The following is a 55475-nucleotide window of genomic DNA, read 5'->3' as shown; positions in this document are numbered from 1 at the left end:
GGCGCGGCACCGACGCGACCTCGGGCATCGCGAGCTGCACCGCGCTCACCTACGCCGGTCCCGACACGCCGGCCGCCCCGCTCACCGGCACGTGCCGCGACCAGGCCGGCAACACGAGCGCCGCGCTCGCCACCACGCTCGCCTACGACGCGACGCCCCCGACCGCCGCCCCGCCCACGCCCGACCGCCCGCCGACCCGCAGCGGCTGGTTCACGAAGCCGGTCACGCTCGCGTGGAGCGGCGCGGACGCTCCCGGCGGCTCCGGCGTCACGAGCTGCACGACGCTCACGTTCGCCGGCCCGGACGGCCCGGGCGCGCACCCGGCCGGCACCTGCACCGACGCCGCCGGCAACACCAGCGCGCCGACGCCCGCGACCGTCAACTACGACGCTACCGCGCCGACCCTCACGAACCTGGCCGCGCAGTCCCTCCGCCGCGGCCGCGCGCGGCTGAGCTGGCAGGTCGAAGGGGCCACGCGCGTCACGATCACCCGCAGGCCCGGTCGCCGCGGGCGCGCCAGCACCCGGATCTACCGCGGCCTGGCCAAGCACGCCGCGATCGACCGCGGCCTGCGCACCGGCCGCCGCTACACCTACAGCGCGACCGCGGCCGACCAGGCCGGCAACCTCACGACCAAGCGCATCCGCCTCGTCGGCGGCGCCGCGACGACCGCGCTGCTCGTCGCGCCGCGCCACGGCGCGCAGCTCACGAAGCCGCCGACGCTCCGCTGGCGCGCGGTCGCGAACGCCGACTACTACAACGTCCAGCTCTTCCGTGGCCGCACGAAGCTCCGCACGTCCTGGCCGAGCGCGACGCGGCTGCAGACGCCGCGCAACCTCCGGCCGGGGCTGTACCGCTGGTACGTGTGGCCGGGCTACGGCCGCCGCGCGGACGAGCGCTACGGCCGGCTGGCCCTCAAGGCCGCGTTCCGGATCCGGCGCGCGGCCGGGGCGGGCTAGGCCGCCGAGCGCAGCGCGACGTCCAGCTCGGCCTGCAGCCGGGCCAGCGCTTTGCCGCGGATGGCGCGCTCGAAGATGTCGAGCTCGAAGAGGTCGGCGCCGTCCTCGAGCTCCTCGCGCGTCCAGCGCTCGATCTCGCGGGCGCACTGCGGGGCGCGGGCGAGCACGTCCGCGACCGTCGCGCGGCCGTCGTGGCGCTCCCACTGCATCCCGGTTCCGTCCTTCTCGTCGACCGCGAAGCCGTCGACGCGCCAGTGGACGTCCCCGTCCCGGCGGCGGGTGAGCGCCAAGCGGTCGGACGAGCCGTCGGCGTGCTGGATCGTGATGGCCCGCTGAGCGGCGGACACGGTGGTGGCGATGATCAAAGACACGGTCGCCATGGGGATCGGTCGTCCCCGGAGACCCCTTGAGCAGGTTCCGACACGTGGCCAACCGCCCGTGTGCCCAGCGTCACAACGCGGACGCCAACGCCCCGCCAACGCCGCGCCAACGGGCCGATCGGAGGATGCCGAGCACCTCCTCCTCCCATGGACGGGCCGGGAGCCTCACAGGTGGCGACGGAGCGCCGCCTCATCCCGGAGCGACGGAGGCGGGGGCGCCGATCGGAAGCGGCGCCCCCGCCCCCTCCATGCGAGGACGGAGCGAACCACCCACCAGGCACCGCGCCACCGCGTTCCCCGGAGAGCACCACACGCACATGACCAGCAGCCCCCGGATCATCACCGCCGACGAGCTCGGGCTCCAGTTCCGCGACATCTTCGGCCCGCTCGGGCCCGCGCGGCACGTCACCGGCCACTTCAGCGCCGGCCCGCGCGCGGGCGACTGGCGCCAGGGCGCGAGCCTGGCGCGCCGCCTCCACGTCGAGCACCTCGACGCCGGCTGGGGCGGCTGCGGCTACCACTTCCTCCTGACCGACGACGGCAGCCTCCTCTGCCTCCGCCCCGCAGACCTGCAGGGCGCGCACGTCGGCGGCCACAACGCCGGCAACATCGGCGTCGTCTGCGGCGGCACGTCGGGGCACCGCCCCACGCGCGCGCAGCGGGAGACGTACGCCTGGCTCGTGGCCAACGCCCACACGGCTGCGCTCCCGGAGGAGCACCGTGTGGGCGAAGACCTCTCGCAGGGCGTCCTGCACGTCCACCACGCCTGGCACGGCCACTCGACCAACCCGTGCGCGGGCTGGTTCGAGCAGATGTTCCTCGCCGGGACCGAGCAGCCGGCCGCCGGGCAGGCGCTCGACCCGCCCGAGGCGCCCCGTGTGACGAGCGCCGGGTACCCGCCCGCGACCGAGTTCCGCGGGATCGTGGCAGATGGCTGCCACGTCTCGGTCCTGGAGGCGCACCGCGCCGCCGCGGCCCGAGATCGCGATGAACGCGCGGGTTTGGACGCCCGTGAGGACGTCCGTCCGCGCCCCCGTCGCCTCGCACTGGTCCATCAGCAGTCCTTTTGAGGTCCGACGGCCTTGCACGAAGCCCTGTTGGACGGTCAGGATGCGCGCGTGGACAGCAGCATCCCCGCGGAGGACCCCAGCAGCGCGCAGGCCGGAGTGGTCGATGCCCGCGCACGGGTCAACCTGTGCGGTCCGCTGTCCGTCGAGATCGGCGGACAGCGGGTCGAAGAGCACCTTCCGGGCCGCCAGGGCCGGCTCGTCTTCGCCTACCTGATCGTGAACCGCGGCCGGCCCGTCTCCCGGGACGAGCTGGTCGACCTGCTGTGGCCGCGCGACGCGCCGGCCTCCCCCGAGAGCTCGCTCCGCCCGCTCCTGACCCGCCTGCGGCGCGCGCTGGGCGAGGAGCGCCTGGTCGGGCGCGCGCAGCTCGCCGTGGAGCTGGGCGACGAGCCGTGGGTGGACGTCGAGGTCGCCGCCGCGGCCGCCGACCGCGCCGAGGGCGCGCTGGACGAGGGCCGTGCGGGCGACGCGCTGGCGATCGCCCAGGAGGCGCTGCAGATCGTCGAGCGCCCGTTCCTCCCCGAGGTCCTCGTCTCGTGGGCCGAGGAGAGCCGGCAGGAGCTGGCGACGCTCGAGCCGCCGCTGCTGGAGGTCGCGGGCCGCGCCGCGCTCGAGCTGGGCGCCGCGCACCGCGGCGAGGCCGAGCGGCTCGCGCGCCGGCTGGTCGAGAAGGAGCCGTTCCGCGAGTCCGGCCACGCGCTGCTGATGGAGGTCCTCGCGCGGTACGGGAACATCGCCGAGGCGCTGCTGGTCTACGACGGGCTGCGCGTGCGGCTGCGCGACGAGCTGGGGCTCTCCCCCGCGCCGGCGCTGGCCGCGCTCTACGACCGGCTCCTGCGCCAGGCCGACGGGCCCCCGGCCGGGCAGCCGGCGCAGGCCACCGCCGAGCCGCGCGTCCCCGCCGCCCGCGTCCAGCCCGAGCTGCCGCCCCGCCTGGCCGCAGCGGCCGCCGGCGGTGCGTTCGTCGGCCGCGCCGAGGCGCTCGCCCGACTGGAGCGCTCGTGGCAGCGGGCGCTCGAGGGCTCCGAGCAGCTCGCGTTCATCGCGGGCGAGCCGGGCGTCGGCAAGACGCGCCTGGTCTCCGAGCTGGCCGCGCGCGCCCACGCCTCCGGCGCCACCGTCCTCTACGGCCGGTGCGACGAGGAGGTCCTCATGCCGTACCAGCCGGTCGTGGAGGCGCTCCGCGGCGGCGTGCGTGAGGGCGTCGACCTCGGGCTGCCCGACGAGCTGGCCGTCGAGCTGGCACGGCTCATCCCCGAGCTGGGGCTCCCGACCGGCGCGGCCGGCGCGGGCCCGGCGGGCGCATCGGGCACCGACGCGCCGGGCGCGAGCGGCGACGGCGCGCGCGAGCCGCTGCTGGGCGAGCGCGACACGCAGCGCTACCGGCTGTTCGAGGCCGTGGCGACGGCCCTCGCGGCGCTGTCCGGCGAGCACGGCCTGCTCCTCGTCCTCGACGACCTCCACTGGGCGGATCGCACGACGCTCCTGCTCCTGCGCTTCCTGGCCCGCATCGACGGCCAGGGCCGCGTGCTGCTCGTCGCGACCTACCGCGACGACGAGGTCGGCGACGGGCATCCGCTCTCCGACCTGCTCGCGGACGTGCGCCGCGACCGCCGCTTCGACCGCATCCCGCTCCAGGGGCTGGACGAGCCCGAGACCGCAGCGCTCGTCGCGTCGAAGGTCCCGGCGGAGACGACGCCCGAGTTCGTCCGGCGGCTCGTCGCGCAGACGTCGGGCAACCCGTTCTTCATCGAGGAGACGCTCCGCGGCCTCGGCACGCGCGGCGAGCGCGACCGCCTCGAGGAGGACGAGCTGGTCGCGACCGGCGTCCCCGAGGGCGTCGGCGACGTGATCATCCGCCGGCTCGGGACGGTCGGCGAGGACGTGCGCGAGGTGCTCGGCGTCGCCGCGGTCGTCGGCCGCGAGTTCGACCTCGACGTGGTCGCCGCGGCGCTCGGCCGCTCGGAGGACGACGTGCTGAGCGCCGTCGAGGGCGCCATGGCTGCGCGGCTCGTCGTCGAGGCGCCCGCGCAGGTCGACCGCTTCACGTTCTGCCACGCGCTCGTGCGCCGGACGCTGTACGACCGCCAGGCCGCGAGCCGCCGCCTGCGCCGCCATCTGCGCGTCGGCGAGGCGCTGGAGCGGCCGGGCCGGATGCGCGCGCCGTCCGCCGCCGAGCTGGCCCGCCACTTCATGGAGGCGCGCCCGCTGGCCGGCATCGACCGGGCGTTGGAGCACGTCCTCGCCGCCGCCGACGAGGCCGCCGAGAAGCTCGCCTACGACGAGGCCGCGCAGCACCTGACGTGGGCGCTCGCGCTGCTCGACGAGGCGGAGTCGACCGACGACGCCAAGCGCGCCGAGACGCTGCTCGCGCTCGGCCGGGTCATGTGGCGCGCGGGCGATCCCGAGGCGCGCAAGCGCTACAGGGAGGCCGCGGAGATCGCGCGCCGCGCCAAGCTCCCCGAGCCGCTGGCCCGCGCCGTGCTCGGCATGACCGGCCGCTTCTACGAGGCCGGCGTGGCGGATCCGACGCTCATCGGGCTGCTCGAGGAGACGCTCCAGCTGCTCCCCGAGGAGGACTCGACCCTGCGCGCCCGCCTGCTCGCGCGGCTGTCGGACAGCCTCCACGTCGCGGTCGCCGAGCAGCGCCGCAACGAGACGAGCGCGGAGGCGGTCGCGATGGCGCGCCGGCTCGGCGACGAGGACACGCTCACGGTCGCGCTGCTCGCGCGGCACGGCGCGCTCCTGCACCCCGAGCACCTCGAGGAGCGACTCGAGATCGCGAGCGAGGAGCTGGAGCTGGCCCGCCGCCGCAGCCGCCCTGAGCTCGTCGCGCTCGGCCTGCACTGGCGCATCTTCGACCACCTCGAGGAGGGCGACGGCGCCGCCGCGCGGGCCGACGAGCTGGAGCTGCGCGAGGTCGCCGCCGACCTGCGCCAGCCGCTCTACCGCTACCTGGACCGATGCTGGCAGGGCGTCTGGGCGATGCTCGACGGCCGCCTGGACGACGCGGACGCGATCAGCGCCGACGCGTTCGCGATGGGCCGCCGCGCCGGCGCGCGCACCGCGGGCTCGACGCGGCTCGGCGCGCTGGTGACGATCCGCCGCGACCAGGGCCGGATGGGCGAGCTGGTCGACGAGGTGCGCGCCGTCGTGGCCGAGCACCCGGCGATCACGACCTGGCGCGGCCTGCTCCCGCTCGTGCTGGTGGAGGCGAGCGAGGAGCGCGCGGCCCGCGACGTCCTCGACGCGATGGAGGCAGACGGGTTCGAGCGGCTCCCGCGCGACCTGTTCTGGCTCACCACCGTCCTGGTGCTCGGCGAGGCGGCGGCCAGCGTCGGCAGCCAGTCCCAACGCCAGGCGATCTACGACCTGCTCCTCCCGTACGCGCACCGCTGCGTGCCGGCCAGCCTCGCCGCGTGCTGGGGCTCGGCCGACCGCGTCGTGGCGCGCCTCGCGCTCGCCCTCGGGCGGCCCGAGGAGGCGGAGGAGCGCATGCGCGCGGCCCTGGAGGCGAACGCGCGGCTCGGCGCCCGGGCGGCGGAGGTCCGCACCCGGCGCGACCTGGCCGACGTGCTCGCTGCGCGCGGCGACGAGCAGACGGCGACGCAGCTGCGGCTGGCGGCGCGCCGCGAGGCAGACGAGCTGGGACTCGCAGGGCTCACCACGTGACGATCGACACCACGACATCCGAGGCCGGCCTAGCCGGCCCGCCGCCGCCTGCGCCCGAACGGGCAACGGACGCCGGCCCCAACCGCCGCGCGTGGTGGGAGGAGCTCCCCGGCAACCTGCTCGGGGAGGCCCACGCCATCACGACGGTCAGCCAGATCCGCGCCGGCAGGCAGTGGCGCGTCCGGCTCTACTTCAAGATCGGCAAGCGCTTCCCGATCCTCGGGCGCAAGCTCCGCCGCCTCTCGTTCATCCACGCCGCGCGCTGGACGATCATCGAGAAGGCGCCGGGCACCGACCGCGAGCTCCACGCGCCGATGCTGCTCTTCGAGAGCAACTTCAACGGCGAGTGGTCGCAGTACATCGACGCGTTCGCCTACGTCATCCCCGACCGGATGGCGGGCGTCTGGTCGACGTCGTGGGGCTGGCCGAGCGCGCGCCCCGCGGGGCCGTTCAAGGCGTACATCCGCGACAACGAGCACGAGGCGGACCACTACTACGCGGCCTACCCCGAGCACACGGTCACGGAGATCACCGCGGCGCTCGAGCTGCAGCGCGCGTACGAGGCGTTCGCGGCGCGCGTGCCGTCCATGACGCCCGGCGAGTTCGACCTGGAGTGGCGGCGGTTCCTGACGAAGGTGCAGCCGTGGCTGTGAAGGACGACCGGCTCGAGGAGCTCGGCGCGTTCTGCGCCCTGACGCCGCTGCGCGACCCGGACGCGGCGCGACGGGAGCTGCGGTCGTGGGAGCGCGGGAAGGCGTCGCCGCTGGCCGCGCTGCCGCACGTCCACTTCGCCCGCTTCGTTGTGATGGAGCGGCCGCTGCGCCGCGCGGACGCCGACCAGCCGGCCGACGAGCTCGGCCCGCACCTGATGTTCAGCGCGTTCTTCGACGGGGCGACGCACCCGTTCCTCGTCGCGCTGAGCGAGGCGCTGCCCGACGCCGCGCACGCGGTGTGGCAGCACTGCGACGGCTACCCGGGCTCGCCCTACGACGACGGCCACGCGTTCCGCGCCTGGCTGGAGCGCCACCGCGTCCCCGCGACCGCGGTGTTCGGCGCGTACCCGGAGGCGACGCTCCCACAGGTGGAGGAGGCACTGGCCTTCCGCGAGCGCTTCCGCGCGCTCGCGTTCGGTCTGGACGACCAGCGGCGGATGCAGAAGGCGTTCGCCGAGTTCGACGCCCAGGAGGGGCAGTGACGACCGCAGCGCAGACCGCAGCACCGGCGACGCTCGAGCTCGCCGACATCCAGGGCGGCGTCCTGCGCGGCTACGGCTACGCGTTCGCCACGTACGCGATGGTGGCGAACGTCGACCGCGCCGGGCTCCACGTGCTCGCCGACGCCGTGACCACCGCCGAGCCGTGGCGGCGCGGCAAGCCCGAGATCGCCGTCAACGTCGGGCTGACGGCCCCCGGTCTGGAGGCGCTCGGTGTGCCGACCGACTCGTTCCCCCAGGAGCTGCGCGACGGCATGGCCGCGCGCGCGGCACGGCTGGGCGACACGGGCCACAACGACCCGCTCGGGTGGGACGAGGGCCTGCGCGGCGACGGCGCGGGGCAGCTGCTCGTGTGGGTCCAGGGCAAGCGGTCGGACGCGGTGCGGGCGAAGGTCGACGAGCTGCTGGAGGCGCTGCAGGGCGAGCGCGTCGTCTGGCGCCAGGACGCGGCGATGCTCCCCTACGGGCGCGAGCACTTCGGCTTCGCGGACGGCTTCGCGCAGCCGTCGGTGACCGGCGCCGGGCTCCCCAACCGCCCCGGCGAGGGCGTGCCGCGCTCGTTCGGGCGCTGGCGCAACCTGCGCGCGGGCGAGCTGGTGCTGGGCTACGAGGACGAGGATCACGTGCTCCCGCCCGCGCCGCTGGAGCCGCTGCACCGCAACGCGACGTTCATGGTGCTGCGCAAGCTCCACCAGGACGTGGCGCTGTGGCGCACGTGGCTGCGCGACGCGGCGGCCGACTGGGCCGGCGGCGACGAGCGGTGGCTGGCCGCGAAGGTGTGCGGGCGGTGGGACGACGGCACCGCGGTGTCGATCGAGCCGCGCCGGCCGCAGCAGCGCTCCGTCACGACGCTGTGGGACGGCAACGACTTCCGCTACGGCGACGACGCGCGCGGGCTCGCGTGCCCGGTCGGCGCGCACATCCGGCGCACGAACCCACGCGAGGGCCTCTCGGGCGGGAGCGCGCGGACGCGGCGCCACCGCATCGTCCGGCGCGGGATGCCGTACGGGCCGCCGCTGGCGGGCGACACCGACGACGGGCAGGAGCGCGGGCTGCTCTTCGCGTGCTTCAACGCGTCGATCGCGCGGCAGTTCGAGACCGTCCAGCGGTGGACGGTCGACGGCAACGTCTTCGGGCTCGGCCCGTCCAACCGCGACTTCCTCACCGGCTGCGGCGACGGCACGCAGGGGTTCACGATCCCCGGCTCCCCGCCGGCCCACATCCCCGGGCCGGGGCGGCCGTTCGTCACCGTGCGCGGCGGCGAGTACCTCTACGTCCCGTCGGTGAGCGGCCTGCACGCGATCGCCGACGGCGCGGTGGGCTGAGGCGATGGCCGGCAACCGCAAGCTCGGCGAGCTGCTCGTCAAGCACCAGCCCACGATCCTGCGCCGCGGCGAGCTCGTCTGGCGCGTCCTGCGCGCGCGCAAGCCCGTGCTCCGCCTCGGCCGGATGGTGCTGCTGACGCGGCACGAGGACGTGCGGCGCGTGCTCGAGGCCGATGGGACGTTCTCGGTCACGTACGGCGAGCACATGGAGGAGGTCACCGGGCCGTTCATCCTCGGGATGGACGACGGGCCGCGCTACCAGCGGGAGGCCGGCGCGCTGCACGCCGCCGCGCCGCACTCCGACCTGCCGTTCGTCGCGGATCTCACCCGCGAGCGCGCCGTGCGGTACCTCGGCTCGGCCAACGGGTCGCTCGACGCCGTGCAGCTGGCCGACGAGGTGACCGGCGAGGGCGTCGACCGCTACTTCGGCCTGCCGGGGTGCGCGACACCGGAGGCGCTGTCGGGCGGGCGCGACGTGTTCCGCGCGGTCTTCCTCGACGGCGACGTGCCCGAGGTGATGGAGGCCGGCAAGCGCGAGGCCGGCAAGCTCACGGCGGACATGCGGCGGGCGATGGACGAGATCCGCTCGCACGGCGGGCGCGAGGAGACGGTGCTGGGCCGGCTGCTCGCCGCGCAGGGCACGGACGCGCCGCAGCTCGACGACGAGGGCATCCCGCGCTCGCTGCTCGGGCTGCAGGCCGCGTGGGCGGCGTCGGTGCCGCGGGCGTTCTCGCTCGCGCTGGACGTGGTGCTCGACCGGCCACCGGAGCTGGAGCGGCTCGCCGCGCTGGCGCGGTCGGGCGACGAGCGCGCGGTCGGCTGGTTCCTCGTGGACGCGCTCCGGCTCCAGCCGCAGGCGCCGTTCCTCACCCGGCTCGCCCGCGACGGCTTCGTGATCGCGCCGGGCGCCGCGCGCGAGACGCGGATCAAGCAGGGCGACGTCGTGTTCGCGGTGACGCAGGCCGGGCAGCTCGACCGGACGGTGATCGACTCGCCGCGGGCGCTGAAGCCCGACCGCCCGGTGACCGACATCCTCCACTTCGGCGCGGGCATCCACCGCTGCTTCGGCGCGGCGATCAGCGTCACGCAGTTCGGGGTGCTGGGCACCGAGCTGCTGCGCGACGGGATGATCGAGCGCACCGGCCCGCTGGCGTGGAGCGGGGCGTTCCCCGCGACGCTGCCGATCCGCCGGATCTAGAGCCGCGCCTCCGCCAGGCGGCGGATCGCGTCGAGGGTGCCCGCGAACTCCTTCTCGGGGGCCTCGTCGTGCACCGTCGTCAGGTGGAGGGTCAGCAGCGAGCCGTCGCCGTCGGGCTCGACGTGCATCCAGCCGGAGTAGTCGCTGCCGTCGCTCCCCCACGAGATGCGGCGGTCGTCCTGGTCGGTCTTCAGCCAGGCGTCGCCGTGCTGGGTGTGGCCGTCGTAGCGGGCCTCGACCGCGACGTGGTCGTCGCCGCGCGGCTCCGCGGTGCGGACCTGCGGGACGTACTCGGGCAGGTTGGACGGGTCGGCGAGCGCGGCGAAGAGCTGGTCCGGCGGCGCTGCCACGTGTGCGGCGTGCTCGTGCTCCATGGGCCTGCACTACCCGTTTGGAACACTGGCGCGCGTGACTCGCCCCTTCACGCAGGTCGACGTCTTCACGGACGTGGCGTACCGCGGCAACGCGCTGGCCGTCGTGCACGACGCCGACGGCCTCTCCACCGAGGAGATGGCGGCGTTCGCGCGCTGGACGAACCTGTCCGAGACGACCTTCCTCCTTCCTCCCACGACCGCCGACGCGGACTACCGCGTGCGCATCTTCACGCCCACGGCGGAGCTGCCGTTCGCCGGGCACCCGACGCTCGGGACGTGCCATGCGTGGCTGGAGCGGGGCGGCGCGCCGCGCTCGCCCTCCGTCGTGCGCCAGGAGTGCGGGGCCGGCATCATCCCGATCCGCACCTCCCCCCGGCTGGCCTTCGCCGCCCCGCCGCTGGTGCGGTCCGGTCCGCTCGCCGACGGACTCGTCGAGGAGATCGCCGAGGCGTTGGGCGTTCCCACCGACTCGATCGTCGACGCGGCGTGGACGGACAACGGCCCCGGCTGGGCGACCGTCCTGCTCTCCTCCGCCGACGACGTGCTCGCCCTGGAACCCTCCTTCCTGGACCAGGACATCGGCGTCGTCGGCCCGCACCCCTCCGGCGCCCCGTTCGCATGGGAGATCCGCGCGTTCTTCCCGGTCAACGGCGCGCTGGTCGAGGACCCGGTCACGGGCTCGCTCAACGCCGGCGTGGCGCAGTGGCTGCTGGAGACCGGCCGCGCGACCGCGCCGTACGTCGCGCGCCAGGGAACCGCGATCGCGCGCGACGGCCGCGTGTTCGTGTCGCAGGACGGCGACGGGACGATCTGGGTCGGCGGCGGCGTGGTGACCTCGGTGTCCGGCACGGTGGAGCTGTAGCCCGGCCTTGGCTGCTCCCGCACGCAACCTCGTCAACCTCAAGGACGTCGCGAAGGGCTACGGCTCGCGCTCGGTGCTGCGCGGGGTGACGCTCGGCGTCGCCGCGGGCGACCGGATCGGCGTCGTGGGGCGCAACGGCGACGGCAAGTCGACGCTGATGAAGCTCATCGCCGGCGTCGAGGACCCGGACGCCGGCGCGGTCACCCGCCTCTCGTCGCTCCACCTCGACCTCCTGGGCCAGCGCGACGAGCTCGACCCGCAGGCGACCATCCGCGCCGAGCTGGTCGGTGGCCGCGCGGACCACGAGTGGCAGGCGGACGCGCGCTTCCGCTCCGTGCTCGACGGGCTGCTTGGCGGGGTCGCGCTGGCGCGGTTCCCCAACGGGCTCGACACGGTGATCGGGCCGCTGTCGGGCGGCGAGCGGCGGCGGATCGCGCTCGCGAAGCTCCTCCTCGACTCGCCCGAGCTGCTGCTCCTCGACGAGCCCACGAACCACCTCGACGTCGAGGGCGTCGACTGGCTCGCTCGTCACCTCGCGGGGCGGCGGGGCGCGATGGTGGTGATCACCCATGACCGCTGGTTCCTCGACGCGGTGTGCACGCACACGTGGGAGGTCGTCGACGGCGACGTCCACCAGTACGAGGGCGGGTACGCGGCGTACGTGCTCGCCCGGGCCGAGCGGGCGCGGCAGGCAGCGGCCTCCGAGGAGCGCCGGCAGCAGCTGATCCGCAAGGAGCTGGCGTGGCTGCGGCGCGGGCCGCCGGCGCGGACGTCGAAGCCGAAGTTCCGCATCGAGGCGGCGAACGCGCTGATCGCCGACGAGCCCGAGGCGCGCGACACGGTGGAGCTGCTGCGGTTCGCGTCCGCGCGGCTCGGCAACACCGTGCTGGAAGCCGAGGGCGTGTCGGTGGAGTACGGCCCGAGAGCAGTCCTCAGCTCAGTGACGTGGCGGCTCGGTCCGGGCGATCGGGTCGCGCTCGTGGGCGTCAACGGAAGCGGCAAGACCACACTCATCAACCTGCTTTCCGGCGTGCTCTCTCCCTCGTCCGGTCGCGTCGTCCGCGGCCAGACCGTGAAGCTCGCCCACCTCTCCCAGGAGGCAGGAGAGCTCCCCGGCGACAAGCGCGTGCTCGAGTCCTTGGAGGAGGTGCGCGGGCGCATCCAGATCAGCGACGGCCGCGAGCTCACCGCGGGCCAGCTCGCGGAGCGGTTCGGGTTCCGCGGCGACAAGGGCCGCACGCTCGTCCGTGACCTCTCCGGCGGCGAGCGCCGCCGGCTCCAGCTCATGCGCCTCCTGATGGGCGAGCCGAACGTGCTCCTCCTCGACGAGCCCACCAACGACCTCGACATCGACACGCTCACCGCGCTCGAGGACCTCCTGGACTCCTGGCCCGGGACGCTCGTGGTCGTCTCCCACGACCGCTACTTCGTCGAGCGCGTCTGCGACAACGTCTACGCGCTCTCCCCCGACGGCACGGTCCGCCACCTCCCGGGCGGCATCGACCAGTACCTCGCCGAGCGCGCCCCGGCGCCCACCGCCCCCTCCTCCCCCAAGCGCGCCCCCGGCGCCGGCGGCGCCGCGCGCGAGGCCCGGAAGGAGGCCGCGCGCCTCGAGCGCGCGCTCGAGAAGCTCGACGAGCGCGAGACCGCGCTCCACGAAGCCATGGCGGAGGCCGCGACCGACGCCGCCCGCCTGCGCGAGCTCACCGCGCAGCTCGCCGACCTCCGCCGCGAGCGCGAGACCACGGAAGAGGCGTGGCTGGAGGCGGCGGAGGGGGCGAGCTGAAGGCGATCGACGGATATGTCCCGCTATGCGAGACAAATCCGTCGATCGAGAAATCAGAGCGACGGCGACGCGGCAAGGAGGCGTCATCGCCGCCCGACAGCTCGCGGCGTTGGGGGTGGACCGGCGTGGCGTGTCGCGCGCAGTCGCCGCCGGCCGTTTGCGCGCCCTCCACCACGGCGTCTACGTCGTCGGCCACGACCACCTCGGCGCGTGGGGCCGGTACTGGGGAGCGGTGCTCGCATGCGGCGACGACGCCGTGCTCTCCCACCGCCCCGCCGGCGCGGCGTGGAAGCTCCTCCCCGTCGGGGCGGGGAAGATCGACGTGAGCGTCCGCGGCGCCGGCGGCCGCAGCCGCCCGGGCCTGCGCATCCACCGGCGGCCGAGCCTCTGGCCCGACCACGTCACCACGCACCACGGGCTGCCGATCGCGACGCCCGAGCGGACCCTCCTCGACCTCGCCGCCACCACGAGCCCGCGCACCCTGCGCGAGGCGCTCCGGCAGGCGGAGCAGCACCGGCTCGTCGACCACGCCACCCTCGCCGCCCTGGCCACCTCCCGGCTGCCGGGGGCGCCCGTGCTGCGCGAGGCGATCGCGCTTCCCACCACGGAGTCCCCGCTGGAAGACGACGTGCTGGCCTTCTGCGACCGGCACGGGCTCCCGCGCCCGCGGACGCAGGTGCCGATCGGCCGCTACCGCGCGGACTTCCTCTGGCCGGAGGCGAGGCTCATCCTCGAGGCCGACGGCCGCCAGGCCCACCGCGACCGCTTCGAGGAGGACCGGGAGCGCGACATCGCGCTGGCGGCGGAGGGCTACATGACCTTGCGGGTCACGCGGCGAGGGCTGACGAGGACGACCGCCGACCGGATTCGCGCCGTGCTGAGTGAGCGCTTACCATGACGGGCATGTGCCGCAACATCCGCCCCCTCCACAACTTCGCGCCCCCGGCCACCGACGACGAGGTGCACGCGGCGGCGCTGCAGTACGTCCGCAAGATCAGCGGCTCCACGAAGCCTTCGAAGGTCAACGAGGAAGCCTTCAACGCCGCGGTCGACGCCGTGGCGGCGGCGTCGCGGGAGCTGCTGGGCAGGCTGGTGACGACCGCGCCGCCGAAGGACCGCGAGGTCGAGGCCGCCAAGGCCCGCGCCCGCGCGGCCAAGCGCTACGGGCGCGGGATGGAAGCCCCGGCGAACGCCGCTTAGGCGACCGCCGGCACGCGGCCTCGGATCAGGTCCGAGGCCTTCTCGGCGATCATGATCGTCGGCGCGTTCGTGTTGCCGCCCGGGATGATCGGCATCACCGACGCGTCGACGACGCGCAGCCCCTCCAGGCCGCGCACGCGCAGCTCGGGATCCACCACGGCCTCGTCGTCGACGCCCATCCGGCACGTCCCGACCGGGTGGTAGATCAGCATCAGCCGGCGGCGGATGTCGTCCTCCAGCGCCGCGCGCGTGTCGACCTGCGGGCCGGGCCGAAGCTCCCGCGCGACGACCTCCCGCAGCGGGCCCGTCGCCGCGATCTCGCGGGCCATCTCCATCCCGTCCGCCAGCGAGCGCAGGTCGTCGTCCACGCCGAGCGCGTTCGTGATGATGCGCGGCTTGTCGGACGGGTCGGACGAGCGCAGCCACACGCGCCCGCGCGCCTGCGGCGAGACGAGCACCGGCGCGATCACCATCGCGTCGCCGTCGAACGTCTCGAACCCGTGGTCGTCGTAGTACGCCGCGCCGCAGTGGAACTGCACGTCCGCCGCCGGCAGACCGCCGCGCGTGCGCACGAACGCGCACACCTCCGCGACCGTCGACGTCAGCTTGCCGGTCCGCCGCAGGACCCACTCGGCCATGGACCGGGGCGAGTCGGCCTTGTAGAGCGTGTCGACCCCGCGCGTCTCCCAGATCGCGGTGACGAACGGGTGGTCCTGGAGGTTCTCCCCCACGCCGGCGAGCTCGTGCCGCACGTCGACGCCGACGGCGCGCAGGTCGTCCGGCCGCCCGATGCCCGACAGCTGGAGCAGCTGCGGCGACGCGATCGCGCCCGCGGCGAGGATCACCTCCCGCTCCGCGCGGACGACCTCCGACGAGCGCCCGCGCCGGTACCGCACACCCACCGCGCGCGTGCCCTCCAGCTCGACGCCGGTGACGAGCGCGCCGGTGACGACGCGGAGGTTCGGCCGCTTCAGCGCCGGCCGCAGGAACGCGTCCGCCGCGCTCCACCGCCGCCCGTCCTTCTGCGTCACCTGGAACATCGAGACCCCGTCCTGCTCGGGCCCGTTGTAGTCGGGCACGTGGGGAACGCCGGCGGCCTCGAACCCCGCGATCAGGCGCTTGCCCAGCAGCCGCGGCGACCGCTGCTCCTCGACCCGCAGCTCGCCGCCGGCCCCGTGGAACTCGGAGGAGCCGCGCACGTTGTCCTCGCTGCGCAGGAAGTACGGGAGGACGTCCTTCCAGCTCCAGCCGGCGGCGCCGCCCTCCTCCCACAGGTCGTAGTCGAGCGGCCGCCCGCGCACGTAGAGCATCGCGTTCATCGAGCTCGACCCGCCCAGCGACCGGCCGCGCGGGATGTAGAGCGAGCGCCCGTCCACGTGCGGCTCAGGCTCGGTGTTGTGGTCCCAGTCGAGCTTCGTGCGGAACTGGTTGGCGAACGCGGCCGGGATCTTGATGTTCGGGCTGCGGTCCTTCCCGCCGGCCTCGATCAGCGTGACCCGCACCCCGGGGTCCTCGGTCAGCCGCGCAGCGAGAACGCACCCCGCCGAGCCGGCCCCGACGATGACGTAGTCGGTCCTCTCCTCCATGCGGCGACAGACTAGGGGTCGCCGACCATCCCTGGCCGCCCGGCCAACAGCCCGCACGCCAGGAGCCCGAAGGCGACGACGATGAGGAGCACGAGCGCCGCGTCCCAGCCGCCCGTCGCGTCGTGCAGCGCGCCGATGACGAACGGCGTCGGCGCCGCGGCGATGTAGCCGACGCCCTGGGTCATGCTCGACAGCGCGGCGGCGTGCGCGTCGTCCGGCGCGCGCAGCACCACGAGCGCGAGGGCGTACGAGATCCCGACGCCCTGCCCGATGCCGACGCACACCATCCACACCGGCGTGAGCGTGTCCGGCGCGAAGATGAGCCCGAGCAGCCCGGGCACCCACGTCGCCGACGCGGCCACCGCCAGCAGCGCGGCGTGGCGCGTGGCGAGCACGGGCGCGGCGAGCGAGGCGGGGATCGCGCACAGCGTCGCGACCGACACCATCGCGCCCGCGTGCCCCTCGGACAGGCCGGCGTCGTGGAGGATCTCCGGCGTCCACGCCAGGAACGCGTAGAAGAGGCACGACTGGAGCGCGAACGTCGCGGTCACCAGCCACGCCACGCGGTCGCGCCGCAGCCGGCCCGCGCGCGGCGCCGCGATCCGCGACGGGCGCCCCGCCTCCGCAGCGAACGGCGCCCACACCACGATCGTCACCGCCGCCACGAGGCCCCACGCGCCGATCGCCCACCGCCAGTCGCCGAGGGCCCCTTCGAGCGGCACGGTGAGCCCGGTGGCGAGCGCGGCCGCGACCGAGAAGCCCGCCGTGAAGACGCCCATCATCACGCCGGGCTCGGCGAACCGCCGCTTGATGACGCTCGGCATCAGGACGTTGGCGACCGCGATCGCGAGCCCGAGCACGAGCGTCCCGAGGAACACCGGCGCCACCTCCGGCGCGAGGCGCAGCGCGGTGCCGGACGCGATCACCAGGAGCAGCGCGAGCAGGAGCCGCTCCTCCCCCAGCCGCCGCGCCAGCACCGGCGCGAGCGGCGCCGCGAGGCCGAAGCACAGCACCGGCAGCGTCGTGAGCAGCCCGGCGGTGGCGCCGGACAGGCCGAGCGTGCCGCGGATGTCGTCCAGCACGGGCGACACCGCCGCGATGGGCAGGCGCAGGTTGAGCGTCACGAGCAGCAGCGCCGCACCGAGCAGCACCGCACCCCGCACGCGCGGGACAGTCGCGGCGGACACGTCGAGACACGGTATCCCCGCCTCCGGCCCTCGCCGCACCGAGTTCCGGAGCCGACCAGGAAGCTCCCACCGCGCAGGTTCTCCCGCTAGAGCAGGCGGCTCAGGTACGGTCGCAGCAGCGGCAGGGGTGCCTCAGAGAGCCTTACCCCAGCGGTCACGCACACACCCCCAGCGAAGCCGGCGCCGGCGTGGATGCGGTCTACTCCGGCGTCGGCTCACGTGCGGGCACGTTCCGGTTCCACACCATCTGCTGCGGGAACGGGATCTCGATGCCCTCGCGGTCGAACGCGGCCTTGATCTGCTCCCGCAGCAGGCGCGAGACGCGGTACTGCTCCGACGGCCGGGTCTTGACCACCAGCCGGATGACGATGCCGCTCGCCCCGAGCTGCTCGACGCCCCACACCTCGGGCTCCTCCAGGACGTCCTTGTCGGCGTCGGCGATCTCGTGCGCGACGGCCGCGATGACCTCCTGCGCCTTCGCGAGGTCGGTGTCGTAGGCGACCTCGACGTCGAGCAGCGCGCGCGACCAGTGCTGCGACTTGTTGCCGACGCGGCGGATGTCGCCGTTGGGGACGTGCCACACGGTGCCGTCGACGCTGCGCAGCCGCGTGGTGCGGAGCGAGACCGCCTCCACCGTGCCCGACGTCTGCAGGTCGAGGTCGACGATGTCGCCCACGCCGAACTGGTCCTCGATGAGGATGAACATCCCCGACAGGAAGTCCTTGACGAGCGACTGGGAGCCGAAGCCCAGCGCGACGCCGATGATGCCCGCGCCCGCGAGCAGGGGGCCGAGGTCGACGCCGAGCTCGCCGAGGATCATGAACGCGGCGACCGCGAAGACCACGAAGGCGAGGACCGAGCGCAGGACGCTCGCGAGCGCCTCGATGCGCTGCTCGACGCGCAGGCTGTGCTCCCGGGTCTCCAGCAGCGCGTCGGGCGCGGCGCTGCGCAGAGCGCCGAGCCGCTCCTGCACCGCGCCGGACTGCAGCGTCCGCAGCGTGCGCTTGATGCCGCGCCGCGCGATGCGGTTGACCAACCACGCGACGACGAGGATCGCGAGGATCGTGAGCGGCTTCCCCAGCAGGAAGTCCGCGGCCTCCGCCATGTCGCGGTTCTCGGTCTGCTCGAGCACCTGGCGGCAGAACCAGCCGGGATCCTCGCCGCACACCTCCTGGATGCGGCGCTCGGAGACCTCGCCGAGGACGAACGTGAGCATGCGCCTGGCACCGTAGCGGTCAGGGCCGACCGTTCCGCGGGTAGGAGGGGCCCATGCGGCGGTGGGTCGTGGTCGCGGTGGTGCTCCTCGTCGGCGCTGGCGCGCAGGCGGAGGCGGCGGTGCGGTGGGCGCCGGCCGACAAGCAGGGGTTCGGCACGTCGGCGACGGCCGACAGCCGCGTGTGGTTCACCCTCGGGCCGAGCGGGATGACCGAGGTCTACTTCCCCGACCTCGGGACGCCGAGCGTGCGTGACCTGCAACTGGTGGTGAACGGGCGGCCCGAGTCCGAGGGCACGACGACGAGCACCGAGCTCGTCCCGGACCGCGGCCTGACGTTCCGCCAGACCACGAGCGACCGCGCGCGCCGCTGGCGCATCACCAAGCTCTTCGTGACCGACCCGCGCCGCGCGGTGGTGCTCGTGGACGTCGAGGTCGCGTCGCTCACCGGCGCCCGGCTCGACGTGCGCGTGCGGCTCGACCCGGCGCTCGACAACGGCGACGGCGACCGCGGGAAGGCGACGCCGCGCAGCCTGCAGGCGACGGACGGCGACATCGCGAGCGCGCTCAACGCCGTGCCGCTGCTGCGGGACACCCGCTCGACGCGCCGCCGCGGTGGCGACGTCCGGCAGTCCGCCCGGCTCGCCGTCACGGGGCGGCCCGGCGCGCGCCGGGCTCGCCTCGCGCTCGGCTTCGGCCGGACCGCCCGCGCGGCCGCGCGGACGTCGCGGCTCGCGCTCGCCCCGGGCTTCGACGCCACCGCGACCCGGTACGCCGCCGAGTGGCGCGAGCGGCTGCGCCCGCTCCCCGTGCCGCGGTCCGTCGCGACCGATCCCCAGCTGCGCGCGGCGTACACGACCTCGTTGATGGTGCTCGCGGCGCTGGAGGACAAGACGTACCGCGGCGCGACCGTCGCGTCGCCTTCGATGCCGTGGGCGTGGGGCGACGGCTCGATCTCGGATCCCTCGAACGCCTACCACCTCGTCTGGCCGCGCGACCTCTACCACATCGCCACGGCGCTGCTGGCCGCCGGGGACCGTCCCGCGGCGGACCGCGCGCTGACGTTCCTGTTCGACCGCGCGCAGCGCGACGACGGGCTCATCCCGAAGAACGTCGAGGTCGACGGCACGCAGTCGGGCAAGGAGGTCCAGCTCGACGAGGTCGCGCTCCCGCTCGTGCTCGCCTGGCAGCTCGGCCGCGCCGACGCCGCGACCTACCGCGACCACGTCAAGCCCGCCGCGGAGTTCCTCCTCAGACACGGCCCGAAGACCGAGCAGGAGCGGTGGGAGAACCAGGGCGGCTACTCGCCCGCAACGCTCGCCTCGCAGGTGGCGGGCTTGATCTGCGCCGCCGACCTCGCGCGCCGCGCCGGCGACCCCGCGACCGCCGCGCGATGGGAGGCGCGGGCGGACCTGTGGCGCTCGCGGATCGACGCGTGGACGTTCACGACGAACGGGTGGCTGTCGTCGCAGGGCTACTACACGCGGCTGACCAAGGACGGCCGCCCGAACCGCGCCACGACGTACTCGCTCGGCGACGGCGGGCCCGCGCGGATCGATCAGCGGCTCGTCGTCGACCCGTCGTTCCTCGAGCTCGTCCGGCTCGGCGTGCGCGCCGCCGACGACCCCGCGATCGTGGCGACCACCCGCGTCGTCGACGAGGTGCTGCGCGTCCGCACGCCGCGCGGCGCCTACTGGCACCGCTACACGCAGGACGGCTACGGCGAGCAGCGCGACGGCGGCCCGTGGGAGATCTCCGAGCCCGGGGACGCGACGACCGTCGGGCGCGCGTGGCCGCTGCTCGCCGGTGAGCGCGGCGAGTACGAGCTGGCGGCCGGCCGCGCCGAGGCGGCCCGCGACCTCCTGCGCGCCGTCGCCCGCAGCGGCACCCCGAGCGGCATGCTCCCCGAGCAGGTCTGGGACCTCGCGCCGCCGGCGACGCAGCCGTCGTTCGCACCCGGGACGCCGACCAAGTCGGCGATGCCGCTCGGCTGGACGCACGCGCAGCTCGTCCGGCTGGCGTGGTCGCTCGACGCGGGCCGGCCGGTCGAGACGCCGCAGGTCGTCGCGTGCCGCTACCGCGGCGAGTGCTGACGGGGCGCTCCGGTAGAACCCCGCGGCGTGTCCTTCAGCCACACGCTCCGCGCCGAGAGCAGCGCCGTCTGGGAGGCGCAGCACGCCCACCCGTTCGTCACCGGCATCGGCGACGGCACCCTGCCGCTCGACCGCTTCCGCTTCTGGGTCGCCCAGGACTACGTCTACCTGATCGACTACGCGCGGCTGTTCGCGCTGGGCGCCGCCCGCGCGCCCGACCTGACGACGATGCGCCGGCTCGCCGACCTCGCACAGGAGACGCTCGGCACCGAGATGGACCTGCACCGCGCGTACGCGGCCGAGTTCGGGATCACCGCCGAGGAACTGGAGGCGACCGAGCCGGCGCCGACCACCCGCGGCTACGTCGACTTCCTCCTGCGCACCGCCGCGCTCGGCGACTTCGGCGAGCTGCTCGCCGCGCTGCTGCCCTGCATGTGGGGCTTCAGCGAGGTCGGCCAGCGGCTGGCGGCCAGCGGCGCCCGGCCGACCGATCCCCGCTACGCCGCGTGGATCGACATGTACGCGTCGGAGGAGTTCGCGGAGCTGGCCGGCTGGTGCCGCGACGTGACCGACCGCGCGGCGGCGGGCGCCGGCGACGCGGCGCGCGCGGCGATGGCCCGCGCGTTCCGCACCTCGTCCGAGTACGAGCTGGCCTTCTGGCAGATGGGCTGGGAGGGCCCCACGCCCGGGGCCCCCTAGGGCCGAACCTTGGGGTAGATGCTGGGGTGGCGACCCGTGGTCGGAGCGGCCCGCGGCGGCGAGAGTGCCAGCCATGCACACGACCGCCTCCACCACGGCCCGCCGGCGTTCCGTCTGGCGTCCGACCGCGGCGTGCGCCGTCCCGGCGGTGCAGCGCTCCGGCGACCAGGAGATCCGCATCCTCTCCGACGGCCTCAAGGGCCGCCCGTCGGTCGTCGAGGTCCGCGCGACCCGCGGCGCCGGGCTGCCCGACGACGTCGTCCCCGCCAGCGACGAGCGGCGCGTCCTCGTCCTCGAGGGGCGCCTCACGGTCAGCGGCGCCGAGGTCGGCCCGCACCAGGACGTCCCCTGCGGCCTCGCCGACCGCGTCACGGTCGCGTCGGAGGCGGCCCGCTTCCTCGTCACCTCGCGCGCGGCGTAGCTCAGGCCGACGCCACGAGCCGCTCGTGCAGCGCACGATGCGGCTCGACGCGGTGGTAGCGCACCACCGTCGCGCCCGCGTCGGCGATCACCCCGCGGGCGAGGCCGTCGGCCTCCACCCCCGCGGGCATGAGCACCATCGCCGGGATGCCGCGCAGGCCCGCGAGCGTCAGCTCCACCGGCAGGTCGACCTCCGGCCGCACGACGTCGCAGACGACCAGGCCGGCGTCCGCCAGCCCGTCGCCAAGCGGGTCGTCGGTCCCATCCGCGATGTGCGTCCGCCACCCGAACTCCTCGAGCACGGCAGCGAGCCGCTCGTCCTTGCGGCGGCGCGCGGCGCCTCCTCCCGCGGAGGCGATCCAGGCCAGCGGGCGGCCGTCACCGCGCTCCTCGACGACCGGCGGCGAAGGCGGTGACGTGGCAAGCGAGGACATGGCGCGCATCATTCCCACGGCGGGCGCATAATCCACCCCGTCTGGACGTTCGGTCGATGCGCGTCGGTCACGTGAACGTCACACCGATCCGCCGGATAGTCTGGAATCATTCCAGTTCAGCCGGCCCCCGCCGGCCGAGCTTCCCCGTTTCCCCAACCGTCCGGAGGGACGCATCGCATGAGCGACGTCGCCAACCAGCCGCCTGCCGAGGGTGACGACCGCAAGGTCCTCACCACGCGCCAGGGTCATCCCGTCTACGACAACCAGAACCTGCGCACCGTCGGCGCCCGTGGTCCGGCGACGCTCGAGAACTACCACTTCCTCGAGAAGCTCAGCCACTTCGACCGCGAGCGCATCCCGGAGCGGGTCGTCCACGCCCGCGGCGCCACCGCGTTCGGCAAGTTCACCGCGACGGGCAAGTGCGGCGACGAGCCGATCTCGAAGTACACGCGCGCCAAGCTGTTCCAGGAGGCCGGCAAGGAGACCGAGGTCGCCCTGCGCTTCTCCACCGTCGCCGGCGGCCGCGACTCGTCCGAGGCGGCGCGCGACCCGCGCGGCTTCGCGGTGAAGTTCTACACCGAGGACGGCAACTGGGACCTCGTCGGGAACAACCTCGGCGTCTTCTTCCTGCGCGACGCGATCAAGTTCCCGGACTTCATCCACTCGCAGAAGCCGGACCCGGTCACGTTCGAGCGCCAGGTCCCGAACCGCGTGTTCGACTTCGCGTCGCAGACGCCCGAGTCGATCCACATGTTCGTGCTGGTCTTCTCCCCTCGCGGTCTGCCGGCGTCCTACCGCCACATGCAGGGCTTCGGCGTCAACACCTACAAGTGGGTGAACGAGGCCGGCGAGACGAAGCTCGTCAAGTACCACTGGCACCCCAAGCAGGGCGTCAAGTCGTGGACCGCCGCGGACGGCGCCGTCGCGCAGTCCGGTGAGCTGGGCGTCCACACGAAGGACCTCTACGACGCGATCGACCGCGGCGAGTACCCCGAGTGGGACCTGTACGTCCAGCTGATGGACGACCACGACCACCCGGAGCTCGACTGGGATCCGCTCGACGACACGAAGGTGTGGCCGGAGAACGACTTCCCGCTCCGCCACGTCGGGACGATGCAGCTCAACCGCAAGCCGGAGAACTTCTTCGCCGAGAGCGAGCAGATCGCGTTCGGCACCGGCGTCCTGGTCGACGGCCTGGACTTCAGCGACGACAAGATGCTCGTCGGCCGCACGTTCTCCTACTCGGACACGCAGCGCTACCGCGTCGGCCCGAACTACCTCCAGCTCCCGGTCAACCAGCCGAAGGGCCTGAAGGGCAAGGTCGCCACCAACCAGCGCGACGGCCAGATGGCGTACTACGTCGACGACACGGGCGAGAACCCGCACGTCAACTACGAGCCGTCGATCACCGGCGGCCTGCGTGAGGCGCAGTACCCGACGCACGACGAGCAGGGCCCGGTCATCGAGGGCCGCCTGACCCGCAAGCGCATCCCGCGCACGAACGACTACCAGCAGGCCGGCGAGCGGTACCTGGTGTCGGAGCAGTGGGAGAAGGACGAGGTCGTCGCGAACTTCGTCGACGCGCTCTCGCAGTGCGACCGGCCGATCCAGGAGCGCATGCTCTGGCACCTCTACATGGCCGAGGACGAGCTGGGCTCGCGCGTCGGTGAGGGCCTGGGCATCGGTCTCGACGAGATCAAGGACCTGCCGCCGCTCGCGACGCAGACGCTCTCCGAGGCCGAGCTCGAGCGCCTGAAGAACCTCGGCAACAACGGCCCGCGCAACGTCGAGGGCCTGGTCATGACGCACGCCGTCCCGAACGAGCGCGACGTCCTGGCGCAAGACGAGGAGCCGGCCGCCGTCTAGGCCCGGTCGTTCCCCGGGCGCGGCGCATCGAGTGCCGCGCTCGGGGAAGATGACGGGCCGATGCGCACCGAGCTCGCCCGTCAGCGCCTCGCCAAGCTCGCGGAGCGCGCCCGTGACGTCGACGGGAGGCCGCGCCTGCTGGACGCGGTCCGCGCGCTCCGGCGGCGGCTCCCCGGCGACCGCGACTACGGCGACCCCCTGTCGGTCGCCGGCGACGCGCCGCCGCAGCAGCTCGCCCGCCGGCTGAGCGCGTACACCGCCCGGCGCCCGTCGGCCTTGCGCGAGGCGGGCCTCGGCGCCCTGCAGGTCTGGCAGGCGCTGGCCGAGTCCCAGGGCCGCGGCCAGGGCGACCGCGAGGTCGCGATCCTCTTCACCGACCTCGTCGGCTTCTCCGAGTGGGCGCTCCAGGCGGGCGACGAGCCCGCGGTGGAGCTGCTGCGCCGGGTCGGCAACGCGGTCGAGCCGATCGTGACCCAGCGCCGCGGCCGCGTCGTCAAGCGCATCGGCGACGGGATGATGGCGGTGTTCGACGCGCCCGCCGACGCGGTGCTCGCCGCCCACGAGGCGTGCGAGGCGGTCGCCGCGATCGACGTCGCCGGCTACGCCCCGCAGCTGCGCTCGGGCATCCACGTCGGGCGCCCGCGCGCGCTGGGCGGCGACCTGTTCGGCGTCGACGTCAACGTCGCGGCCCGCGTGGCCGACGCGGCCCGCGGCGGCGAGGTGCTCATCTCGTCCGCCGTCCGCGACCGGCTCGGCGACGACGGCGATCTCGCGCTGCGCAAGCGCTGGCGCTTCAAGGCCAAGGGCGCCCCGCGCGACCTCGAGGTCTACAGCGCCGTGCGCTAACCGGACCGAACCCGCCCGGATGGGTTCGAATGCCGTCCTCCGCCGACCGGAGTGAGCGCTAGGTTCGCCACGTGAGCGAGGACGGGGTCCAGAGTGCGCTGCGGCTGCGCGGCGTGGTGAAGCGGTTCGGAGCGGTGACGGCGGTCGACGGGCTCGACCTCGACGTCCCCGCGGGGACGTGCGTGGGGCTGCTCGGGCCCAACGGCGCCGGCAAGTCGACGACGATGCGGCTGCTCACCGCGCAGGCGATCGCCGACGAGGGCGAGATCACGGTGCTGGAGCACCGGCTCCCCGGCGACTCGAAGGCCGCGCGCGCGGCGATGGGCGTCACGCCGCAGCTCGACAACCTCGACACGACGCTGACGGTCGAGCAGAACCTGCTGGTCTTCACGTACCTCTACCGGATCCCGCGCGCGGAGCGGAAGGCCGCGATCGAGCGGGCGCTCCAGGTCGCCAAGCTCACCGACCGGCGCGACGCGAAGGTCGACCAGCTGTCGGGCGGCATGCGCCGGCGGCTGCTGATCGCGCGCTCGCTCGTCCACGGCCCGCGGCTCGTGCTCCTCGACGAGCCGACCGTCGGCCTCGATCCGCAGGTCCGCCAGGAGCTGTGGGCGCTCATCGACCAGCTGCGCAGCGAGGGCGTCTCGATCCTGATGTCGACGCACTACATCGAGGAGGCCCAGCGCCTCGCGGACACCGTCGTCGTGATGGCGAAGGGCAAGGCCGTCGCGACCGGACGGCCCAGCGACCTCGTCGTCGAGCACGCGGGCGCGGAGGCGCTCGAGGTCTACGGCCCGCCGGCGCGCCTGCGCGAGGTCGAGGACGACGCGGTCGGCCGCGGCTGGCCGACGCGGCGCACCGGCACGAGCGTCACGATCCTGCGCGCCGAGACCCTCGACGGCGAGGCGCCCGAGGGCGAGCGCCGTCCCGCGAACCTCGAGGACGTCTTCGTCCTCCTCACCGGCGAGGAGGTCGCCTGAGCCATGGCCGCCACCAGCGTCAAGCCCCGCGTGAAGTCCGACCGGCCGCGCCGCCTGGACCGCTCGGGCCTCATGGGCGTGCTCGTCCGCGAGGTCGTCAACTTCTCGTCGTTCTGGAAGGCGACGACGTTCTCGTCGACCGTCGAGCCGACGATCTACCTGCTCGCGTTCGGCTTCGGGTTCGGCGCGCTCGTCTCCGAGGTCAACGGGCTGGACTACGTCGAGTTCGTCGGCACCGGCACGGTCGCGACCGCGGTGCTGTTCAGCTCCGTGTTCCCGGCGATGTTCGGGACGTTCGTCAAACGCGAGTTCCAGCGCACCTACGACGCGATCCTCGCCGCGCCGGTCGACACCGAGGAGATCGTCACCGGCGAGGCGCTGTGGATCGCCACGCGCGCGGGGACGTACGGCTGCATGCCGCTGCTCGTCGCCATCGCGTTCGGGCTCGACCCGTCGTGGGGCATGCTCACCGTCCCGTTCGTCGCGTTCCTGACCGGGTTCGGCTGGGCCTGCTTCGGGATCCTCATCGCCGCGCTGATGTCGAAGATCGACAACTTCAACTACGTGACGAGCATCGTCGTCACGCCGATGTTCCTCGTCGCCGGCACGTACTTCCCGATCGACGAGCTGCCCGAGTGGGCGCAGGTGCTGGCGAACGTCAACCCGCTCTACCACTGCGTCGAGCTCGTGCGGCACGCGGCGTTCGGCTTCGAGTCGACCGATCCCCTGCATCTGCTGGCGATCGTCGCCTTCGGGCTGATCGCCTGGCGGCTCGCGGTCGTGAAGATGGAGAAGCGCCTGATCGGCTAGGCGCCAAGTGGGTATGCCGCCTCGTCCCCCATTCGAGAGGAGGCTCGAGCATGATCCAGCGCATCGACCGGCTCCAGGTGGAGATGCCGCCGCCCACGACGCCCGACGCGAAGGGCGCGAAGGTGGTGCAGGAGCTGATGGGCGGCCGGTTCGGCGAGATGTCGACGCTGATGAACTACACGTTCCAGTCGTTCAACTTCCGCAACCGGCAGAAGGCGCGGCCGTTCTACGACCTCATCGCGAACATCGCGGCCGAGGAGTACGGGCACATCGAGCTCGTCGCGACCGCGATCAACACGATGCTCACCGACGCGTCGGGCGAGAGCCTCGGCGACGTCTTCGACGAGGACATGTTCAACCCCGGCCACTTCATCGCCGGCGGCCGCGGCGCGCTCCCGCAGGACTCGCGCGGCAACCCGTGGACGGGCGACTACGTGTTCTCGTCCGGCGACCTGATCGAGGACCTGACGCACAACTTCTTCCTCGAGACCGGCGCCCGCAACAACAAGCTCAAGGTCTACCAGATGGTGGACCATCCCGCCGCAAGGGCGCTGACGGGCTACCTCCTGGTGCGCGGGGGCGTGCACCAGGTCGCGTACGCCCGCGCCGTGGAGAAGCTCACGGGCGCCGACCTGACGAAGATGTTCCCCACACCGCGCATCCCCACGGCGAAGATCCCCGAGTGCCAGCCGCACATCGCCAAGGACCTGCACCGGACGCTGTACCGGTTCTCGCCCAGCGACTACCAGGAGATCGTCGCGGTGTTCAACGGGCCGCACCCGGAGACGGGCGAGGACCTGCTGATCCAGGACGGCCCGCCGGAGGGCGCGCCGCCGTTCGACCTTCCCGAGCAGACCGACGTGTTCGCGCCGGACTACGCGCCCGAGGAGATCGCGGAGATCGCGACCAAGCTCCGCAAGGCCGCGGGCCTGCCCGACGAGCCGCTCGGCGTCGTCGCGAACGACAAGGAGTCGCTCATGGGCAAGGTGAAGGACAAGCTCACCTAGCCCGCCGCGAGTTGGCACGTGAGGGTCCACGTTGCGGGGAAGCCCCGTGACGTGGACCTCACCGACCTGCTCCTCGCGCCCGTCCGCGTCCCCGCGCGGCTCGCCCGGGCGCTCGACGACCTCGCCGTCCTCGCCGACCGCGCGCGCCGCGACCCCGATCCGGTCGAGCTCGTGCGGGAGCGGCTCGACGCGCTGCTCAGCGAGCTCGTCGCCCTCAACGTCGTGGCGCGCGAGATCGTGATCGGCGGGCGCGACCTGGAGGGCACGACCCGCGCCGTGGAGGCGCGCGCGGCGGAGATCGTGTCCGGCGGCGCGGACCTCACCGCCGTCGCGGCGCAGCTGGAGACCGACATGCGGGCGCTGCTCGCGGCGCTGCCCCGCATCCTCTCCGCGGTCGACACCGTCGAGGAGCTGGAGGGCGCCGTCGAGACGGTGGCGGAGACGATCGAGCCGCTGCAGGGCACCGCCGAGCGCGTCGGCCGCGTGACGCAGCGGCTGGCTCGGCGTCGCGGGTAGGCCGAAGGTCGACCCTGGGGCAGATCCTGGGGTGCTCGCGCGAGGAAGTGCAGGTGCCCGTCGCGCATGATGCCGAGGTGCCCGCAGAGCTCGCCCACGCCGCCCGCCACATCCGCATCCTCGCCGACGCCGCGACGACGAACGGCGCGGAGACCGTGCTGGAGATCGCGGCCGAGCGCGGCGCCGGGCTCCCCCGGCACCTGCACCGCATCGAGGACGAGCTGCTGTGGGTTTCCGAGGGCGTGCTGCGGGTGACGCTCGACGAGGGACCGCCGACCGAGCTGCTCGCCGGCGACACGCTGCTCCTCCCCCGCGGCGTGCCGCACGAGGTCCGCGTCGCGTCCGATCTCGCGCGGTGGACCGTCGTGTGCCAGCCGGCCGGGATCGAGTGGTTCCTCCACGCGACCGCGTCCGACGACGGGCTCCCGCTCGACGTCCACGACGACGACGTCGCCGCGCACCTGGCCGCGGCCGGCATCCGCGTGCTGGCGCCGCGCGCTGCTCAGGCCGCCGCGGCCTGACCGGGCCCGGCGCCCAGCGCGTCGGGCAGCTGCGCGCGCGACTTGATGCCGAGCTTGCCGTACGCGTTGCCGAGGTGCACCTCGACCGTCTTGCGCGTCACCCACAGCGTCTCGGCGACCTCGCGGTTGGAGAGGCCGGTCGCGGCGAGCTCGGCCACGCGCCGCTCGCTCGGGGTGAGCGAGGCGGGCCCGCTCAGCGCCGCCCGCGACGGCCGCCCGCCGGCCGCGGTCAGCTCCTCGCGCGCGAGACGGCCCAGGAGCGTCGCCTCGTGGCGCTCGGCCAGCGCAACCGCCGCGCGCAGCGGCTCGCGCGCGTCGGCCCGCTTGCCCGCGCGGCGCAGCGCGGCGCCGTGGTCGTGCAGCGCCCAGCCGCGCTCCAGCCGCAGGGGCGAGCCGTCGAGCACCGCGACCGCCTCGGCGAGCGTGTCGATCGAGCCCGTCACGCGGCCCAGCACGCGCAGCGAGGCGCCCTCTGCCGCCCGCAGCCCGGCGGCGCGCGCGGTCTGGAGCGACGCCGTCGCGAGCGCCTCCGCCTCGTCGCCGCTGCCGAGCAGGAGCGCGAGCTTCAGCCTCGCGCCGGTCACCAGCGGCGAGCGCCACCCGCGCGCGTCGAGCAGCTCGATCGCGCGGCGGAAGTCCGTCTCGGCCTCGTCGACGCGCCGCTGCTCCCACCGCACCGCGCCGCGCGCGGCGAGCGCGAACGGCCCGCCGACGGTCTCCTCCACCTCCGGCGTCACCGCGTCGACCAGCGGCGCGGCCTCGGCGGCGCGGTCGAGCTCGACGAGCAGCTCCGCGACGATCGCCACCAGCGCGGTCGCGGTGACGTCGAGCTGGGCGGCGCGCAGCCGGTCCAGCCCGCTCTGCGCCTCGGCCAGCCCTGCGCCGAGCCGCCCGGCCATCAGGTGCCAGTAGCCCCACGCGTGTTCGAGGAAGACCCGCCCGAACCGCAGCCCGGTGCGGCGCAGCGCCGCCTCGCCCTCCTCCAGCGCCGCCCGTGCGAGGTCGGGCCGCTCGGCGTAGCGGAAGGCGTGGGTGAGCAGGTTGAAGGTCGAGGTGTCGGGCCCGACCGCGCGCAGCAGCTCGCCGCGGGCGGTCGCGCGCTGGGCGAGCGCGACGGCCTCGACCGCCGACCCACCCCGGTAGGCCGTCTCCATCGCGCGGTGGACGAGCAGGACGACCGACGGCTCCGCGCCCTCGCCCCCGCCCGCCAGCAGCTGCGCCCGCGCCGGCACGAGCCGCTCGTGGTAGACGGACGCGTCGAGGAGCTGCGCCTCGATGCGCAGCCGCAGCGCGGGGTCCTCGGCCTCGGCGAGCGCCCGCTCCAGCTCGTCGACCACCGGCGCCGGATCGGCCATCAGCCGCAGGTACGCGCGGGCGCCGCGCGCGCGGGCGGCCGCGTCGCCCGACAGGCCGGCGGCGAGCGCGTCGGTCAACCGCTCCCGCGCATGCGCGTCGCCGCTCGCGGCCTCGAGCTCGCCCAGCTCCAGCAGCAGGGCGGCGCGGTCCTCGGGCCGCGGCGGCTCGAGGAGCGCGCGGCGCAGGTGGGCGATCGCGGCCTCGGGCGCGCCGCCGGCCACCGCCGTCCGCGCCGCCTCGCGCAGGATCGCCACGACCTCCGCGTCGCCGGCCGGCTCGGCCGCCAGCAGGTGCACCGCGACCTCGTCGGCGCGCACGCCGCTCCCGCGCAGCCGCCGCGCCGCGCGCGCGTGGAGCGTCGTCCGCTCCCCCGGCGGCGTCCCGTCGGCCACGGCCGCGCGGACGACGGGGTGCACGAACGCCCACGTCGCGCTGTCCAGCAGGCCCGCGCCGGCCAGCGCGTCGGCCGCCGTCGCCGCCGCGTCCGCGTCGAGGCCCGCCACCGCCGCGAGGTCGTCCAGCCGGCGCCGCTCGCCGAGCGCCGCCGCCGCGCGCGCCAGCGCCACCGCGTCGTCCCCCAGCGAGGCCAGCCGCCGCTGCACGCCGCGGGCCAGCCCGGTGGCGCCCAGCTCGGTGATGCGCCCCGTCTCGGACGCTGCGCCGCGCAGGCCCTCGTCGGCCGCGCGGTCGGCGATCGCGCGGACGAGCAGCGGGATGCCGCCGGTCGCCTCGACGCACGCGGCGGCGAACGCGGCCTCCGGCTCGCGCCCCAGCGCGCCGGCGATCAGCGTCGCGGCGGCCTCGGGCGAGAGCGGCGCGGGCCGCAGCACCTCCGCGGACGGCCCGGCGGCGAGGTCGGCGAGCAGCGCGTGCTCGGCGCCCGGCTCCTGCGCGCGTGCCGTCGCGACCACGAGGAGCGGCAGGCCCTCCAGCCGCCGCCCGAGGTACTCGAGCAGCCGCAGCGACGCGCGGTCGGCCCAGTGCAGGTCGTCGACGAGCAGCGCGAGCGGCTCCTCCTCGGCGAGGTTCGCAAGCAGCCAGTACAGGCCGTGCAGCGCCGCGTAGCCCGGGTCGCCGCCGCCCTCCGCCGGCGCGCCCTCGCCGCCTGGCTCCAGGACCGTCTCGGCGCCCGCCGCCCCGCCCGCCAGCAGCCGCGCGCGCCGCGCCGGCTCCGCGCCCGCCAGCACCGGCCCGAGCAGCTGGTGGACGACGCCGAACGGGAAGTCGCGGTCCAGCTCGGCCGCCGTCGCGGACAGGACCGTGAAGCCGGCCGCCGCCGCGTCTTCACGCGCCGCGCGCAGCAGCGCGGTCTTGCCGATGCCGGCCGGCCCCTCGACCACCGCGAGCGCGCCGTCGCGCTCCGCCGCCCGCCGGACCGCCGCGCCGAGCCGCGCCAGCTCCCGGTCGCGCTCCAGCACGGCGGCCGTCACGGGATGAGCGCCGCCGGCTTGAGCACGACGACGAGGTGCTCGTCCATCTCGAAGATCCACTCGGCCGCCTCGCCGGTGTACGCCGGCGCGGGCCGCAGGTCGTCTGGCGGGACCTCGACGAGCCGGTCGACGGCCTCGACGCCGACCACCGCGCTCTCGTCGCCGACACCGACGATGATGAGCGACTGCCCGTCCGCCTCGCTCGGCGCGTGCCCGAGCCGCAGCGCGAGGTCGACGACCGGCATCAGGTCCCCGCGAATGGATGCGATCCCGATCACCCACGGGGCGGGCGGCTGCGGGATGCCGCGGCGCGGCGCGGCGCCGGTCACCTCGCGGACGTGCTCGAGCGCGAGCGCGAACAGCTCCCCCGCGGCCTTGAAGACGATCAGCTGGCCCGACGGCTTCTCGGGGGCGGCCGCCTTGCGGGTGCGGCCACGACCAGCGGGTCGCCGCGCCGGGGTCTTGGCCGCCGCGGGCTGCGCGCGCTCGGTCTCCGCCATCGGCCCCCGAGGATAGGTGAGACACGTCACGGGACGGCGTCAACTGACGCGTACCCGGAAGTTACCCGGGTATAAAAAGCGCCATGAGCCTCGATCCCGCCCGTCTCCAGCAGCTGCTTGACGGCGAGCACGCCGATGTCCGCAACCGGGTCCGCGGCGAGCTGGACAAGCCTGAGCACGCCCCCGCCGACCACCTGCCGATGGAGGAGCACCGCACGCAGGTGACGGCGTGGCTGAAGGAGCTGGCGGCCGACGGCGATCCCGCCATGCTCTTCCCGAAGGAGTACGGCGGCCAGGACGCGGTCGCAGCGGGCGTCACCGCGTTCGAGACGCTGGCGTTCGGCGACCTCAGCCTGCTCGTCAAGTGCGGCGTGCAGTTCGGCCTGTTCGGCGGCGCGGTGCTCCACCTCGGCACCGAGAAGCACCACGAGGCGTACCTGAAGGACATCACCAGCGCCGAGCTCCTCGGCTGCTTCGCGATGACCGAGACGGGCCACGGCTCCAACGTCCAGCAGCTCGGCACGACCGCGACGTACGACGCGGCCACGCAGGAGTTCGTCGTCCACACGCCGGACGCGCTGGCGCGCAAGGACTACATCGGCAACGCCGCGCGCGACGGCCGGATGGCGGCGGTCTTCGCGCAGCTCGTGGTCGGCGGCGAGGAGCGCGGCGTGCACTGCCTGCTCGTCCCGATCCGCGACGCCGACGGGAACGCGCTGCCGGGCATCACGATCGAGGACTGCGGCATGAAGCTCGGCCTCGACGGCGTCGACAACGGGCGCCTCACGTTCGACCAGGTCCGCGTCCCGCGCGACGCGCTGCTCGACCGCTACGCGCAGGTGTCCGAGGACGGCACGTACTTCAGCCCGATCGAGAACCCGACCAAGCGCTTCTTCACGATGCTCGGGACGCTCGTGCAGGGCCGCGTGTCGGTCTGCGGCGCGGGCATCAGCGCGACGAAGGTGGCGCTGACCATCGCCGTCCGCCACGCGCTGGAGCGGCGCCAGTTCGGCCCGCCCGGTGAGGAGCAGGAGGCGCTGCTGATGGACTACCGCACGCACCAGCGGCGGCTGCTCATCCCGCTCGCGACGACGTACGGCCTGCACTTCGCGCAGGAGCAGCTCGTCCGCCAGCTCCACGGCGTCTTCGCGACCGAGCACGCCGACAGCGTCACCGACCGCCAGCGGCGCGAGCTCGAGACGCTCGCCGCGGGCCTCAAGGCGGTCGCGACGTGGAACGCCACGTCGACGATCCAGGAGTGCCGCGAGGCGTGCGGCGGCGCCGGCTACCTGCGCGGCAACCGGTTCGCCGCGCTGAAGGCCGACACCGACGTCTTCACGACGTTCGAGGGCGACAACACCGTGCTGCTCCAGCTCGCGGCGAAGAACCTGCTGACCGACTACCGCGACGCGTTCGGCGAGCTCGACCCGCTCGGCACCGCGCAGTTCGTCGCCGGCCAGGTGCTCGACACGGTCGCGGAGCGGACGGCCATCCGCGAGATCCTCGGCCGCATCTCCGACACGCTCGTGCCGGGCCGCAACGACGACGCGGACCTCACCGCGCGCGAGACGCAGCTCGAGCTGCTCGCCTGGCGGCAGGAGCACGTGCTCGCCGGCGCCGCGCGGCGGCTGAAGGGCGGCATCGACGCAGGCAAGGACCCCTTCAGCGTCCTGGTCGACACGCAGGACCACGTGGTCGCGTGCGCGCGCGTGTGGGTCGAGCGCGTCGTGCTCGAGCAGTTCGCCGCCGCCGTCGAGGCGTGCGACGACCCCGAGCTGACGACCGTCCTCGACAAGCTCTGCTCGCTCTACGCGCTGTCGGTGATCGAGGCCGACCGCGGCTGGTTCCAGGAGCACGGCCGGCTGTCGTCGCCGCGCTCCAAGGCGGTCATCAAGCACGTCAACCGGCTGTGCGCCGAGCTGCGCCCGCACGCGGGGCTGCTCGTCGAGGCGTTCGGCGTGCCGGAGACGCAGCTCGGCGACGCGGTGCGCGTGCCGGGCGCCGCGACCCCGGCGCCCACGCCCGCGAAGGCCGCCTGACGCGGTGAGCACGCGGACGCGCCTCCCCCGCGCCGAGCGCGAGCAGCAGATGCTCGCGGCGGCGCGGGCGCTGTTCGCGGAGCGCGGCTATGCGGCTGTGACGATGGACGACGTCGCGGCCGCGGTCGGGGTCACCAAGCCGCTCCTCTACACGTACTTCGGCAACAAGGAGCGGCTGTTCGCGGCCTGCATGGAGCCCGCGGGCGAGGCGCTCGTCGCGGCGGTCGTGGAGGCCGTCGCCGGCGCGCGCGGGCCGGGCGACGCGCTGGAGCGCGGGGTGCACGCGTTCTTCGCCTTCGTCGACGCCGACCGCGAGGCGTGGGGCGTGCTGTTCGACAACTCGTTGCCGAGCGGCGAGCTGGCGCGGCGGGTCGTGGCCTACCGCGACCGGCTGGCCGCGCTGGTGGCGGCCGAGCTCGCACCCGGCGGGGTCGCCGCGCCGCAGAACGAAGCCCTCACCATCGCGGTGCTCGGCGCCGCGGAGGCGCTCGGGCGCTGGTGGCTGCGCACGGGCACGCTGACCGCCGCGGAGGCCGCCGACCTGCTCGTCGCTGCGGTGCGGCCCGGCCTCACAGGTGCTCCACCCGCAGCCCCGGCAGGCGATCGCTGAGCGCCTCCGCCAGGACGTTGCGGTGGCACACCGCGTGGTCCTCCTCCAGGCACAGCAGCGCGGTCCTCGGCGCGCCGGGGGCGCGCAGCTCGTCGGCCAGCGCGTCGACCGCCGGCCGCTCGTGCGCCTCGACGTGCTCGCGGAAGCCCGCCGCCGCACGCGCGACCTTCTCGCGCGTCGCGCTCTGGTAGAGCGCGCGCAGCTCCGGCGGCGTGCCCAGCTCCCGCCGGTGCTCGTACGCGATCCCGCCGTGCGCGAGCGTGGCGCCGAGCCGCGTCTTCGACATCCCGGGCTTGCGCGACTGCGGCCGCAGGCGCACGTCGATCACGCGCTCGACGCCCGCCGCCTGCAGCTCGACGACCAGCGACTCCGGTCGCAGCTTCTCGTATCCGATCGTCCACAGAACGGTCATAGGTCGTTGGTAGCCTGCCGCGTCCTTTGTCGCTGATCGAGGCCATCGTCCTGGGGATCCTCCAGGGCCTCACCGAGTTCCTGCCCATCTCCAGCTCCGGGCACCTGCGCATCTTCCCAGCCTTCTGGGGCGGCGAGGATCCCGGAGCGCAGTTCACCGCCGTCGTCCAGCTCGGCACGATGGCGGCCGAGCTCATCTACTTCCGCCACGACCTGTGGAACATCGGCACGACGTGGGCGCGCTCGCTGCGCAACAAGGCCCTGCGCGGAGAGCTGCACGCGCGCATGGGCTGGTACCTGATCTTCGCGACGATCCCGATCGGCGTCATCGGCCTGCTGCTCGAGGACTCGATCGAGGACGCGTTCCGCGCGCTGGAGCTGATCGGCGTGACGCTGATCGTGTTCGGCCTGCTGCTGCTCTTCGCCGACCGCGTGGGCAAGCGCGAGCGGTCGATCGAGCAGCTCACCGCGCGCGACGGCATCGTGATGGGCCTCGCGCAGACGCTGGCGCTCGTGCCGGGCGTGTCGCGCAGCGGCGCGACGATCACGGCGGGGCTGCTGCTCGGGCTCGACCGCGCGGCGGCGGCCCGCTACTCGTTCCTGCTCTCGATCCCGGCCGTCGTGCTGAGCGGGCTGTACCAGCTCTACGACTACATCTCGGGCGAGCAGAGCGCCGGTGCGGGCACCGGCGCGCTCATCCTCGCCACGCTGCTCGCCTTCGTGACGGGCTACGCAGCGATCGCGTTCTTCCTGCGGTACCTGGTCACGCACACCTTCACGGCGTTCGTGGTCTACCGCGTCGGCCTCGGGGCGCTCGTCATCGTGCTCGCGTCCTCCGGCGCCATCCACTGAGCCCCGCGCCGCCGCGTCTGCGTCGTCGCGGTCGTGGCGCCTGACCGGGCGAACCGGCCGTCGCGCTCCCGCCGCAGGCGGGTCGCGGTCATCGTGGCGCGGACGCGGGCGACGGCGGACTGCGTCTGCAGGGTCAACGTGCTCCTCTCTCGTGGGTCTTCATGACTGCGAGTCACATACCCACCGGGGGCACGCTTCACGCGCCCGGTGCCGACCTGTTCACGGGTGCGGTGAGCGGCCTGACAGCGAGTACGCCGGCGCGGGCGGCTTGTCGCCGAACAGGCCCTTGTAGGCGAGCCGGCCGAGGTCCGCGGCGGCCTCGCGCAGCTTCGCGTCGGCCACGCCCTTCACGCGGAAGCCGATGACGAGGATCGTGTCGTCGCGGTAGGCGTACAGGCGGGTGAGGCTCGGCGTCCACACCGCGCCGGCGCCGCCGTACGTCTTGTCCTGGCCCACGTCGAAGACGAGCTTGGGGCGCCGCTTGGCGTCCGGCGCGTGGCGCTGCTGCTGCTCCTCCAGCCGGTACCAGTAGCGCTTCTGGGCCTGGTCGGCGCGATCGATCGTCAGCCACACCCCGACGTCGTCGCCGACGAAGTAGCGGCAGTCCGACAGCTCGGGCGTGTCGGTCTTGAACTCGATCTCGAACTCGCCCGGCGCCTCGTAGCCGACGCCGGCGAGCAGCTTGCGCACGTCGGACGGCTTCAGCGTCCGGCAGGCGAGCACGTCGTCGGGCTCGTGCGCGAACCCGTCGTCGGGCTCCTCGTTCGCGGTGACCGGCGCGGCGGTCGCAGCGGAGCGCTCGGGCTCGTCGTCTCCCCCGCAGCCGCCGGCGACGACGGCCGCGAGCAGGAGGGCGAGGGGCGCGCGCCTCACGCGTCCCGTCGGACGATCTGCACGGGCAGGCGGACGCTGGCGACCTGCGGGTCGTACGTCCGCGACGTCTGGAACCAGTAGACGTACGTGCCGGTCCGGTAGCTCGTGATCGGCATGTACTTGAGCCTGCGGCTCGCGGTGCCGCACGGTGCCGCGGCCTCGCCGATCTCGTAGCTGCCGACCGTCCTGCTGCCGCGGCGGACGTGGACGTAGACGGTCTCGCCCGGCGTGAAGCCGTAGACGCGGTAGGTGACGCGGCTCGTCGGGCGCGCCTTGGCGGGGAGCGTCGCGTTGATGCGCGTCATCTGCAGCGACGCGGTCGCGCTGGTGCCGAGCGCGTCCTCGGCGAGCAGGTCGAACGTCTGCACGTTGCGCCGCGCGGACGAGAACTCCGGCCCGAACGCCTCGGTGCGGAACGCGCCGTTGGCGTCGGACTGCACGGTGCCGAGCGTCTGGTCGCCGACCTTCAGGCTGACGCGGCTGTTCGGCGCGAACCCGGCGCCCTGCACGGTGACCGTCCGCTCCCCCTCGAGGAACGGCGAGCACGCGGGGACGGCGATCTCGGCGGCGTGGGCGGCGGCGGACGGACCGGCCGCGAGGGCGGCTGCCGCGGCGGCGCCGGCCGCGAGCGCACGTCGATGCATGTGCCTCACTCCCCTGTCGTTCATGCGGCGCCGCGGACCTTAGCTGTAACGCTGCGGTGCCTGCCGGACACAACGTCCTTCGATGGTCCCCTACCCACACCTTCCGTCCCGATGAACGACGCGGACGCGTTCCGGGCCGTGTACGCCCGGCACCGGGACGACGTCTGGCGCTACGCGCTGCGGCGGCTCGGCGACCGCGACGGCGCCGAGGACGTCACCACCGAGGTCTTCGTCGTCGCGTGGCGGCGCTTCGACGCGCTGCCCTCGCCCGAGCCCCTGCCGTGGCTCTACGGCGTCGCCCGGCGTGTGCTCGCCAACCAGCGGCGCGGCGACGCCCGCCGGGTCGCGCTGGCCGGCGCGGCGGCCGCGGAGGACGTTGCCGCGGTCGTCCCCGACCTGGCCGACGGCGTCGCCGACCGCGCCCACCTCACCGGCGCGCTCGCCGCGCTCCGGGAGGCCGACCGCGAGGTCCTGCTCCTCGTCGCGTGGGAGGGCCTGAGCGTCGCCGAAACCGCCGTCGTCCTGGGCTGCGGCCGCAGCGCCGCCGCCGTCCGCCTCCACCGCGCCCGCAAGCGCCTGCGCGCGGCGCTCGACGCCGCCGAGGCGCCGCCCCCCGTCCTTCCGACCCTCACCGTGCGATGACCGATCTCCTCTCCCCGCTCCGCGCCGCCGACCCGGCCCGCGACAACGCGCCGACCGCCGCCGAGGCGCGGCGGATGGACGCGATCGTCGAGCGTGCGCTGCGCGCCGAGCCGCGTCCCGCCCCCACCGCGCCACGTCGCTCGCGCCCGCGCCGCCGCGCGCCGTTCGCCCTCGCCGCGACCGGGCTCGCCGCGGCCGCCGTCGCGTTCGCCGCCGTGCTCGCCGCCCCCGAGGACAGCTCGGTCGCGCCCCAGCCCGCGTCCGCCGCGATCGTGCTCGGGCGGCTCTCGGCCGCCGACGCGGCCACGCCCGACCCGGCGGGCCGCTACGCCTACCAGCGGTCGATCTCCTACACCACGCACATGCGCGGCGCCGACGCCCCGTACGCGGTCGTCTTCCCGCACGTGCGCGAGGAGTGGCTCGACGACGACGGCAACGGCGTCACGCGGGAGCGGATCGACGCCGAGCATCCGTCCTTCCCGACGCCCGAGGACCGCGCGGCGTACGAGCGCTCCGGCCAGCGGGGCGCCGGGCCGTTCCCCGGCAGCGAGGGTGTGCAGGTCCGGGGCCGCGAGGTCGCCGGGCTCGCCCCGGCGCGGATCCGCGCGCTGCCGACCGAGCCCACCGCGCTGCACGCCGCCGTCGTGGACGGCATGCAGGCAGCGGGGGTCAAGGCCGACAACGCGTTCGTCGCCGGCGCGGCGCAGCTGCTCTCCTCGCCGCTGACGCCCCAGCCGGTGCGCGCGGCCCTGTTCGACGCGCTGCGGGCCGAGCCCGGCGCGACGGTGTCCGAGGACGTGCGCGACCCGCTCGGGCGCGGCGGCGTCGCGGTCACGTTCACGTCCGAGGCGTGGCACACGACGCTGCTGTTCGACCCGGAGACGGGCGACGTGCGCGGCGTGCGCAGCGTCGGCCTGAAGGAGCTCCCGGGCCGCACGATCACCGACTGGTCGGTGATCGTCGAGTCCTCGCGTCGTGCGTCCGCGCCGGACGCGCCGACGATGGAGGAGCTGCGGGACCGCGCGCCACAGGTGCTGCTGCCCGCCAAGCCGCCGCGCAGGTAGCGGCGCACGTTGGCGCGTCCGCGCGTAGTCCGAACGGCGGGCTAGGCTCCGCCGCTTCGATGTCGCCGGGTGCCGTCCGCGAACGTGAGCGCGAGCTCGCCGCCCTCCACGCCGCCGCGCAGCGGGCCGCGCGCGGGGACGGCGGGGTCGTCCTCGTGGAGGGCCCGGCGGGGATCGGGAAGACCGCGCTCCTGCGCGCCGCGCGCGAGCGGGCCGAGGAGGCGGGGCTCGCGACGCTCCGCGCGACCGCGTCGCCGCTGGAGCGCGACCTGCCGTTCGGACTCGTCCGCCAGCTGCTGGAGCCCGCGCTCGCGGCCGCCGGCCCCGAGGAGCGCGCGCGGCTGCTCGGCGGCGGCGCCGCCCGTGCGGCGATCGTCTTCGCCACCGGCGCCCCGACCGCCGCCGAGCCCGACCCGTCCCACGCCGTCCTGCAGGGCCTGTACTGGCTGACGGTCGCGCTGGCCGAGCCGCGCCCGCTCGCGCTCGTCGTCGACGACCTGCACTGGGCCGACCGCGCCTCGCTGCGCTTCCTGGAGGTGCTCGGGCGCCGCCTGGAGGGCGTCGGCGTGCTCGTCGTCGGCGGTATCCGGACCGGCGACCCCGACGCGGACAGCGAGCTGCTCGCGGCGCTCGCGACCGGCCCGGCCGCGCAGACGCTGCGCCCGGCGCCGCTCACCACCGAGGCGGTTACCGCGCTGCTGGCCGACCAGCTCGGCGCCACCCCCGCCGACGCGTTCGCCGCGGCCGCGCACGACGCCACCGGCGGCAACCCGTTCCTGCTCGGGCAGCTCGCCCGCGCGGCCGAGGAGGAGCGCCTGACCGGCACCGACGCGGACGCCGCGCGGGTCCACGGCCTGGGCGCGCGCGACGTCGCCGAGTCGGTCGCACGCCGCCTCGCCGCGCTCGGCCCGGACGCCACCGCCGTCGCCCACGCCGGCACGATCGTCCCCGAGCCGTGGGACCCCGCGGAGCTGACGGCGCTCGTCCGCGCCGCCGTGCCCGATGGGCGCGAGCTGGCGGTGGAGCACGCGCTCGACCGGCTCGCCGACGCCGACCTCCTCGCCGACAGCCGCCGCCGCTTCCGCCACCCGCTCGTCCGCGAGGCCGTCGCCGCGCGCCTGGCGTCGGCCGAGGCGGGCCGCCTGCACGCGATCGCCGCGCGGCAGGCCGAGGAGCGCGGCGCACGCCCCGGCACGGTCGCGGCGCACCTCCTCCTCGCCCCGCCGGCCGGCGACGCGCACGTCGCGCGTCAGCTGCGCACCGCCGCGCAGGCCGCGATCAGCGAGGGCGCGCCGGACGCCGCGATCGCCGCGCTGCGCCGCGCGCTCGCCGAGCCGCCGCCGCCCGACGAGCGCCCGCACGTCCTGCTGGAGCTGGGCGAGCTCGAGGCGCTCGTCGCCGACCCCGCCGCCGCCGGCCGCCTGGAGGCCGCGCTGCGCGGCCTCCCCGAGCCCGGCGACGCCACCGCCCGCGCCCACGCCGCCCGCGCGCGCCTGCTGCTCCTGTCGAACATGGCGCTCGGGCTGGAGGAGTTCGAGGCCGGCCTGCGCGACACGCGCGACCCGCGGCTGCGGATGCGGCTGGAGGCGCTGATCCTCGAGGCCACCGCGTACGACGGCGCGCTCACCGACCAGCGCGCGGCGCTGCTCGACCAGGGCGTCCGCGACCCGCAGGCCAGCCCGGTCATGCTCGCCCACCTCGCCCAGGAGTCGGCCTACCGCTGCGAGCCGGCGGCGACGTCCGAGCGGCTCGTCCAGGCGGCGCTCGACGGCGGGCTGATGGACGCGGTCGGGCCTGACAGCGGCACCTACCACCTGGCCGCGCTGGCGATGCGCCACGCCGAGCTCCCCGCGGTCGTCGACCGGCTGCTGACCGCGGGCGAGCCGGGCGTCCGCCGCTCGGGCTCGGTCATCGGACGCTGGTACCACGAGCACGCCCGCGCGCTGTGGCACCTCATGTTCGGCTCGGTCGCCGACGCGGAGGCGCACGCGCGGACCGCGCTGACGATCGGCGACGAGGTCGGGATGGCGGTCGTGCGGTTCTCCGGCGTCGTCGCCCTCGCGGACATCCTGATCGAGCGCGGCCAGCCGGCGGACGCCCGCGCCCTGCTCGACGGCATCCGCCCGCCGCAGGGCGTGCAGTCAGGCATGACGTGGCCCGACCGGCTCAGCGTCAGCGCCGAGCTGCACCGCCTCGACGGGCGGCTCGACGTGGCCGAGGAGGAGCTGCGCACCGCCCGCCAGCTCCTACGCGACCGCGGCTGGCGCGCGCCGTTCAAGGCCGGTGCCGGACTGCGCCTCGCGCAGGTGCTCGCACAGCAGGGGCGCGCGGAGGAGGCGATCGCCGCCGCCGAGGAGGAGGCCGAGGCCGCCCGCCGGGCCGGGACGCAGGGCGCGCTCGGCGCCGCGCTGCGGGCCCGGGCGCTGGCGCTGGAGGGCGAGGAGCGGATCGCGCAGCTCCGCGAGGCCGTGGCGGTGCTTGAGGCGGGCCCGATGCCGACCGAGCGCGCCCGCGCCCGCGCCGACCTCGGCGACGCGCTGCGCGCCGCCGGCCACGCCGAGGAGGCCCGCGACGTCCTCCGAGCCGCGCTCGAGGAGGCCGAGGAGCGCGGCGCGGTCCGCGTCGCAGCGCAGGCCCGCGAGGGCCTCGTCGAGCTCGGCGCCCGCCCCCGCCGCGCGGCCGTCCGCGGCGTCGAGGCGCTCACCCCCAGCGAGCGCCGCGTCGCCGGCCTCGCCGCCTCAGGCCTCACCAACCGCGAGATCGCCGAGGCGCTGTTCGTCACCCGCAAGACCGTCGAGCTCCACCTCGGCCACGCCTACGCGAAGCTCGGCATCAAGTCGCGCGCGCAGCTGCCGCAGGAGCTGGCGACCGCCCCGGCGTAGACCGCCTGCGCCACGCGCGGCCAGGACGCGTCTCGAATGCGCTCGTCCCGCGACTCGCCGGTCGATCGATCGGCAGAGCCGCTCCCCCTTTCTCCGCGTAGGCGGCGCCGGCACTCAACGGTCGTGACTCAGTCTCGGAGGCGCGGCTGTTTCGGGGCATGGCCAGACTCGTCCATCTCAAGACCTGGCGGCCGCACAGCACGCTCATCGTCGACCTCTCTCCAGCCCATGTCGTTGCGCTCGGCCTCGAAGCACTCGCGGCAGACCCACGCGTATTCCGCTCCGGCCGGAAACTCGGACGTCGTCGTGAAACCCTCATGGAGGTCCTCAGGGTGGTTCTCGCTGAACGCGGCCATGCAGACCTCGCAGTGATCATGGCCCCAGGTCGGACTGTAGGCGCGGTATGGCCGCCACACGAAGGCGACCCCTCGCAGCTCTTCATCCGGAGCGCCGTCCGCCCATCGCATGCGCCGGTCCTACCCGAGTCCCGCTTCCCCCTTTCCATGCCATGCGCAGTCGATCGCGGCTATGGCGTCGCGCGATAGACGAGAGCGGCGTTTGCCCCTTCTCGTCCGAGGAAGGAGCGCGGTCATCGCGTTCGCTCTGCAACGCGGCGTGCCACGTCGATGATGTCTGCCGTGTACGGCCCGCGATGCTCGGGGTGATCCTGGATCTCGCTGACAAGCCCGACGAACGCACGGAAGTCGTCCAGCTCTGGCGGGTAATCCGCCTCCGCGAGCAAGACCCAGATGCGACTGGCGCCGCTGATCGGGGCTGTCCGGCCGTCCGCGATCGCGGCGCAGATGCGACGGAGCTCGTCCCGCAGGGCTCCATCAGTCATGGGCGACAGCTTCGCCGCGTCTGTCGCATTCCATGCGTAGCGGGAGGCCGGCCTCCGCGTCTTCTCCTCCGGAGCGGCATCTGGCTGCCAGAACGGCAGCCTTGGCGAAGCGTCGCTGCCACCGTCTACGCCGCCGGGATCATCGTGCAGGGCGTCCCCGTGAGCCAGGCCGTCTGACACCCCCTGCTGTGATCGTCCGAAGCAGAAGCGGGACTGCGCTGCTTCGAACCGTCGGCCTCAGTCTCCGATCGGGCCGGTGATCGAGAGCACCAGACCGAACAGCCCGAGCGCGATCAAGAGCCCGCCGAAGAAGGCCATGAACGGAGACATCGGCGTTGCCGCCGTCTTCGCGCGCCGCTCACCCATCACGCGCGACCACTGCTCCGTCGTGCGGCGCTGACGGCTGTGACGCGTCCGAAAGAGGGCAACTCCCGCGACGATCAGCAGGAGCATCATGTACCAGGGCTGGGTCGCCTCGACGGCGAGCACAGGGAGGCGCGAGAACATTACTGCCGTGCCTCTCCATCGCTCCTGCTTTCCATGCGAAGCGGGAGCCCGGCAGCGGGTGCCGCTTCGGCGCGAGAAGCGGAAGACGAACGCAGCTCCTGCTCGTCGAATGCCGAAGCGCGTGGCCATCGACCAGGGGGTCGACGCGTGTCGGCCGAAGAGTTACAGCGCTGCGGCGTCGGCGAGCAGACCGGTTGTCGACGATGTGGCCGTCGTGTCCAGGAGCCGCGGATCCAGACTCCATGCGGCGGCGACCCGCATGACTGCGTCCTCCGGGTCGAGGTGGTCGAGCCCGGCTTCGGCGGCGGTCGGCTCACCGAAGGTGGCCACCACGGCCCCGTCAACGATCTCCGTGCTGCGGACGAGCTCGCCGTCACGCGCCATCGCCCAGGACGCCGAGTCGCTGACACGGTGGGTGTCGAAGGCGAGGATCTCGGCGCCGCCGAGCGCGGTGCTCAGCATCGCGACGTCCGTGCCGGACGTCCGCATCCCCACGACGAGCACCCAGCCGGAGGTCGCCGGAGAGATGAAGACCCCGCCCGCATACGCCGCGGCGATCCCGTCCGCCCACGGCACCTCGCAAAGACCGGACAGATTCAGGGCTCGTCCCACACGTGCGGGGTCGCGATCACGGACCGCGAGCCAGGCCATCTTCCGGCCGAACCCGACGCCGGTGAGGGCGCCCGCGCGCGAGTGGCGGGAAGGCATCGAGGCGAGCTCGCGCAACACGATCTGCGCGAGCGTCTCCCACGTGCAAGGGATCGGGTCGTTCCCGGTCGGCTCCCAGCCGCCGCCGTCGGGCCGCCATGGCTCGACCGCAAGCCCGCCGCTGCTGTCCTCGGCGATCACGACCATCGCGCCGCCAGCGGTCTCAGCGTCGGGCACGCCCGCATCGACCGACACGGCTCCCGTATCGCCGCCTTCGCTGAGCGCCAGCGCCGCGCGGACGTCATCGACCAGCGTGGCGGCGGACGTCCGCGCCCGGTGCACGCGGACCTGTGGACCGCTGACCGCTTCGCCGTACGCCTCGACGACGAAGCCGGCGTCCCGGGTCGTCAGCACATGCGCGCTCCGGACCGTCGGCCACCGGGGCTGCGCCTCACGCAGGAGCCGCAGCGCGTGCTCGGCGACAGCCGTCACGTCCCGCTCGGCGACCTGCACCTCCTGCTCCCGGTCAGGGGAGGCGGCGACGCCGAGCGGACGAACGAGCACGTACGGCGAGACGACGACCGTCGAGATCCGCACCTCCGGCCGGTAGTCGCGCTCGTCCACGCCGACCACCTCTCGACAGAACGTCGACCAGTCCGAGGATCGGTGCCAGGGCCGCGGCCGCAGGAAGCACGCGAGTTCCCGGCCAAGTGCTTCGGGCCGAACGTCGTCCGGGACGCTGCGGCCGCCCGAAACGCCCCACTGGCCGATCACGAACAGCCGTCCGCGGAAGCGATGGAGTTCTGCCCACGACATAGGCGTGGAGGATCAACCATCGTCGAGCGATTCGCCGGCAGGCCCATGACACCGTCGCTTCCCATGCGGAGCGGCAGCCGGCACCGCCATCGCGCGTCGTCCCATGCGGTAGCTCGAGGCTCCGACCGGCGCCGGCCAGCTCCGTTCGATCAGGCGTCCGGCGGTTCCTGGAAGGCGCGCACCTCGATGCGGCCGCCCAGTGCCTTCGACGCCTTCGTCGCCCACCGGACCGCGGCGTCCTGATCGGCGACCTCGATCACCCAGAAGCCGCCGACGTACTCCGCCGCCTCGACGAATGGCCCGTCGACCACTACCGGCTCGCCGCCGGTGGCGTCGACGGTCTTGGCCGATGACGGCGGGTGCAGTCCGCCGGCGAAGCGAAACGCCCCGGCGTCCTGAAGTTCGGCGTTGAACTCGTCGACCGCGGCGAGCGCGGCTTCGAGCGCGGCTGGGTCCATCGACGTCATGGTCGGCTCATCGGCCGAGTCGTGGGGGACGGTCAAGAAGAACTGCATGTCTTTGCTCCCTTTGCGCGGGGCCGTGGTCTGATACGTACTCGACCGCCGCGCCGCCCGAAACTCATCGGTCGCGACGCACGACGCACGACGGTGCGATGACAGCATCCCGGCGCGTCTGCCGCCTGGTGCTGCTCGCGTCCCATGCGAAGCGAGAGCGAGCCCGGACAATCGCTTTGCGCGAGAAGCGGTGCTAGCCGCCTCTTACTTCTCGTCCACGCCGTCGCTCTCGTTTCGGTCCACCGGCTCCCACGTGGATCAGGGGTCGCGCTTCGCCCCCCCACCAACCGGCCTGCCTGACTCGACACGGCCATATCCGCCGTGCTCGATGTCCTCGGGCGCCTCTGCGTAGACGACGCGACCACGCTCGTACTCGACGAACAGGACATCCTCGCTGCCGGACGGCCCGCTGAGACCGAGCCGCCATCGCGACTCGCGATGCGGCCGGGGGTTGCCATCGATGTCAGTTCCGGTCGGGCGGCCAAGCAAGGCGTGCAGGTCGTGTCGCGTGAGCCCTAGAAGCTTGTCGCACGCCACCAACACGACGGCTATCCGACGCAACTTCGGCCATTCGCCGCTCGACTCGTCGTTCGACCTGGCGGCCTGCCAGGCCCGTCGATCGAACGGCGCATCGCAGTCAGGACCGTCGTTTCGCACCGTCGCCAACGTGACGCCGACTCCAACTGCGACAGACGCAAGTGCGAGGATCGCGACCAGCCGCTTGACATTGCGCGCGCGCACTGCGTGAAGCGTGACACGGCGCTCCCCAGAGGCACAACAGTGCTCCTCGCTCCCGGCGACCAGCCCGCCCAACCGAGCGGACAGCCGCCCGTCACCTGTCGGTCCTCGTCCGAAGCAGCAGTCCCGCTGGCCGCTTCGCGCCGCTCCTTCTGCGTTACAGCAGCGTTCCAGCAGCTACCCACGCGACGCCGAATATGACGAGGCACGCCCCCATCGTCAGGCGCAGGAAGTGGCTATTCGCAACTCGCTCTCTGTACCGCTCTCCGTAGAGCCCTCCCGCGGTGGCCTGGCGTGCAAGCCGTGCCCAGGCCGTTGCGCTCAGCAGTACCAGGACACCTGCGACAAGGAAGAACGGCGCTCCAGCCAGCAACGGCCAACTCTTGTCGGTCACCAGCGCTACTGCCGTGAAGAGCCAGCCGGCGATGACAAGCGGGAACATTCACCGGAATCAGTAGCACCCGTGAGAACACGGCCCGCTTGCGCGTGAAGTGGATCGAGCTATTCGCTAGTCGTCCCAAGCGCCAGTGCGAGAGCCTGACTTCAACTAAAGGTCGGGCGTAGTTCCCCACCTGGCCGATCCCGTAGCAGCCCTCGCGGGAGTCGACCCTTACCGGCTACCGGCCAGGGATAGCCAGAGCTTAGGCGCTACCGCTGCTGCTTCCATGCGACGCGAGAGCGGATCCTTCGCTCCGCTCTGCTCGACAAGTAGCGGCGCCACGACTTCGCCGCCCTTCCAAGCGAACGCGCCTCAAAAGCGCGAAGATGACGTGGTGGAAGAGCTGCCGCCCACGATCGAAGGGTTCTTCCGCCGCCACGGTGGCGCGTCCCTCAGGCTGCCGACCGGTTGGTTCGGGCGTCCGTACGACAACCACCACGCTCTGACCCGCGTCTGTCTCGAAGCCGACGACGAGTTGCTGATCGTGCTCGACAACACGCACGAGCTGCGTCTCGCGGGGCCAATGCGGGCTGCCGTGAACCGACGAGAACTGCGCCTGGATGGGTTCTCGCGAGGGAGCTGGTCGTGGACCGAGTACGGCAGCGACCGAAGGGACGTCGTGTTGCTGCCTCCTGGCGAAATCCACTTCTTCGGCTAGCCGCACCCAGGCGTGCTGCTGCCGCTTCCCACGTGAAGGAGGAGCTGGCGGTAACTCCCGCCCCTTGCGCGCGGAGCAGCAGACGTTCCCGCGGGAACGTTTCGTAGGCAGCTACCGGCCCGCTGCTGTTCCCGGCCAAACGCGGCACGCGCAGACCCGCCTCCGGAACGCCCGGCGCCCCACGCTCGCGGGGCGACCGAGAAGACCTGATCGACCTCGGAGGCGGTCTACGCAGCACCGTCCGGAACAGGCCAGCTCGTGCCGGTCGCGCGCCAGCAGACGAAGGCCGCCTCACGCGTCGAGGCCATGGCGCGACTCATCGCTTCGTGATCGAAGCCCGCGAGTTCCGTGAGCCGGTCGACGAGCGCGTCGGGAGCCAGGCCTTGCGGAATCACCGCGCCGGTCTGACTCGCAGGCGAGCCGAGCAGCACCCAGAAGACGTCCTCGGCCGCCGACGGCCCGTCGGCGGTGGTCATCACGTCGACACCCTCCAGCTTGTCCCAGCGCACCGACTCGGTCGTGAACTCGCGATGGAAGGTCACGGCTTCCTCATCGACGAGAACCGTCCCGGACAGCGGGTTGCGGACACGGTCCCTCGAGCCCCTGACACGTCCACGGATCCTCGCCAGGCGGGGGCGCATGCGAAAGCGCCTACCCATGCTGCGTCACCTGCGGCACGCCAGCCTCCCCGAGTCGGCGTAGGTGGCGTCCTCGGAGACCAGCCACACTGGGATCCGCCCGAGTTCGAGCTCACGGTCGGGATCGGTGGGAGCAGGCGGGTTCGTTGGCACAGGCGACACCTACCACCTAGCTGCTGCTTTCCATGCGAGAAGCAGCAGACGTTCCCGCGGGAACGCTCGCACGACGTCGGGGCCGTCAGGGTCTGGGTCGACGACGGGCTGCTGAGCGATCTGGCCTGCAGGTGGTCGGACCACGCTCCGACCCGACAGGCCGAGTGGCGGATCTGCGGGCAACACCGCCCGAGTGAGTCGGACCACCGGCTGCTGCTCCCCGCTGCCACGTGCTCTTGCTGCTCGTCCATGCGAGCCAAGCCGGCGCTCAGCGTTCGTGCGGATGCCGTCGTACGATCCACGGCCGTGGGCCTGCAATTCGAGACGTGGTCTTCGGAGTCACCGTGGATCGAGTCGGTGTGGACGTGCCGCAGCCCCGGCGTCACGGAGATGACGTCGGTGGCGACGGAGACGGTTGGGCTCGTCTTCTGGACCCAGGACGGACGGGCGCACGTCACCCTCACCGGACCCGAGCGGGGAGCGAGAACGGCGCCCGTGCCCGAGGGCGCGGAGTTCCTCGGCATCCAGCTCGGCGTCGGCGTCTCGTTGCGTTGCGCTGCCACGCCGGGGCTGGTCGACCGCGGCATCGCTCTCCCCGACGTCACGCCGCGGCGGTTCCGCCTGGGGGATCGCTCGTGGCCGACGCCCCGACCGGAGGACGCGGAAGCGCTCGTGCGGCGACTGGTGGCCGACGGCACCGTCGTGCGGGATCCGCTCGTCGCGGACACCCTTCGCGGGGTCGGTGACACCGTCTCCGATCGCACCGTTCAGCGGCGATTCCGGGCGGCAACCGGGCTCACCCCGGGTGCCGTCCGTCAGGTGCAACGGGCACGCGAGGCCGCGATGCTGCTCGCTTCCGGCGAAGCGGTCGCCGAGGTCGTCCACGCGTTGGGGTTCTACGACGAGCCGCACCTCGCCCGAGCGCTGCGGCGGCACGTCGGCCGCACCGCTGGTCAGCTCCGCGACGGAACCGGCGGCGCGCTCGGGCTCGACACCGCTCCGCGGTCGACCTCGTAGACGAGCTTGGCGACCCCGTTGGCGTAGCTCGCCGACTCGCGCAGGCGCAGCCGGCGGGCGTCGCGATCCGCGCGGCTGAACACGCTCTTGCCGGCGCCGAGGAGCACCGGGTAGACGAGCAGGTTGTAGCGGTCGATCAGGTCGGCGTCCGACAGCGAACGGGCGAGTTCCGCGCTGCCGTGGATGAAGATCGCACCGCCGTCCCCGCGCTTGAGGTCAGCGACGTCCTGGATCGAGCGCAGGATCCGGATCTCCCCCCAACCGTCGATGAGGTCCTCATCGGCCAGCTGACTGGAGACGACGAGCTTCGGCAGATCCCGATAGCCGGCGTGGACCTCGGAGTCCCGCCACACCGGCGCGAAGGCCTCGTAGCTGCGCCGACCGAACATCAGCGCCGTCGTCTCCTCGAGCTCCTCGCCCTTGAGCGCGAACGCCTCCGCCAGGAACGGCGTCTCGCGCACCCATCCGCCGCTTCGGTGGCCCTCCTCCTTGCCGCCGGGGGAGTCGAACACCCCGTCCAGCGACATGAACCCCGTGTACACCAGCTCCCGAGCCATCACGTCCTCCTCGTCGTCCTCGATGTCGCGCCGCACCCTACGGACGCCGGCCCGGGCCAGTCTTGGACGGAAACGACACGCCCGGAGCTCGTCGCCGATCAAGGTGTGAAGGATGTGCTCCACGCGGTCCCGGTATCGTCGGACCCTGCGTTCACCAGGCGCCTCCCTGACCGTCCGGGGAGCGCGCGAACGGCAAACGGCAGGGCGGCCCGAGGGTCGCCATGCCGCATCTCATCAGGCCGAGCAGGCTCGTCAGCGTCTGGGTCGTCTTCTTCGTCAACGGCGCCGTGCTCGCGAGCTGGGCGCCGCGCATTCCCGAGGTCAAGGCGGAGCTGGGCCTCTCCGACACCGAGCTCGGCATCGCGCTCTTCGGGATCGCCGCGGGCGCTGCGCCGGCCCTCGCGCTGACCGCCAAGGCGCTCACCGCCGTGCGCGACGGCTCCCTCTGCGTCGCGGCCGCAAGCGTGTTCACTGCGGCGCTCCCGCTCGTGGCCGTCACAGGCGACGTCGTCGAGCTGACGGCGGTGCTCGTCCTGCTCGGGGCGGCGAGCGGGACGCTCGACGTGGCGATGAACGCCGCCGGCGTGCACTTCCAGATGGCGAGCGGGAGGCGCGTGCTCTCGCGCTTGCACGGGGGCTACAGCCTCGGCGTCCTCGCCGGCGCGGGTGGCGGCGTGCTGGCGACGCAGCTCGGAAGCTCCGTCGGCGCGCACTTCCTCGCGACCACGACCGTGCTGCTCGTCGTGACGCTGCTCGCCGCACCGGGCCTGCTCGCGACGCCGTCGCCGCCGCCGTCGGGGCAGCGCGCCGACGCGGGCCATCCGCCGCCGCGGCGCGCGGCGCGACTGCCGATGACGGTCGCGGTGCTCGCGGTGTCGGGCCTGCTGGTGGAAGGGCTCGTGAGCGACTGGTCTGCCGTGTTGATCACGCACGACCTCGGGGCGGACGCGACGGCCGGAGCCGCGGCCTTCGCGGTCTTCAGCCTGGCGATGTTCATCTCCCGGTCCTGCGGCGATCTGGCCTTGCGGCGGGTCGGCGAGCGGCACGTCCTGCTCGTCGGCGCCGCAGCGATGCCCGCCGCCGTCGCCACGGCAGTCGTGGCCCGGTCGGCGACGACGATGATCGTGGCCGTCGCCTGCGTGGGTCTGCTGCTCGGTCCGCTGTTCCCGCTCGCGGTCTCACGCGCGGCGTACGTGAGCCCGCACCACGCCGCCCTGATGACGGCAAGGGTCAGTCAGGCCGGCTACCTGGCCTACCTCTGCGGGCCGCCGCTCGTCGGCGTCATGGCTGACTCGGTGGGCCTGCCGGTGACGTACGTCCTGGTCGTCGCGCTCGCCTCGGCCGGCATCGCTGCCGTCGGACGGATCCCTCGCCACTCCGACGGCGGACGGTCCCCTGTCCGGGCCGGATCGATCTGGTGATCCGGCGCGGTGCCGCCCGCCTCGAGAGCAGTCCCGGTATGGCGGACCGACACTGCCGGTCCTCCTTCGGTCGCGCGCACGCGGCCGCGGCGAACGGGACGCGCGCCGGCGTCATCGATTGGCGCCGGCGTGCGAGCTCCGGTGGCGGTCAGATCCGCCGTGCCAGTCGATGCACATCGCGGTCGCGTCGTCGACGAGGTTGCCGCCGGCCGCGGCGAAGATCGCCTGCGTGAGGTGCTGCACGGCCTCGCGCGGGTGGAGCGCCGCACCGCTCGCGACCATGGCCTCGACATCGACGGCTGTCGTGTTGCGCTCCAGCATCCCGTCGGTGAAGAAGAACAGCCGGTCTCCGGCCTCGAGCGAGATCCGCTGCACCCGGTACTCGTGTCCGCTCTGGGTGCCGAACGGCGGGTCCGCGTGGAGCTCGACGCGCTCGACCCGGCCGTCGCGCACGCGCAGCGGCAGCGGATGGCCGGCGTTCACGATCGTCGCGGTCCCGGCGCACAGGTCGATGCGCCCGATCTGGCCGGTCACGAAGCCGCCGGCGGGGGCGTTGGCCGCGAGGTCATCGCTGGCGCGACGGGTCTGCTCCGCGAGGCCGGCGCCCGCTCGGCGTGCGTTGCGCAGCCCCGCCAGCGCGAGCGTCGCGAGCAGCGCTGCGGCGACGCCGTGACCCATGGCGTCGGTCAGCGAGAAGTGCAGCATGCCGCGCTCCAGCGCGAAGTCGAATGTGTCGCCACCGACGTTGCCGGCCGGCTCGAGCCAGCCGGCGAGCGTGAACTGGCCCGCCTCGCACGTGTAGGTGCCGGGCAGGAGCCGATGCTGGATCTCCGCCGCCAGGGACAGCGGCACCGACCGCTGGCCCCACTCGAAGAGGTCGGTGAACCGCCGGTTCGCGATGACGACGTACGCCAGGGCGTGCGCCGCGAACGCGACCTCGGCCAGCACCTGCGGGTCCGGCGCCTCGTCGACCAGCAGCTCCAGGACGCCGACCGCCTCGCCGCGGTTGGTGACGGGCGCGAACATGCGCGTTCCATGCGCCTCCTGCTCGAGCACGATCGCCTGCGTGGCCAGGGCCCGTCCGGCCGAGGTTCCGACCAGCGGCACCTGCACGGCGGTCTCCTGGCCGAGCGTCCGCGTCGCCGCGCCGTCGCCCTCGTGCCCGAGGCGGATCAGCGCGTGACCGCTGAAGTCCGCGATGAGGAACGAGATCTCGTGGGCACCCAGCTCGATCCGCAGGCGCTCGCCGAGCACGTCGGCCGCCGAGAACGGCGGCGCATCCTCGACGGCCTCGAGCAGCTTCGTGACGTCCAGCCGCGGTGTGCGGTCGTCCTGCACAGCCGGGACACTACGCCAGCCCGAGACGCCCCCGCTACGAGGGCCACCTCGATGATCTGCAGCTGTTGAACACGCACCGCTCCCCCGATCCGGACACCGCGCGCGTCGGGCCGATCCGACCCGCATGGACCGGCGGCCGTCCCAGCTCCCGGTCGTCGTCCGAAGGCCCTACGGTGCGTCGATGCTGTTCTTCGCCTACAGCCGCGCGCATGTGGGTGCCGCCGCCGACGCAGCGGACCTCCTCGAGGAGCACTGGGCCTACATGGACCGGTTCTCCGATCGCATGATCGCGCGCGGACCGACGCTCGGCCCCGATCGCGAGGAGTGGACAGGGAGCATGCACGTGCTCGACCTGCCGAACGCCGCGGCGGCGCGCGAGTTCGTCGCCGCGGAACCGTTCAACCGTGCCGGGCTCTATGAGGAGCACCTCGTCCGGCGCTTCGCCGATCGGCTCGGGCGGACGATGTGGGACTTCCCGCGGGCGGCTGACCAGCCGCGCTTCCTCGTCATCTCGCAGCACGAGCTCGTCGCGCCACCCGAGCAGCTCCTGATCCTCCACGGGGACCTGCTGTCGCTGGACGACGCGGCGCCCGCCGGAAGCGCGCTCGCCGTGCAGGTCCCGGCACGCGAGTCCGTCGCGGACCTCTTCCGCGCAGACGACATCCACATCGCCGACTGGGACTTCGGCGGCCGGCGATGACCTCGTCGCGACCTCCGCGCCAGGCGTGGCACCATCCCGGGGCATGCCACGGCTCCTGGGGATCGACGAGTACGGCTTCGGCCTGACCTGGACGCTCGACGAGGCGATGCAGCGCTCGTCCCACGCGCTCGCCCACGACGGGAAGGTGTGGCTGATCGACCCCGTCGAGGTGCCCGAGGCAATGGAGCGCGTGGCGCAGCTCGGGCAGATCGCGGGGGTGCTCCAGCTGCTCGACCGCCACCCACGCAGCGGCAAGGCGCTGGCCGAGCGGTTCGGCGTCCCACTCCACCGGCTGCCCGAGCAGCTCCCGCCCGGCGTGCCGTTCGAGCGGTTCGACGTCGTGAACGTGCCCAAGTGGCGCGAGGTCGGGCTGTGGTGGCCCGAGCACCGCGCGCTGGTCATCCCCGAGGCGGTCGGCACCGGCCCGATGTTCCGCCCGAAGGACGGCGTCGCCGCCGGCATCCACATCATGCTCCGCCTCCGCCCGCCGTCGCCGCCCAAGCGCTACACGCCCGAGCACCTCCTCCCCGGCCACGGCGCGCCGCTCCACGGCGCCGCCGCCGCGCAGGCGCTCAGCGACGCCTACGCGCGCTCGCTCAAGGACCTGCCGGGCGTGCTCAAGCGCCTGCCCGGGGAGCTGAAGCCCTGATGGAGCTGAACGTCATGATCGAGGGCCAGGAGGGCGTCACCTGGCCGCAGTGGCAGGCGATCGCCGCCGCCTGCGAGGAGCACGGCATCCCGGAGCTGTTCCGCAGCGACCACTACCTCCCGCTCGACGGCCACGAGGAGCGCGACGTCCTGGATGCGTGGGGAACGCTGTGCGCGCTCGCGGCGACCACGACGACGCTGCGGCTCGGAACGCTCGTCTCCCCCGCGACCTTCCGCCACCCGTCCGAGTACGCCAAGCTCGTCGCGACCGCCGACCAGATCTCGGGCGGCCGCGTCACCGCGGGCCTCGGCGCGGGCTGGCACGACGGCGAGCACGCGGCGTTCGGCTTCCCCTACGCCGGGCTCAAGACCCGCATGGACGTCTTCGAGGAGCAGCTGCGGATCGCCCGCGGGCTGTGGGCGCCGGGCCGGTTCACGCACGAGGGCGAGCACTACGCGCTCACCGGCGTCGACCCGCGCCCCAAGCCGGCCCAGGAGCGGATGCCGCTGATCGTCGGCGGCAACGCCAAGCCGCGCAGCGCGCGCCTGGCCGCCACCTACGCCGACGAGTACAACACGCCGTTCGCGACGCCGGACGACGTCCGCGAGCGTCGCGCAGCCGTCGCGCAGGCGTGCGAGCGCGCCGGCCGCGACCCGTCCACGCTGCGCTTCTCCGTCATGACCGGCGCCGTCCTCGGCCGCGACGCCGCCGAGGTCGCCGCCCGTGCGGAGTCCGTCGGCGCCAAGCTCGGGGTCACCGGCTTCGAGCCGCCGGAGCAGTGGATCGCCGGGACGCTCGACCAGGCCGCCGAGCAGCTGGGCGCCCTGGCCGTCGCCGGCTGCGACCGCGTGATGCTGCAGCTCCTCGTCCACGAGGACGTCGACCAGATCGCGCTCGTCGCCGAGCTGGCCAAGCGGGTCAGTTAGGTTCCCCTAACTTTCGCTAGGGTCGCGGCCATCATGAAGAAGGCCCTGACCCTCCTGGCGCTCGGCGCCGTGCTCGCCGCCGGGTGCGGCGACGATTCGGACGACGACGCGGCGGCGGTCCAGACCGCGCCGGCCGCCGAGGCCTCTGCCGCCGACCTCGACGGGATCAAGACGTACCTGCTCGAGCACACGCAGGCGCTCGCCGCCACGACCGAGCAGCTGGCCGAGCAGGGCAAGGAGTACCGGGAGCTGGCCGCGACGACGAAGTACGACTACGCGGCGCTGCTCGAGGAGCGCCGCGCCGACGTCGAGGCGATCGTCGCCGACATGCAGAAGGCCTGGCGCGAGGCCAACCCGCAGTACGAGGAGGCCGAGGGCGTCGTCGCGGGCGTGCCGGAGCTGAGCGAGTTCGACGTCATCCTCGACGCCGGCTCCGACGCGTCCGACCCCGAGAGCGCGGTGCCGTTCGACGTCGAGCTGCCGAGCGGCAAGACGCTCAAGCAGCCGGGCAACTTCTTCTTCCTCACCGAGACGTCGCTCTTCGGCACGAACGAGGACTTCCAGGCCAAGGGCGTCAGCAAGCCGGATCTCGACGGCGACGGGAAGGTCGCGTTCGGCGAGGCCGTCCCGGACGCCGACCACGTCTTCGCGTTCACCCGCGACATGGCCGCGCAGGCGAAGGCGCTCAACGCCGCCGCGCAGGAGTGGGAGCCCGAGCAGGCCGACGCGTTCCAGGCGCTCGTGACGATGACGCCGACGATGAGCGAGTACTTCGGGCAGTGGAAGAACTCGCGCTTCATCGCGGGCTCGGAGGCCGAGGAGCAGGGCTTCGTCGCGTCCTCGCGCCTGCAGGACATCGAGGACATCCTCACCGGCCTCGTGCTGATCGAGGAGAACATCCACGCCGTCACGGCGAAGGCCGACGAGGCGCAGGCGGCGCAGATCCAGGAGGAGCTGCGCGGCCTGCGCGACTTCGCCAAGGACCTGCGCGAGAAGGAGGAGGCCGGCACGGAGTTCACCGCCGAGCAGGCCGACACGCTCGGCGCCCAGGCGCAGGAGCGCGCCGAGGCGATCGCCGGCCAGGTCTCGCAGGCCGCCGGGCAGCTCGGCATCGAGCTGGAGAGCTAGTGCGGCTCGTCGTCGTCGCGGTCGCCGCCTGCGCCGTGCTCCTCGCGAGCACCGGCGCGGCGGGCGCCGCGGAGGCCGAGCCGTGGCGCGCCGCGGCGACCGTGCGCGACCGGCTGTTCGACGCCCAGACCGCGGTGCTGCTCGGCGAGGACGGCGCGCGCGAGGACGTCGCCCGCGCCGCCGCCGCCTACGACGGGACGCTGCGCGAGGGCCTCCGGGCCGCCGCGCCCGCCGCCGACGCCGACGTCCGCCGCGGGCTGCGCGCG

The 55475-nt window shown here is 74.1% G+C and carries 55 protein-coding genes (1 of these 55 running past the window's edge); 35 read left to right on the top strand and 20 right to left on the bottom strand.

Annotation, left to right across the window (positions count from 1 at the left end):
- Window positions 1-959 carry the 3' portion of a hypothetical protein gene (locus AC1UE5_RS19215; RefSeq protein WP_482926515.1) on the top strand. The gene continues 433 nt to the left of window position 1, outside the view, so the window shows 959 of its 1392 coding nt (coding positions 434-1392); the start codon falls outside the window, past its left edge; the stop codon is at window positions 957-959.
- Here the strand turns inward: AC1UE5_RS19215 and AC1UE5_RS19210 are convergent.
- Window positions 956-1339 carry a hypothetical protein gene (locus AC1UE5_RS19210; RefSeq protein WP_482926513.1) on the bottom strand — a complete coding sequence of 128 codons (384 nt, stop codon included), beginning with the start codon at window positions 1337-1339 and terminating at the stop codon, window positions 956-958. The genes AC1UE5_RS19215 and AC1UE5_RS19210 overlap by 4 nt on opposite strands.
- Before the next feature lie 317 nt (window positions 1340-1656).
- On the opposite strand from AC1UE5_RS19210, the gene AC1UE5_RS19205 reads away from it, so the two are divergent.
- Genes AC1UE5_RS19205 through AC1UE5_RS19180 form a run of 6 tightly spaced genes read left to right on the top strand, consistent with a single transcriptional unit; the run spans window position 1657 to window position 9817 of the window.
- Window positions 1657-2409: a peptidoglycan recognition protein family protein gene (locus tag AC1UE5_RS19205; protein WP_482926511.1), complete on the top strand. Its 753-nt coding sequence runs from the start codon at window positions 1657-1659 to the stop codon at window positions 2407-2409.
- Window positions 2410-2457: 48 nt separating this feature from the next.
- Window positions 2458-6081: an ATP-binding protein gene (locus AC1UE5_RS19200; RefSeq protein WP_482926509.1), complete on the top strand. Its 3624-nt coding sequence runs from the start codon at window positions 2458-2460 to the stop codon at window positions 6079-6081.
- Entirely contained in the window at window positions 6078-6734 is a 657-nt protein-coding gene (locus AC1UE5_RS19195) for a hypothetical protein (protein ID WP_482926507.1), read from the top strand. Before AC1UE5_RS19200 ends, AC1UE5_RS19195 begins: the two co-directional genes overlap by 4 nt.
- Window positions 6725-7276, top strand: a complete 552-nt coding sequence (locus AC1UE5_RS19190; RefSeq protein WP_482926505.1) for a hypothetical protein — start codon at window positions 6725-6727, stop codon at window positions 7274-7276. Before AC1UE5_RS19195 ends, AC1UE5_RS19190 begins: the two co-directional genes overlap by 10 nt.
- Entirely contained in the window at window positions 7273-8619 is a 1347-nt protein-coding gene (locus AC1UE5_RS19185) for a Dyp-type peroxidase (protein WP_482926503.1), read from the top strand. The genes AC1UE5_RS19190 and AC1UE5_RS19185 overlap by 4 nt, the downstream gene beginning before the upstream one ends.
- Before the next feature lie 4 nt (window positions 8620-8623).
- Window positions 8624-9817, top strand: coding sequence for a cytochrome P450 family protein (locus tag AC1UE5_RS19180; protein WP_482926501.1), 1194 nt, complete (start codon window positions 8624-8626; stop codon window positions 9815-9817).
- Here the strand turns inward: AC1UE5_RS19180 and AC1UE5_RS19175 are convergent.
- Window positions 9814-10191, bottom strand: coding sequence for an SRPBCC family protein (locus tag AC1UE5_RS19175; protein ID WP_482926499.1), 378 nt, complete (start codon window positions 10189-10191; stop codon window positions 9814-9816). The two genes, AC1UE5_RS19180 and AC1UE5_RS19175, sit on opposite strands and share 4 nt — an antisense overlap.
- Before the next feature lie 34 nt (window positions 10192-10225).
- On the opposite strand from AC1UE5_RS19175, the gene AC1UE5_RS19170 reads away from it, so the two are divergent.
- From AC1UE5_RS19170 to AC1UE5_RS19155, 4 genes are read left to right on the top strand one after another with little or no spacing between them, the layout of a single operon-like run.
- Window positions 10226-11053 carry a PhzF family phenazine biosynthesis protein gene (locus tag AC1UE5_RS19170; RefSeq protein ID WP_482926497.1) on the top strand — a complete coding sequence of 276 codons (828 nt, stop codon included), beginning with the start codon at window positions 10226-10228 and terminating at the stop codon, window positions 11051-11053.
- A gap of 7 nt (window positions 11054-11060) precedes the next feature.
- On the top strand, window positions 11061-12839 hold the full coding sequence (locus AC1UE5_RS19165; RefSeq protein WP_482926495.1) for an ABC-F family ATP-binding cassette domain-containing protein: 1779 nt from the start codon (window positions 11061-11063) through the stop codon (window positions 12837-12839).
- Window positions 12840-12864: 25 nt separating this feature from the next.
- On the top strand, window positions 12865-13737 hold the full coding sequence (locus tag AC1UE5_RS19160; RefSeq protein ID WP_482926493.1) for a DUF559 domain-containing protein: 873 nt from the start codon (window positions 12865-12867) through the stop codon (window positions 13735-13737).
- Between the two features lie 5 nt (window positions 13738-13742).
- The gene (locus tag AC1UE5_RS19155) at window positions 13743-14039 is read left to right on the top strand and encodes a DUF2277 domain-containing protein (RefSeq protein WP_482926491.1); all 297 of its coding nucleotides are present in this window, start codon (window positions 13743-13745) and stop codon (window positions 14037-14039) included.
- Here AC1UE5_RS19155 and AC1UE5_RS19150 read toward each other — a convergent pair.
- The 3 genes from AC1UE5_RS19150 to AC1UE5_RS19140 form a co-directional block, all read right to left on the bottom strand.
- Window positions 14036-15625, bottom strand: coding sequence for a GMC family oxidoreductase (locus AC1UE5_RS19150; protein ID WP_482926489.1), 1590 nt, complete (start codon window positions 15623-15625; stop codon window positions 14036-14038). The genes AC1UE5_RS19155 and AC1UE5_RS19150 overlap by 4 nt on opposite strands.
- Window positions 15626-15636: 11 nt before the next feature.
- Complete coding sequence (locus AC1UE5_RS19145; RefSeq protein ID WP_482926487.1) at window positions 15637-16812, bottom strand: CynX/NimT family MFS transporter; 1176 nt, start codon at window positions 16810-16812, stop codon at window positions 15637-15639.
- A 199-nt stretch (window positions 16813-17011) separates the two neighbouring features.
- Entirely contained in the window at window positions 17012-18028 is a 1017-nt protein-coding gene (locus tag AC1UE5_RS19140) for a mechanosensitive ion channel family protein (protein ID WP_482926485.1), read from the bottom strand.
- A gap of 53 nt (window positions 18029-18081) precedes the next feature.
- Between AC1UE5_RS19140 and AC1UE5_RS19135 the strand changes: the two genes are divergently transcribed.
- From AC1UE5_RS19135 to AC1UE5_RS19125, 3 genes are all read left to right on the top strand, one after another.
- Window positions 18082-20118, top strand: a complete 2037-nt coding sequence (locus AC1UE5_RS19135; protein ID WP_482926483.1) for a glycoside hydrolase family 15 protein — start codon at window positions 18082-18084, stop codon at window positions 20116-20118.
- Window positions 20119-20145: 27 nt separating this feature from the next.
- Window positions 20146-20817: a thiaminase II gene (gene tenA / locus AC1UE5_RS19130; protein WP_482926481.1), complete on the top strand. Its 672-nt coding sequence runs from the start codon at window positions 20146-20148 to the stop codon at window positions 20815-20817.
- A gap of 73 nt (window positions 20818-20890) precedes the next feature.
- A complete protein-coding gene (locus tag AC1UE5_RS19125) occupies window positions 20891-21238 on the top strand; it encodes a hypothetical protein (RefSeq protein ID WP_482926479.1) in 348 nt (115 codons plus the stop codon).
- A gap of 1 nt (window position 21239) precedes the next feature.
- Here AC1UE5_RS19125 and AC1UE5_RS19120 read toward each other — a convergent pair whose 3' ends face one another.
- Window positions 21240-21671 (bottom strand): hypothetical protein, encoded by a 432-nt coding sequence (locus tag AC1UE5_RS19120; RefSeq protein ID WP_482926477.1) that lies wholly within the window; start codon window positions 21669-21671, stop codon window positions 21240-21242.
- A gap of 177 nt (window positions 21672-21848) precedes the next feature.
- Here AC1UE5_RS19120 and AC1UE5_RS19115 point away from each other — a divergent pair, with 177 nt between their 5' ends.
- From AC1UE5_RS19115 to AC1UE5_RS19085, 7 genes are all read left to right on the top strand, one after another.
- Window positions 21849-23537 (top strand): catalase, encoded by a 1689-nt coding sequence (locus AC1UE5_RS19115; RefSeq protein ID WP_482926475.1) that lies wholly within the window; start codon window positions 21849-21851, stop codon window positions 23535-23537.
- Between the two features lie 60 nt (window positions 23538-23597).
- Entirely contained in the window at window positions 23598-24383 is a 786-nt protein-coding gene (locus AC1UE5_RS19110) for an adenylate/guanylate cyclase domain-containing protein (protein ID WP_482926473.1), read from the top strand.
- A gap of 71 nt (window positions 24384-24454) precedes the next feature.
- The gene (locus tag AC1UE5_RS19105; protein WP_482926471.1) at window positions 24455-25363 is read left to right on the top strand and encodes an ABC transporter ATP-binding protein; all 909 of its coding nucleotides are present in this window, start codon (window positions 24455-24457) and stop codon (window positions 25361-25363) included.
- A 3-nt stretch (window positions 25364-25366) separates the two neighbouring features.
- Window positions 25367-26173 carry an ABC transporter permease gene (locus tag AC1UE5_RS19100; protein ID WP_482926469.1) on the top strand — a complete coding sequence of 269 codons (807 nt, stop codon included), beginning with the start codon at window positions 25367-25369 and terminating at the stop codon, window positions 26171-26173.
- A gap of 50 nt (window positions 26174-26223) precedes the next feature.
- The gene (locus tag AC1UE5_RS19095) at window positions 26224-27180 is read left to right on the top strand and encodes a manganese catalase family protein (RefSeq protein ID WP_482926467.1); all 957 of its coding nucleotides are present in this window, start codon (window positions 26224-26226) and stop codon (window positions 27178-27180) included.
- Between the two features lie 51 nt (window positions 27181-27231).
- A complete protein-coding gene (locus AC1UE5_RS19090; RefSeq protein WP_482926465.1) occupies window positions 27232-27696 on the top strand; it encodes a hypothetical protein in 465 nt (154 codons plus the stop codon).
- Window positions 27697-27773: 77 nt separating this feature from the next.
- On the top strand, window positions 27774-28217 hold the full coding sequence (locus AC1UE5_RS19085; protein WP_482926464.1) for a cupin domain-containing protein: 444 nt from the start codon (window positions 27774-27776) through the stop codon (window positions 28215-28217).
- Here the strand turns inward: AC1UE5_RS19085 and AC1UE5_RS19080 are convergent.
- Together AC1UE5_RS19080 and AC1UE5_RS19075 are read right to left on the bottom strand one after the other, a co-directional pair.
- Window positions 28199-31003, bottom strand: a complete 2805-nt coding sequence (locus AC1UE5_RS19080; RefSeq protein WP_482926462.1) for an ATP-binding protein — start codon at window positions 31001-31003, stop codon at window positions 28199-28201. The genes AC1UE5_RS19085 and AC1UE5_RS19080 overlap by 19 nt on opposite strands.
- Window positions 31000-31503, bottom strand: a complete 504-nt coding sequence (locus AC1UE5_RS19075; protein WP_482926460.1) for a chemotaxis protein CheW — start codon at window positions 31501-31503, stop codon at window positions 31000-31002. Before AC1UE5_RS19075 ends, AC1UE5_RS19080 begins: the two co-directional genes overlap by 4 nt.
- Window positions 31504-31586: 83 nt before the next feature.
- On the opposite strand from AC1UE5_RS19075, the gene AC1UE5_RS19070 reads away from it, so the two are divergent.
- Together AC1UE5_RS19070 and AC1UE5_RS19065 are read left to right on the top strand one after the other, a co-directional pair.
- Window positions 31587-33542, top strand: a complete 1956-nt coding sequence (locus AC1UE5_RS19070) for an acyl-CoA dehydrogenase family protein (protein ID WP_482926458.1) — start codon at window positions 31587-31589, stop codon at window positions 33540-33542.
- A 4-nt stretch (window positions 33543-33546) separates the two neighbouring features.
- A complete protein-coding gene (locus AC1UE5_RS19065; protein ID WP_482926456.1) occupies window positions 33547-34152 on the top strand; it encodes a TetR/AcrR family transcriptional regulator in 606 nt (201 codons plus the stop codon).
- On the opposite strand, the gene AC1UE5_RS19060 is transcribed toward AC1UE5_RS19065, so the two are convergent.
- Complete coding sequence (locus tag AC1UE5_RS19060; RefSeq protein ID WP_482926454.1) at window positions 34112-34564, bottom strand: DUF488 domain-containing protein; 453 nt, start codon at window positions 34562-34564, stop codon at window positions 34112-34114. The genes AC1UE5_RS19065 and AC1UE5_RS19060 overlap by 41 nt on opposite strands.
- Window positions 34565-34590: 26 nt before the next feature.
- Here AC1UE5_RS19060 and AC1UE5_RS19055 point away from each other — a divergent pair, with 26 nt between their 5' ends.
- Entirely contained in the window at window positions 34591-35415 is an 825-nt protein-coding gene (locus tag AC1UE5_RS19055) for an undecaprenyl-diphosphate phosphatase (protein ID WP_482926452.1), read from the top strand.
- A 219-nt stretch (window positions 35416-35634) separates the two neighbouring features.
- Here AC1UE5_RS19055 and AC1UE5_RS19050 read toward each other — a convergent pair whose 3' ends face one another.
- Together AC1UE5_RS19050 and AC1UE5_RS19045 are read right to left on the bottom strand one after the other, a co-directional pair.
- Complete coding sequence (locus AC1UE5_RS19050) at window positions 35635-36288, bottom strand: hypothetical protein (RefSeq protein WP_482926450.1); 654 nt, start codon at window positions 36286-36288, stop codon at window positions 35635-35637.
- Entirely contained in the window at window positions 36285-36932 is a 648-nt protein-coding gene (locus AC1UE5_RS19045; protein WP_482926449.1) for a hypothetical protein, read from the bottom strand. Before AC1UE5_RS19045 ends, AC1UE5_RS19050 begins: the two co-directional genes overlap by 4 nt.
- Window positions 36933-37043: 111 nt before the next feature.
- Between AC1UE5_RS19045 and AC1UE5_RS19040 the strand changes: the two genes are divergently transcribed.
- From AC1UE5_RS19040 to AC1UE5_RS19030, 3 genes are read left to right on the top strand one after another with little or no spacing between them, the layout of a single operon-like run.
- The gene (locus tag AC1UE5_RS19040; protein WP_482926447.1) at window positions 37044-37574 is read left to right on the top strand and encodes an RNA polymerase sigma factor; all 531 of its coding nucleotides are present in this window, start codon (window positions 37044-37046) and stop codon (window positions 37572-37574) included.
- Complete coding sequence (locus AC1UE5_RS19035; protein ID WP_482926445.1) at window positions 37571-38638, top strand: CU044_5270 family protein; 1068 nt, start codon at window positions 37571-37573, stop codon at window positions 38636-38638. The genes AC1UE5_RS19040 and AC1UE5_RS19035 overlap by 4 nt, the downstream gene beginning before the upstream one ends.
- 59 nt (window positions 38639-38697) lie before the next feature.
- Window positions 38698-41520 carry an ATP-binding protein gene (locus tag AC1UE5_RS19030; RefSeq protein ID WP_482926443.1) on the top strand — a complete coding sequence of 941 codons (2823 nt, stop codon included), beginning with the start codon at window positions 38698-38700 and terminating at the stop codon, window positions 41518-41520.
- A 128-nt stretch (window positions 41521-41648) separates the two neighbouring features.
- On the opposite strand, the gene AC1UE5_RS19025 is transcribed toward AC1UE5_RS19030, so the two are convergent.
- From AC1UE5_RS19025 to AC1UE5_RS19000, 6 genes are all read right to left on the bottom strand, one after another.
- A complete protein-coding gene (locus AC1UE5_RS19025; RefSeq protein ID WP_482926441.1) occupies window positions 41649-41987 on the bottom strand; it encodes a hypothetical protein in 339 nt (112 codons plus the stop codon).
- A gap of 122 nt (window positions 41988-42109) precedes the next feature.
- The gene (locus tag AC1UE5_RS19020; RefSeq protein ID WP_482926439.1) at window positions 42110-42541 is read right to left on the bottom strand and encodes a hypothetical protein; all 432 of its coding nucleotides are present in this window, start codon (window positions 42539-42541) and stop codon (window positions 42110-42112) included.
- Between the two features lie 57 nt (window positions 42542-42598).
- Window positions 42599-42868 carry a hypothetical protein gene (locus AC1UE5_RS19015; RefSeq protein WP_482926437.1) on the bottom strand — a complete coding sequence of 90 codons (270 nt, stop codon included), beginning with the start codon at window positions 42866-42868 and terminating at the stop codon, window positions 42599-42601.
- A 162-nt stretch (window positions 42869-43030) separates the two neighbouring features.
- Window positions 43031-44140, bottom strand: coding sequence for a hypothetical protein (locus tag AC1UE5_RS19010; protein ID WP_482926435.1), 1110 nt, complete (start codon window positions 44138-44140; stop codon window positions 43031-43033).
- Window positions 44141-44481: 341 nt separating this feature from the next.
- Window positions 44482-44847, bottom strand: a complete 366-nt coding sequence (locus AC1UE5_RS19005; RefSeq protein ID WP_482926433.1) for a YciI family protein — start codon at window positions 44845-44847, stop codon at window positions 44482-44484.
- A gap of 258 nt (window positions 44848-45105) precedes the next feature.
- Window positions 45106-45588, bottom strand: coding sequence for a hypothetical protein (locus tag AC1UE5_RS19000; RefSeq protein ID WP_482926431.1), 483 nt, complete (start codon window positions 45586-45588; stop codon window positions 45106-45108).
- A 770-nt stretch (window positions 45589-46358) separates the two neighbouring features.
- Here AC1UE5_RS19000 and AC1UE5_RS18995 point away from each other — a divergent pair.
- Window positions 46359-46682: a hypothetical protein gene (locus tag AC1UE5_RS18995; protein WP_482926429.1), complete on the top strand. Its 324-nt coding sequence runs from the start codon at window positions 46359-46361 to the stop codon at window positions 46680-46682.
- 227 nt (window positions 46683-46909) lie between these two features.
- On the opposite strand, the gene AC1UE5_RS18990 is transcribed toward AC1UE5_RS18995, so the two are convergent.
- Window positions 46910-47224, bottom strand: a complete 315-nt coding sequence (locus tag AC1UE5_RS18990) for a hypothetical protein (protein WP_482926427.1) — start codon at window positions 47222-47224, stop codon at window positions 46910-46912.
- Window positions 47225-47779: 555 nt separating this feature from the next.
- Between AC1UE5_RS18990 and AC1UE5_RS18985 the strand changes: the two genes are divergently transcribed.
- Window positions 47780-48490 carry a helix-turn-helix transcriptional regulator gene (locus tag AC1UE5_RS18985; RefSeq protein WP_482926425.1) on the top strand — a complete coding sequence of 237 codons (711 nt, stop codon included), beginning with the start codon at window positions 47780-47782 and terminating at the stop codon, window positions 48488-48490.
- Here the strand turns inward: AC1UE5_RS18985 and AC1UE5_RS18980 are convergent.
- Entirely contained in the window at window positions 48427-49047 is a 621-nt protein-coding gene (locus AC1UE5_RS18980) for a dihydrofolate reductase family protein (protein ID WP_482926423.1), read from the bottom strand. The two genes, AC1UE5_RS18985 and AC1UE5_RS18980, sit on opposite strands and share 64 nt — an antisense overlap.
- Window positions 49048-49268: 221 nt before the next feature.
- Here AC1UE5_RS18980 and AC1UE5_RS18975 point away from each other — a divergent pair, with 221 nt between their 5' ends.
- Window positions 49269-50468: an MFS transporter gene (locus AC1UE5_RS18975; RefSeq protein ID WP_482926421.1), complete on the top strand. Its 1200-nt coding sequence runs from the start codon at window positions 49269-49271 to the stop codon at window positions 50466-50468.
- 111 nt (window positions 50469-50579) lie between these two features.
- On the opposite strand, the gene AC1UE5_RS18970 is transcribed toward AC1UE5_RS18975, so the two are convergent.
- Window positions 50580-51806, bottom strand: coding sequence for a PP2C family protein-serine/threonine phosphatase (locus AC1UE5_RS18970; protein ID WP_482926419.1), 1227 nt, complete (start codon window positions 51804-51806; stop codon window positions 50580-50582).
- A gap of 181 nt (window positions 51807-51987) precedes the next feature.
- On the opposite strand from AC1UE5_RS18970, the gene AC1UE5_RS18965 reads away from it, so the two are divergent.
- From AC1UE5_RS18965 to AC1UE5_RS18945, 5 genes are all read left to right on the top strand, one after another.
- Complete coding sequence (locus tag AC1UE5_RS18965) at window positions 51988-52506, top strand: YciI family protein (RefSeq protein WP_482926417.1); 519 nt, start codon at window positions 51988-51990, stop codon at window positions 52504-52506.
- Window positions 52507-52549: 43 nt separating this feature from the next.
- Entirely contained in the window at window positions 52550-53155 is a 606-nt protein-coding gene (locus AC1UE5_RS18960) for a hypothetical protein (RefSeq protein ID WP_482926415.1), read from the top strand.
- Complete coding sequence (locus tag AC1UE5_RS18955; RefSeq protein ID WP_482926413.1) at window positions 53155-54081, top strand: TIGR03560 family F420-dependent LLM class oxidoreductase; 927 nt, start codon at window positions 53155-53157, stop codon at window positions 54079-54081. The genes AC1UE5_RS18960 and AC1UE5_RS18955 overlap by 1 nt, the downstream gene beginning before the upstream one ends.
- 33 nt (window positions 54082-54114) lie before the next feature.
- Window positions 54115-55209, top strand: a complete 1095-nt coding sequence (locus AC1UE5_RS18950) for an EfeM/EfeO family lipoprotein (protein ID WP_482926411.1) — start codon at window positions 54115-54117, stop codon at window positions 55207-55209.
- The coding region (locus AC1UE5_RS18945) for a hypothetical protein (RefSeq protein WP_482926409.1) at window positions 55209-55475 on the top strand (267 nt) is incomplete at its 3' end. The genes AC1UE5_RS18950 and AC1UE5_RS18945, both read left to right, overlap by 1 nt.

This window comes from Parviterribacter multiflagellatus (assembly GCF_056863265.1).
This window is presented reverse-complemented; position numbering and strand designations above follow the sequence as displayed.

Bases quoted from the DNA above. Each gene is read 5' to 3' on its own strand.
- AC1UE5_RS19150 (WP_482926489.1), bottom strand. From the start codon at position 15,625: ATGGAGGAGAGGACCGACTACGTCATCGTCGGGGCCGGCTCGGCGGGG.
- AC1UE5_RS19120 (WP_482926477.1), bottom strand. From the start codon at position 21,671: ATGTCCTCGCTTGCCACGTCACCGCCTTCGCCGCCGGTCGTCGAGGAG.
- AC1UE5_RS19040 (WP_482926447.1), top strand. From the start codon at position 37,044: ATGAACGACGCGGACGCGTTCCGGGCCGTGTACGCCCGGCACCGGGAC.
- AC1UE5_RS18950 (WP_482926411.1), top strand. From the start codon at position 54,115: ATGAAGAAGGCCCTGACCCTCCTGGCGCTCGGCGCCGTGCTCGCCGCC.
- AC1UE5_RS19030 (WP_482926443.1), top strand. From the start codon at position 38,698: ATGTCGCCGGGTGCCGTCCGCGAACGTGAGCGCGAGCTCGCCGCCCTC.
- AC1UE5_RS19160 (WP_482926493.1), top strand. From the start codon at position 12,865: ATGCGAGACAAATCCGTCGATCGAGAAATCAGAGCGACGGCGACGCGG.
- AC1UE5_RS19125 (WP_482926479.1), top strand. From the start codon at position 20,891: ATGCACACGACCGCCTCCACCACGGCCCGCCGGCGTTCCGTCTGGCGT.
- AC1UE5_RS19100 (WP_482926469.1), top strand. From the start codon at position 25,367: ATGGCCGCCACCAGCGTCAAGCCCCGCGTGAAGTCCGACCGGCCGCGC.
- AC1UE5_RS19060 (WP_482926454.1), bottom strand. From the start codon at position 34,564: ATGACCGTTCTGTGGACGATCGGATACGAGAAGCTGCGACCGGAGTCG.
- AC1UE5_RS18960 (WP_482926415.1), top strand. From the start codon at position 52,550: ATGCCACGGCTCCTGGGGATCGACGAGTACGGCTTCGGCCTGACCTGG.
- AC1UE5_RS19205 (WP_482926511.1), top strand. From the start codon at position 1,657: ATGACCAGCAGCCCCCGGATCATCACCGCCGACGAGCTCGGGCTCCAG.
- AC1UE5_RS19070 (WP_482926458.1), top strand. From the start codon at position 31,587: ATGAGCCTCGATCCCGCCCGTCTCCAGCAGCTGCTTGACGGCGAGCAC.
- AC1UE5_RS19005 (WP_482926433.1), bottom strand. From the start codon at position 44,847: ATGCAGTTCTTCTTGACCGTCCCCCACGACTCGGCCGATGAGCCGACC.
- AC1UE5_RS19210 (WP_482926513.1), bottom strand. From the start codon at position 1,339: ATGGCGACCGTGTCTTTGATCATCGCCACCACCGTGTCCGCCGCTCAG.
- AC1UE5_RS19075 (WP_482926460.1), bottom strand. From the start codon at position 31,503: ATGGCGGAGACCGAGCGCGCGCAGCCCGCGGCGGCCAAGACCCCGGCG.
- AC1UE5_RS18975 (WP_482926421.1), top strand. From the start codon at position 49,269: ATGCCGCATCTCATCAGGCCGAGCAGGCTCGTCAGCGTCTGGGTCGTC.
- AC1UE5_RS18955 (WP_482926413.1), top strand. From the start codon at position 53,155: ATGGAGCTGAACGTCATGATCGAGGGCCAGGAGGGCGTCACCTGGCCG.
- AC1UE5_RS19180 (WP_482926501.1), top strand. From the start codon at position 8,624: ATGGCCGGCAACCGCAAGCTCGGCGAGCTGCTCGTCAAGCACCAGCCC.
- AC1UE5_RS19155 (WP_482926491.1), top strand. From the start codon at position 13,743: ATGTGCCGCAACATCCGCCCCCTCCACAACTTCGCGCCCCCGGCCACC.
- AC1UE5_RS19140 (WP_482926485.1), bottom strand. From the start codon at position 18,028: ATGCTCACGTTCGTCCTCGGCGAGGTCTCCGAGCGCCGCATCCAGGAG.
- AC1UE5_RS19045 (WP_482926449.1), bottom strand. From the start codon at position 36,932: ATGCATCGACGTGCGCTCGCGGCCGGCGCCGCCGCGGCAGCCGCCCTC.
- AC1UE5_RS19175 (WP_482926499.1), bottom strand. From the start codon at position 10,191: ATGGAGCACGAGCACGCCGCACACGTGGCAGCGCCGCCGGACCAGCTC.
- AC1UE5_RS19015 (WP_482926437.1), bottom strand. From the start codon at position 42,868: ATGTTCTCGCGCCTCCCTGTGCTCGCCGTCGAGGCGACCCAGCCCTGG.
- AC1UE5_RS19035 (WP_482926445.1), top strand. From the start codon at position 37,571: ATGACCGATCTCCTCTCCCCGCTCCGCGCCGCCGACCCGGCCCGCGAC.
- AC1UE5_RS19095 (WP_482926467.1), top strand. From the start codon at position 26,224: ATGATCCAGCGCATCGACCGGCTCCAGGTGGAGATGCCGCCGCCCACG.
- AC1UE5_RS19110 (WP_482926473.1), top strand. From the start codon at position 23,598: ATGCGCACCGAGCTCGCCCGTCAGCGCCTCGCCAAGCTCGCGGAGCGC.
- AC1UE5_RS18980 (WP_482926423.1), bottom strand. From the start codon at position 49,047: ATGGCTCGGGAGCTGGTGTACACGGGGTTCATGTCGCTGGACGGGGTG.
- AC1UE5_RS18965 (WP_482926417.1), top strand. From the start codon at position 51,988: ATGCTGTTCTTCGCCTACAGCCGCGCGCATGTGGGTGCCGCCGCCGAC.
- AC1UE5_RS19115 (WP_482926475.1), top strand. From the start codon at position 21,849: ATGAGCGACGTCGCCAACCAGCCGCCTGCCGAGGGTGACGACCGCAAG.
- AC1UE5_RS19025 (WP_482926441.1), bottom strand. From the start codon at position 41,987: ATGCGATGGGCGGACGGCGCTCCGGATGAAGAGCTGCGAGGGGTCGCC.
- AC1UE5_RS19135 (WP_482926483.1), top strand. From the start codon at position 18,082: ATGCGGCGGTGGGTCGTGGTCGCGGTGGTGCTCCTCGTCGGCGCTGGC.